The following is a 55,407-nucleotide window of genomic DNA, read 5'->3' as shown; positions in this document are numbered from 1 at the left end:
CGGGCGGTTCACGAACGCGCGGGCGATCGCGACGCGCTGCTGCTCGCCGCCGGAGAGCTCGTTGGGCAGCCGGTCGGCTTTGCCGTCGAGGCCGACGAGTTCGAGCACCTCGGGCACGACCTTGCGGATCGTGGGCCGCGGTTTCCCGATGACCTCAAGGGCGAACGCGACGTTTTCCGCGACGGTTTTGTTGGCCAGCAGCCGGAAGTCCTGGAACACGCAGCCGATGGTCTGGCGCAGGCGGGGGACCCGGCGCCGGGCGAGTTTGGCGACGTCGAAGTTCGACACCATGACCCGGCCCTTGGAGGGCACCTCTTCGCGCAGCAGCAGCCGCAGGAACGTCGACTTCCCGGAACCGGACGGGCCGATGAGGAAGACGAACTCACCCTTGTCGATCTCGACCGACACCCGTTCGAGGGCGGGACGGGTCGAGGTCTTGTAGACCTTGGAAACCTCTTCGAGCCGGATCACGATTCGGCATCCTACCCATGGGCCCCGTTAAGCCCGGGTTGCCGGTGCCTTGGGTGACCCGCGCCTCGTCCCGGCCCGGGTCGGGGCCGTCGTGCGGATCAGGCCGCGTTCGCCTGCTTGCGCCAGCGGATCCCGGCTTCCAGGAAGCCGTCTATGTCGCCGTCGAGGACCGCGGTGGGGTTGCCGACCTCGAATTCGGTGCGCAGGTCCTTGACCATCTGGTACGGGTGCAGCACGTAGGAGCGCATCTGGTTGCCCCAGCTGGAGCCGCCGTCCTTGAGCGCGTCCATTTCGGCCCGTTCCTCCTCCTTTTTGCGCTGCAGCAGGCGCGCCTGGAGGACCTTCATCGCGGCCGCCTTGTTCTGCAGCTGCGATTTCTCGTTCTGGCAGGAGACGACGATGCCGGTCGGGATGTGGGTGAGGCGGACCGCGGAGTCGGTCGTGTTGACGCTCTGCCCGCCGGGGCCGGACGAGCGGTACACGTCGACGCGGATGTCCTTTTCCGGGATGTCGACGTGGTCGACTTCCTCGACCTCGGGCAGGACCTCGACGTGCGCGAAGGACGTCTGGCGGCGGCTCTGGTTGTCGAACGGCGAGATCCGCACGAGGCGGTGGGTGCCCTGTTCGACCGAGAGGGTGCCGTAAACGTACGGGGCGCTCACCTTGAAGGTGGCGGACTTGATGCCCGCTTCTTCGGCGTAGGAGATGTCGAAGACGTCCGTGGGGTAGCCGTGCCGTTCCGCCCAGCGCAGGTACATCCGGAGCAGCATTTCGGCGAAGTCGGCCGCGTCGACGCCGCCCGCTTCGGAACGGATGTTGACCACGGCGTTGCGGGCGTCGTATTCGCCGGACAGCAGGGTGCGGACCTCGAGCGCGTCGATGTCCTTGGCGAGGTCGGCGAGGTCGCCCTCGGCCTCGGTCATGCTGCCGGCGTCGCCTTCGTCGGCGGCGAGCTCGTAGAGGACGCCGAGATCGTCGAGGCGCTGGCGCAGTTCGGAGACGCGGCGCAGCTCGGCCTGCCGGTGGGACAGCTGGCTGGTGACCTGCTGGGCTTCCTCCACGTTGTCCCAGAGGGTCGGGCTGGACGCCTGCTCCTCGAGCTCGGCGACCTGCGCGCGCAGCGCTTCGAGGTCCATCACCGACTCGATCTGCGTCAGCTTGCCGGTCAGGTCCTTCAGTGCCGCATCGAACTCATCGCTCACGTCGGACAAGGTTACGGCAAAACCCACGACCGGTCGCGAACCGGTCGTGGGGCCGGGGCGGCGCTCAGGCCTGCGGGATCGAGTCGAGCAGCTTCAGGGCGGCCTTGGCCTGCGCCTGGGCGAACTCGGCGACGGCCTTGGCGTAGGGGCCGTCGGCGGTCTTGGTGGCGTTCTTGGCCTCTTCGAGCTGGGCCTGGTAGGTGGTGCGGGCGCTGTCGAGCAGGGCGCCGCGCTGCTTGGCCGTCAGGGAGCCGGCGTGCACGAGCCGCAGGATGAGCGGGCTGCGCAGGTGGTCGGGTCCGGCCTCGGACGTGAGCCACGTCTTGAAGGCCTTCTTGCCTGCCGCGGTGAGCACGTACTGCTGGCTCGAACGGGGTCCCTGCTTGCCGAGCCGGACGAGACCCTCTTTCGAGAGCGCCGGGAGCTCGCGGTAGACCTGGCTGCGGGTGACACTGAAGAAGGCGCCGAAGCGCTCGTCGGCGCCCGAGACGAGCTGCCCGCCGGTGGCGGGGCCGTCGTGGAGCAGACCGAGCAGAGCGGCGGCGGTTGCATTCAATTCGGACACCCCTCTACGGTCCCACTTATCCGCCGCTGTGTCCACAGTGGTCACGAATCAGTCCATTGTGGCCAGCGGCAACCCCTCTAACAGCCCAGTCCGCAGGTATGTCCACAATAGACTCTGCCACTCTGAGCAACCACCGCCGAAACGATCACCGCGCCGCAACCACCACCCGAGCGACGGCCAAATGGCGCACAAAAAAAGCCGGGGCCCGTGCATCCGCACGAACCCCGGCTGGTTTTCCAGTAGCGGGGACAGGATTTGAACCTGCGACCTCTGGGTTATGAGCCCAGCGAGCTACCGAGCTGCTCCACCCCGCGTCGTTGTGAAAACAACACTACACCCCCCAATTTCCGCACTGACACCACCCCCTCAAACCCCCCTTCACCAGCAAAAACACCCTCCCCGCCCGTCCAGCCCGCACACCCCCCGCCCAAAAGCCCACACCCACCGAAAAAACACCACACCCCACACCGGAATATTCCAACGCCCCCAACGCTTCCCGACCCTCTACCCAAGACAACAACAAAGGTCTAAACCTGTCCCCCCCCAGAAGCCACCAACCCAAACCCCCAAGACAAGCAACACCGCTGCCCGCCGGGCAACCCCACACCCCAGCACAAGAGACCGCCTTCCAGCCTCCCGAGGCAAACCCACCCAGAGACATCGGCACACACTCAGCAAGAGCCAAACCCCACGAACCAAAAACCAAAAACCAAAAACGAGCCCGCCCACCCAACCGGACCCCACACGGGGTCCAGGGGGCAAGCCCCCTGGCGGGGGTCTGGGGGTTCGACCCCCAGGACACAACGAAAGAGACCCGCCTCGCGCTTTACGCGAGGACGGGTCTCCCATCTCTGTAGCGGGGACAGGATTTGAACCTGCGACCTCTGGGTTATGAGCCCAGCGAGCTACCGAGCTGCTCCACCCCGCGTCGTAGGACCTACCTTACGCCCTGGTTTCGAGCGGGCGCAAAGCAGGTGCCTATTACGTAACCGAGGTCACCCGCCGGGCTGGGACGTCGACCCGGTGGAGGGCGGCGTCGTGGGTTTGGCGGAGTTGTATTCCTTGGTGGCCGCGTCGAGCGCGGAGAGTGCCGCGCCTTGGTCGGCGAAGTTGCCGGATTGCTGTGCTGCCTTGAGTTTGGCGAGCGCGGCCTGGATGTCGGACACCGCCTTGTCCAGCGCCGGGTTGCTGCCGCCGGTGCTGGGCGGCGGTGTGGCGGTGCTGGAGGTCGGCGGGGTCGGCGTGGTGCCTGAGTCGCCTTCCTTCGGTGTGGTCGCCGCCGCGCCGGTGCCCTTGCCGAAGACTTGGTCGAGTGCCTCGTTGAGGGTGGACGCGAAGCCGATCTTGGCTCCGTAGGAGACGAGCACGCGCGCCAGCTGCGGGTAGCTCAGCTGGTTTCGCTGGCGGATGTAGACGGGTTCGACGTAGAGGAATCCGTCCGCGACCGGCAGCGTGATCAGGTTGCCGTAAATGGGAATGACGTTGGGGTTGTTCAGCAAGGTCCGGTCCTGGGCGACGCGGGGGTCGCTCTGGAACCGGTTTTGCACCTGGACGGGCCCGTCGACCTGGTTGGCCCCGCTGGCCGGGGGTAGTCGCAGGACGCGGATGGTGCCGTAGTCCTCCGGATCGGACGAGATGGACATCCAGGCGGAAAGGTATTGCCGTTGCAGACCGGTGAGCGCGCTGGTCAGCTGGAACGTCGGCCTGCCCTCGCCCGCGGCATTGGCGAGGACGTAGTACCCGGGCTGGTTGGCGACGTTCGCGCCCGCCGTGGTGGAGCTGCCGTCCTCGGTCGGGTCCTGCGGGACGCTCCAGAACGCCTGCTGCGCGTAGAACTCCTGCGGGCTGTCCACGTGGTAGCGGGCGAGCAGTTCACGCTGGATCTTGAACAGGTCCTCGGGGTAGCGGAAGTGCGAGCGCAGTTCCGGCGAGATCTCCGAGCTGGGCTTGACGATGCCCGGGAACACCTTCTCCCATGCTTTGAGCACGGGTTCGTTGTCGTCGATCGAATACAGGGTGACGGTGCCGTCGAACGCGTCGACGGTCGCCTTCACCGAGTTGCGGATGTAGTTGATCGAGTTGTTCGCCTGTTTGGTGACGCCGTTGAGCGAGTCGTTGGTCGCTTCGCCGAGCTGCGTCTGCTGGGCGTACGGGTAGTTGTCGAGTGTGGTGTAGCCGTCGACGATCCACTGGATGCGGCCGTTGACCACGGCGGGGTACGGGTCGCCGTCGAGGGTGAGCCACGGGGCGACCTTCGCGACGCGGTCGCGCGGTTCGCGGTTGTACATGATCTTCGAGCCGTCGCCGATGGCGTCGGAGAAGAGGATCTTCGGTTCGCGGTACTCGGCGGCGAACATCAGCCGGTTGAACCAGTTGTCGAGCGAGACGCCGCCCTTGCCCTGGTAGAGGTAGCCGCGCTGACTGTCGGTGTCGTACTCGCCGGGGGCCTTGCCCGGCGTGCCGCCGACGATCGAGTAGTCGGACTGGTTGGTCAGCTCGCCGTAGTAGATCCGCGGCTGGTCGACCTTGATGCCCGGCTGGCCGTTCACCGAGCCCGCGCCGGTGGGGTTGCTCGTGTCGCTCGTGGTGGCGATCGGGTAGCCGCCGTCGGAGTTCGAATCCTTCACCGCACGGTCGATCGTGTTCGCGGGCGCGGCCACGAAGCCGTTGCCGTGCGTGTAGACCATGTGCTTGTTGATCCAGTTGTTCTGGTTCCCGGTGAGCCCGTCGGTCTTCATTTCCTTGGCGGCCACGATGTAGTCCTGCGTGGTGCCGCCGATGGTGTACCGGTCGATGTCCAGCTTGGACGGGAAGCCGTAGAAGTTCTCGCGGCCGACGCGCTGGGTGAAGGTGTCGCTGAGGATGTTCGGGTCGAGCAGCCGGATGTTGGACACCGTGCCGGTGTCGGCCTTCACCGCGTCCGCGGTGGTTTCGGTCTTGCCCGGGTACTGCTCGTACTTCACGTTGGTGAGGCCGTACGCCGCGCGCGTCGCGTCCATGTTGCGCTGGATCGACGGCGCTTCCTTCTCGTTCGCGTTCGGCTTGACCGAGAACTGGTCGAGAATCGCTGGCCAGGCGACGCCGACCAGTACGCCGGAGAGGATCAGCAGGACCAGCGAAATCGCCGGCAACTGCAGATTCCGCAGGAACGCGCCCGCGAAGAAGGCGATCGCGCAGATCACCGAAATGCACAGCAGGATCAGCTTCGCCGGGAGCACCGCGTTGAGGTCGGTGTAGGTGGCGCCGTTGAACAGCGGCATGTTCCGGTCGGACAGCAGCAGGTTGTAGCGGTCGAAGAAGTACTCGACCGCCTTCAGCAGCACGAAAAGCCCGACGGTGATGGCGAGCTGCGCGCGCGTCGGCCCGGCCAGCTGGCCGCCGCGGCCGGCGAGCCGGATGCCGCCGAAGATGTAGTGCGCGATCAGCGCGCCGAAGAAGGAGACGACGACGGTGACGAACAGCCAGCCGAGCAGCCAGTTCACGAACGGCAGGGAGAAGGCGTAGAAGCCGAGGTCGATGCCGAACTCGGGATCTTTCTGCCCGAACGAGGTGCCGTTGAGGAACAGCTGGATCGTCTGCCAGTCCCCGCTCGCCGAGGCTCCGGAGATGACGCCGGTGAGCACCGGGATGCCGATGCCGAACAGCCGGATCCGGCTGACGATCACCGAGCGGTAGCGCGACAGCGGGTCGTCGCGGCCGGATACCGGCACGAACACCGGGCGCGTGCGGTAGGCGATCAGCAGGCTGACCGCCAGCGCCCCGCCGACCAGCAACCCGACCGCGAGGAAGAGCACGACGCGGGTGACCAGCTGCGTGGTGAACACCGAACGCGCCTGCAGTTCGCCGAACCACAGCCAGTCCACGTAGGTGTCGAGCAACCGGACGCCGGCCAGCAGGGCCAGCACGATCACCGCGGCGATGATGAGAAGGATCCGGCTGCGCCGGGACAGCTTCAGGCTCACCGGGGGCCGAGTCGCCACGGCAATGCTCCTGTCTTCGTGAACACGTTCTCCGGGGACAGCGGTGTCCCCCGTGACCTCTAACTCTACGGATGGTGCCGCGAGTTCCCGGGACCGCCCAAACCGGGCACGCGCGGCGCGTCGCGGGGACGCCTGACACGATGGTCGCCATGCCACCGAGTGAGCCGTCTGCCGCCCACCCTGTCGCCGGGCTGGCCCGGGAAGTCGAAGAGTTCGTCGCGGCCGCGGGCTGGAACCAGCCGCCGCAGCTGTTCGCGCTGGTGCCGACCGCTGCGCTGCTGGACGAACAGCCCGAACTGGCCGGTCAGCTCGACCGGGCGAACCCGCTGACGCCGGTGGCCCAGGAGGCGCTGCCGGACGGCGACCTCGCCGAATCGCTCGGCCGGATCGCGTGGCCGGACATCGTGGTCGGCTGCGCGCTGGCGCAGGAGATCATCGTGCTGCCTCCGGACGTGGAGGCGGAACTCGAAGGAATCGCCGAGGCGGACGCCGAAAGCCTCCGTCGTGCCGCCGCGGACCACCCGCGCCGCACCGAGGCCCGTCTGGTGGCCGCCGTCCTGCGCGAAGGCGACGCGGCTTGCGTGATGCGGCTGCGCGGCGTCCAGCCGGGCGACGAGGACGAGAACGCGGTCGACGAACTGGTGGAAAGCCCGGACCTCGCGCCGAACCTGGTCGAAGCGCTGAAGACGACCCTGCAGCCCTGATCCACCGGCTGCGCCCTGTTCCGTTAAGTCCGTGATGGGCCCCTTGAGGAAATCTGATTCTCTCCCGGGGCCCATCACGGACTTTTCTCGGCCGCTGGTCAGCAGTGCGCGGTCGGGCGACCGGCCTTCAGGTTGTCCAGCTGCTTGAGCGCGTCGTCCAGCGTGGACACCTTGATCAGGTTGAGCCCTTCCGGCGCGGCCGAAGCGGCTTCGGCGCAGTTGTGCTCGGGGACGAGGAAGTCGGTCGCGCCCGCTTCCTTCGCGCCGACGACCTTGAACGAGATCCCGCCGATCGGGCCGACCTGGCCGGTCTCGCTGATCTCGCCGGTGCCCGCGATGTGCCTTCCGCCCGCGAGGTCGCTGCCCGGTTTCCCGGGCGGAGTGAGCCGGTCGATGATCGCGAGGGTGAACATCAGCCCCGCCGACGGACCGCCGACGTCCTGCAGCGAGATGTCGACGGAGAAGGGCGCGACCGCGCGGTCGACGGCAGTCAGGCCGAGGAAGCCCTGGGTGCGGTCGTCGCGCTGGGCGAGCGTGACCGGCACGGTGCGTTCCGGCTGGCCGAGGTGCTGGAAGGTGACCTGGACGGTGTCGCCCGGCTTGGTGTTGACGATCGAGGCGGCGACCTCGCCCGCCTCGCGCACCTGCTTGCCGTTGACCGCGACGAGCTTGTCGCCGGGGGCGAGGATGTGGTCGGCCGGGCTGCCGGACACGATCTGCTTCGCGACGACCTGCACCGGGTAGCCGAGGTGGCGCAGCGCGGCGACCTGGGCATTGCTTTGGGAGTTCTGCAGCTGCTGGATGTTCTCCTGCTTGACCTGCTCGTTCGTCTCGCCGGGCTTGTAGTACTCCTCGCGCGGCGCGAGCGCGTAGCGGCCGCTGGCCCAGAGCCCGAGCGCGGTGAAGAGGTTGATGCCGTCGTTGAGCGAAACGGTGGTCATCCGCAGTTCGCCGCTGGTGTCGTAGGTCTGCTGCCCCTTGACCTGGATCACCGGGTTGCCCGCGACGTCGCGGCCGAGGGTGTCGTAGGTGGGCCCGGGGCTGATCGCGACATACGGCACCTGGACCAGGAACCCGGCCACGACGAACACCAGGAACAGCACGCCGCTGACCAGCATCGTCCATCCGCGGCGGGTCATCCGCCGGTCGCTGCGGCCCGGCGCGCGCGACGGCTCGGCGCGGCGGGACTGGTTCGCGGTGTCCTCGTCCGGTTTTGTCACGAGCGACAGCGTACGGTGACTGTGTTCGCTTCCCGGTGAAGGCCACGGTTGACGCGCTGAGCCGGGTCGTACCCGCGTACGGTGGAGCTATGAGCAATCCCCCGTTCGGCTTCGGACCGCCCGATCCCGACAAGCGAGGCGACAACGACCCCTCGAACCCGGGCCAGCCCGGCGGAGCCGAGGCGTTCAACCAGCTCGGGCAGATGCTGAGCCAGCTGGGCCAGATGCTGAGCCAGGCGGGCTCGTCGAGCGGGCCGGTCAACTACGACCTGGCGAAGCAGATCGCACTCCAGAACCTGAGCGGGCGGGACGACGCCAAGATCGGCTTCGCGGCCGAGGGCGGCGACTCCGCCACTGCCGTGCGCGACGCCGCGCACCTGGCGGAACTGTGGCTCGACGCGGCGACGATCCTCCCCGCGGGCGCGACGTCCACGGTGTCGTGGTCGGCGCGGACCTGGGTCGAGAAGACGCTGCCGACCTGGCAGCGGCTGTGCGATCCGGTGGCGCAGCAGGTGTCCGGCGCGTGGATGCAGGCGCTGCCCGAGGAGGCCAAGCAGGCGGCGGGCCCGCTGCTGTCGATGATGGGGCAGATGGGCGGGATGGCGTTCGGCTCCCAGCTCGGCAACGCCCTGGCGCAGCTCGCGCAGGAAGTGCTCACCTCGACCGAGGTCGGCCTGCCGCTCGGCGAGGCCACCACGTCGGCGTTGCTCCCGGCGAACATCGAGAAGTTCACTGAGGGCCTGGAGCTGCCCGCCAGCGAGGTGCTGGTGTTCCTGGCCGCGCGCGAGGCCGCGCACCAGCGGCTGTTCGCGCACGTCCCGTGGCTGCGGCAGCGCCTGCTGGCGACGGTCGAGGAGTTCGCCCGCGGGATCACCGTCGACACCTCCGCGCTCGAGTCACTGGCCGGAAGCATCGACCCGGCGAACCCGGCGAGCATCGAGGAAGCGATGTCCTCCGGTCTGCTGGAACCGCAAACCACGCCGGAGCAGCAGGCGGCTCTGAAGCGCCTGGAAACCCTGCTGGCCCTGGTGGAAGGCTGGGTGGACGTAGTGGTGGCCGAGGCCATCGGCGACCGTCTTCCCGGAGCCGAGGCCCTGCGCGAAACGCTGCGCCGCCGCCGCGCGACCGGCGGCCCCGCCGAGCAGACCTTCGCGACCCTGGTGGGCCTTGAGCTGCGCCCGCGCCGGATGCGCGCCGCGTCGTCCCTGTGGAAGCTCGTCGGAGACCGCCACGGCCTCGAAAAACGCGACGGTCTCTGGTCCCACCCCGACCTCATGCCGACCGCCGACGATCTGGACGAGCCCCTGGACTTCGCCGACCGGATGTCCGAACCGGCAGCTCTCGCGGCTGATCTGGACCCGATCGCGGAGCTGGAGCGCACGGAGAAGGCTGAGCGGGAGGCCCGCGAGGCCGGCGAGGCCAAGGACTCCGGTTCCGACGCCGACGCCGCCGACAAGGGTGGCGAGACTCCGAAGGACGAGGGGAAGAAGGACGAGGGGAACTCGCCTTCCTGAGGCTTCCTGGCCACTTTACCTGGCTGCACTGCCGTCCAGCGCGGACCGTCTCACTTGGTTGAGGCGGTCCGCGCGGCTTTTGTACCGCCGGTGCTCCGCTCTGGCCACGACCTCCGCCTCTCTTCGCAGATGCCGCCGCGCCGCCCAGTCAAGGACTCCGCCACGCCACCGGTTCCGCCGCACCGCCGCGCCACCGGTTCCGCCGGTTCCGCCACGCCACCGGTTCCGCCGGTTCCGCCACGCCATCGCGCTACCGATCCGCCACGCCACCGGTTCCGCCGGTTCCACCACACCAACGCGCCACCGATTCCGCCGCGCCGCCACGCCATCGCGCCACGAGCTCCGCCGCGCCATCGCACCACGAGTTCCGCCGCGCCATCGCACCACGAGTTCCGCCGCCCCGTCTGGTCACGCGTTCTGCCGCACCGTCAAGCACGCCAACCTCAGCTGCGGCGAACCACTCACGCAGCCGCCCCCACCCCGCCGCACCTAGCTGCCAAGCCCATCCGGCCGATGCCCTCGGCCAAGAACCTCCGGCCCCGCGTCGACCCTCCCGACCTCCCTTAGCCAGTCACGCCCGGCCAGCCGTGCACGCCGCCAGCCCTCCTCATTTCTCTCCTCAGCCGCATCAGCCGCAGCCCAGCCGCCCACCGCCCGCCAAGGCCCAGCCGCGCCCGGCCACCGACTCAGTCCTCCTCCGAAATCCCCCACCCAGCCGCCGCCGAAAGCCCCTCCAGGTACCCGATCGCCCGTTCCGTCCTCGGATACCGGTTGACCAGCGCCCAGAACGCCGGGTCATGCCCCGGCTCTCGCAGGTGCGCCAGCTCGTGGACCAGCACGTAGTCCAGCACCCATTGCGGCACCCGCTGGAGCCGGTTGCTGACCCGGATGGTGGCGTCCACCGGCGTGCACGACGCCCACCTGGTGCGCATCGGCGGCACCCACCGGACGCTGGCCGGCAACGCCTTCCCGTCCAGGTACTTGGCCCCGAGCACCGCGCAGCGCGCCAGCAGCGCCGCATCCGACGCCCTGGGCGGTGCCGCCTTCCGTCCTCCCGAGCGCAGCAGCCTGCGCTCCATCTCCGCGACCCAGTGTTTCTCTTCCTCACGCGTCATCCGTGCCGGGATGAGGACGACCAGGGTGTCGTCATTCCAGTACGCGGTGACCGTCCGGTGCCTGCGCTGGCTGCGCCGCACCTCGACCTTGTGTTGAGAAGTGTCCGACGGGGCCTTCTCGCCCCTGCCTCTCAGTGAGGGCATCCGTGCTTCGACCACTCGACAACGGTAAGGCTCAGCACCGACAACTTGGAGCGCCGAAAGGTCACAGCCCTGACTTGTCCACAACTAGATTTCCCTGTGGACAACTCAGCTTCTCACCCACGAGTGGCGTTCCGGAGCTGCCAAGCTGACCGCATGACCCTGTCCAGTGTTCCGCCGCCGGACGTGCTCCTTCCGGCGTATCCGACGTTGCTTCCGGGCATCCACGTGCTCGAACGCGACGACAACGAGATCCAGTTCGGCCTCGACCGCCGCTACGGCATCATCGCCAACGGCCTGCCCCCGGCGATCGTCGACAGCGTCCGCAGGCTCGACGGACGGCGTCTGCTCGAGGACGTCCTGCTCGCTGTAGGCGAACACCGGGACCAGTTCCATCTGCTGCTGAAACAGCTGACCGCGCTCGGTCTGGTCACCGAAGCGGCGAAGAAGAACGTGAAACGGGTCGAGACCGGCGTGTGGTCGCTGCGTGCCCGGCACTATCAGCCGGCGCTCACGGATCGTCGCTGGCAGAGCCTCATCGCGGTCCACGGCAGCGGACGGATCGCCGTGGCAGTCACCGCGCTGCTCGCGACGTCCGGAGTCGGGCATCTCGACATCCGTGCGTCCGGCACGGTCACCGAAGCCGATCTCGGTTCCGGGTTCACGCCCGCTGAGCTGGGCCAACCCCGGCAACGCGCGATCCGGAACGTCGTCGCCCGGGTCGCGCCCGACGTCACCACCGCCCGCAACCAGCGCCGCCTCCCCGATCTCGTGCTGCTCACCGACACCCTCGTCCCGCCGCCGGAGGAGGTGGCCGAACTGGTCGACTCGGCCACCACGCACCTGCCAGTCCGGGTTTGCGAGGGCACGGGCATCGTCGGACCGCTCGTAGTGCCTGGCCGCAGTGCCTGCCTCCGCTGCTGTGACCTGCATCGGACGGATGCGGATCTGTCGTGGCCGAGGATCGCGACGCAGCTGGTAGGCCGGATACCCAGGGCTGATCTCGGTGCCGTGCACGCGTGCGCCTCGCTCGCCGTCGCGCAGGCGATGCGACTGCTCTCGCCGAGCGAAACCCGGCCGCCGGCCTGGAACGCCACGCTTGAGATCGACAGCTTCGACGGAAACCTCCACCGCCGGATCTGGGAGCCGCACCCAGACTGCGGCTGCGGAGCGCCCGTTCCCGTCGAAGACGCTCCCGAAGCGGCGGAGGCGGCTTCCGAGGAGGTGCTGCAAGAGACGTAGGCCACACCTGGGTGGCGTCTGCGGGCTGCGAGCGTCGTGCTCGCCAAGGCAGAATCGCAGAGTGACCGACTTTCGCGACCGCACCGGAGACCGCGATTCCGCCATGCCGCGCCGCGGCGCTGCCCGCACCGCGAAGCTGGCGAGCCTTCCGCTCGGCATCGCCGGACGAGCGGTGGGCGGCTGGGGCAAGCGGCTGGCCGGGCAGAGCGCTGAGCAGGTGAGCGCGACGCTCTCGGCCAAGGCCGCTGAGCAGCTGTTCGAGGTGCTGGGCACGCTCAAGGGCGGCGCGATGAAGTTCGGGCAGGCGCTGAGCGTCTTCGAGGCCGCGGTGCCGGACGACATGGCGCAGCCGTACCGGGAAGCGCTCACGAAGCTGCAGTCAGCCGCTCCGCCGATGCCAGCCAGGCAGACCCACCGCGTGCTCGCCGAGCAGCTGGGCCGGTCGTGGGTCGGACGGTTCGCGCACTTCGACGACGAGCCTGCCGCCGCGGCGAGCATCGGCCAGGTGCACCGCGCGACCTGGCACGACGGTCGCGAGGTCGCGGTCAAGGTCCAGTACCCGGGCGCGGACGAGGCGCTGCGCAGCGACCTGCGCCAGTTGCAGCGCTTCAGCAGGCTGTTCCAGGCGTTCGTCCCGGGCACCGACGTGAAACCGCTGCTCACGGAACTGGCCGAGCGGATGGACGAGGAACTCGACTACCTCGCCGAAGCCGACAACCAGCGCGCGTTCGCGAAGGCGTTCGAAGGCGACCCCGAGTTCCTGATCCCGCGCGTCGTGGCCAGCGCGCCGAAGGTCGTGGTCAGCGAGTGGGCCACCGGCACCCCGCTGGCCAAGATCATCGCGGACGGCGACCCGGCCACCCGCAACCTGGCCGGGCGGCTGCTCGCGGAGTTCCACTACTCGTCGCCGGCACGGGCGCATCTGCTGCACTCCGACCCGCACCCTGGCAACTTCATGCTCACCAGCGACGGCAGGCTGTGCGTGATCGACTTCGGCGGCGTCGCGAAGCTGCCGCACGGAATTCCGCGCCACCTGGGCGAAATCACGCGGCTCGCTTTGGACGGTCATTCCGACGAGCTGATGCGGCTGCTGCGCGAGAACCGTTTCGTGCGAGCAGATTCGCCGCTGGAAGCGGACGAGGTCCTGGCCTATCTCGCGCCGTTCACCGAGCCGCTGGCCGAGCCGACGTTCCACTTCACGCGCCGCTGGATGCAACGACAGGCGGGCCGCGTCGGCGACTCGCGCGGCAACGACTTCCACGTCGGCCGCTCGCTGAACCTGCCTCCGGAGTACCTGATGATCCACCGGGTCACCGCGGGTTCGACGGGCATCCTCTGCCAGCTCGACGCCGAGATCCCCGCTCGCGGCATCGTGGAACGGTGGCAGCCCGGATTCGCCGCCTGAGTTATCCACAAGGCGTGGCGACAACACCGAGTTGTCCACAGATTGCGCAGGGTGGTTTCGCGCAGTTGATCAAGGCGTCATTCTCGAAGTATGACGACTACGACAAGCACTGACTCCCTCGCTTTCGGTGATCTCGTTTCCCACGGCGTACTCCATAGACGGCATCTGCGCGTCGCAGGAATTTCCGACCGAAGAGCCGCACAGCTCTCCGGCCCGGGCGGGCCGTGGCGACAGGTGTATTCCGGCGTGTACCTCGTGCACGACAAACCTCCGAGCCGCGAAGAACTCCTGCACGCGGCCGTTGCCAGGTACGGACGCGGAGCCGTCATCACCGGCACGGATGCGTTATGCGCACACGGAATCAGCCATCCGCGAACTCCGGAGATCCACCTTTTGGTGCCACACAACCGAAGGCCGGCCAACGAACCGAGCGTCATCACCTACCGCACCGCCCGGATGCCCAAAGCAATCCTGATCGACGGCCTGCCCTACGCGAGCGCCGCCCGCGCCGCCCTCGACCTGGCCCGCCGGGAGAACGATCCGGACGAGATCGCAAGACTGGTGTCGCTGCCTCTGTATTGGGGCCTGGCCGACCGCGCCGAGCTGACGACCGAACTGAACATCGGAAACCAGCGCGGTTCAGCCGCCGTACGCACTGTCCTGCGCAACCTCGACGACCAAGAAACCTTCGCGCACGGGCAAGCACTCCGGGTCCTCCAACGAACCCCGCTGCCCACCCCGCAATGGAACGTCGCGGTCTGCGACCGCCGCGGCCGCCGGCTCGGTACCGCGGATGCTTGGTGGGACGAGATCGGCCTGGCATGGCGCTACCGCACCGCGGCAGGCCCAGAAGACTTCAGCCACCTGGCTTTGGCCGCGACCGGCACCGTGCTGTTTCGGTGCACCCCACGGCAACTCCGGGAATCGCCTGAGGAGATGGGCACAGAACTCCTCAACGCCTACCGCCACGCGACGCGCACACCCCGCCCCAAAGTGCGCGCCGTCTACAAGACAGGAAATGCCGCATGATCCGAACCTGACGCCTGGACCGACCTGAGATCGGGCCGGTACCGCCACTGGCGCTCGGCAGGGTGCCCACGACACCGCGGGCCGCGCATTCACCGGTACTCAGTTGGCGACTTGCTCGGCACCGAAACGCACGTGGACGCGAGACGGGAACGCACGTGCACGCGAGACGGGTAACCGGTGTTCGAGAGGCATCCAGCCCCTCGGCGTACCAGCCCAAGTCGCGCACCCGACTGATCGTCGGCCCTCGCCTGGCAGATCGCCGTCGATTGTGGCGGATCCGACCGCGCAGGCCGATCACCGGCAGTCGTCAGACAGCCTGATATCGGTGCTCCGGACATGGTTGCGCGACCGATCCACTCACCATTGCTCGTCGGGCAGCCTGCCCGCGACGGCTGCGAACGTGGCTGCGCGCAACCCGGTCACAAACACTCCCCAGACAGCCAGCCTTCCGGATCTAGTTGCCCACACAGCCCAGTCACCAGTACTCGTCGGGCAGCTTGCCTTCGATGTCCCGGACGTGGTTGCGCGCGCAGTCCGGGCAGAGCCAGCGCTGGTGGCCGTTTTCCTTGGTGCTCACCCAGGCCAAGGTCGCGAACGGGTCGGTTTCGGCCGCGCGTGCTCGGCCGCAGCGAGAGCACGTGGGGTCGGGCGCGGTCACGGTCGGCGTCCGTGGTGCACGGTGCGGGCTCCGAGCAGGAAGAGGTCGCGGCGGTTGCCGAGGTAGTGGGTGCTGTCCGGGTCGAGCAGGGAAGCCAGCGTCGCGCGGTCTTCGTCGGAGAGATGTTCGGCACCGTGCGTCGCGAGACGGGAAAGGTGGTGGTGCACATAGTCGGCGAGACCGTCCGGGCCAGGTGCGGGGTGGTCCGCCAGCGCGCTGAACGAGCTGACGTCAGCGAGTCCGGCGCGTTCGAGCGCGAGTGGCCAGCCGTAGGGCATCGGCACGGCACCGTCGATGCCCTCGCGCATTCCGACGAACCATTCAGCCTGCGCGGCCTTCAACCGGTCTTCCAGACCGGGCCGTCCGAGTCCCAGATCCCAAGGGAGGCAAGAAAAAGATAACCCGCCCTCAGCGAGCGCGACCACGCCGCCAGTCCGCGCGACCGCGGTAAGCGTGCCGATTGCGGCCTGTTGGTCCGGAAGGTGGTGCACGACGCGTGATGCCCATACGAGATCCGCGGGGGGTAGCAAATCGGGCAGGGAACCGTCGGCTAGATCGGCGACTACCGCGCGAATCTCGACTGTCTGCGCGGTTTCCTCGGCTGTCGGTGTGATACCCCCGGCTGCCCGGGCGGCGCCTTCGACTGTCGGGGCGGTGTCCGCGACCGTCGGCGCGGCACCCTCGGCTGTCGAGGCGGTGTCCGCGGCTGTCTGCGCGGCGCCCTCGATTGCCGGGGCAGTGTCCGCGACCGTCGGCGCGGCACCCTCGACTGTCGGGGCGGTGTCCGCGGCTGCCTGCGCGGCACCCTCGACCGTTTGCGCGATGCCTTCGACCGCCCGGGTGCTGTCTGCGGCTGTCGAGGCAGTGTGCTCGGCTGCTGTTCGATGGCCGCCCGATGGCTCCGCGCTGCCGTCGGGTACGCGACCGTTGCTCGTATGCGTTGAGCCGTCCGCGCGGTTGGCCTGCGCGGCATCGGCGGCGGCGCGTACGGCGCGCTCTGCCTCGTGGAGCAGTTCGGGTGTCGCGTCGACCAGGATGATCGTGCCGCCGGTTTGGGTGGCCAGGGCTTCGGCGAAGTGGATGCTCATCCCACCGGCTCCGCAGCCAAGGTCGATCACCGTCGGGGTGGCGGGGAGTTTCGCCGCCAACCGTGCGGCGATGGCGGCGTGGGCGGGAGCGTCGAGGGTATCGGCTGCGCGGAGGAGAACCAGCCGGTCAGCCCAGTCGATGTGATCGTGCGTATGTCCGGACACGGGCTCATTGAACACCCGTCCGCGGTCCCGGACGAGAACGAGCCTGGACTGTCCCCCGACGGACCTTCCAGGCTCGTTTCAGCGAAGCGATCACGGTGGAATCGGTCGCGAGACGGTCGCCTGATCGCAGCTGGGTGCTCAGGCGACGAGAACCCGCGCAGCCCGACCGGGGGCAGGGCAGCCGGAAGGCCGGATCCACGTCCGGGCGACCGGTGCCCGCCAGGACTGGAGGCAGGGCAGCCGGAAGGCCGGATCCACGTCCGGGCGACCGATGCCCGCCAGGACTGGAGGCAATCCTGGCGGCGGGCACCGGGCTTCCGGACAAAGCGGCCGGCCAGGCAAGGAACCGGGTCGAAACCCGGGCCTGCCTGACCGGGCCGTACCGCATTAATTGGGTGGTTGGTAACGCTCCGCTCGGCTGGCCGCCCAGCGGGCTACCCGTGACCAGCGGCGCGCGGCTCGCGCCTGGCGCCACGGGCGTTGGGCTTCGTGTTCGGTTATCAGGTCGCGTATTCGCGCTCGGGACAGTTCTTCGTGAAGCAACATCTTCGTGGTCTCCTGAGACTTGTTCTGCTTGGGTTTCGGCTGAACGCGGACCGGTTTTCCGGTGCGGGCCTCGAAATCGCGCGTGGTGATGAGGTCGACGGTCATGCGGCTGCGCTCCGGGCTGCGGCGGCGGGTTCGAGGGCGGCGTTCTTGCGCGGACGGCCACGGGGCCGCTTGCGCGCGATCACCGCACCGCGCTCGAAGATCTCCCCTCCCCAGACACCCCACGGCTCACGCCGGGCGAGTGCACCCGCGAGGCAGGCCTCGCGGACCGGGCAGCCGGCGCAGAACGCCTTGGCCCGCTCGAGTTCCGCGGGCGATTCGGCGAACCAGAGGTCCGCGTCGCGCGAGCGGCAGGGGAGTTCCGGCTCGGCGACCCCGTCGAGCAGGTCGCCGATGTCGAACCCTTCGGCTAAGGGGCCCTCGGCGAGGGCGATGGCGGATGACATTTCCGTGCTCCTTTGCGGTGCGGTGGTGGAGTGGCGGTGGGCGATCGAACTGGACAACTTGTTCCTTCTTGTTGTGCAGCCAAAAAAACACGAAGGCCGCGGATCCGGTTACCGGTTCCGCGGCCTTCGTGAGCCTTGAGTCCTGACGTCAGGTCAGGAACTTCGCTCCCGTATCGACAACGGAACACGGAACTGCTTGATGGTCGGCAGATCGACATCAACCTGCGGGTACGCGGCAACAACGGCGGCGCTCGCGAGAGTGATGCCGGCCGGGGCCCCGTTGCGCTCGATGCGACGCAATCCGTCAATGTGACGACGCGTTCCGTCGATGTGCGCGAACGTGGACACACCGGTGCCCTGGCGCGGGGCGTCAACGGTCATGCAGAGAGACAGACCGGTGCCAGGGAACGCGAGTTTCAGATTGCTGATCATTTCACCGGCACCGCCTTTCTCTGTCGGACTGCGCCGCTCAAGGCGGCAACTGTCGTGTGTTCTTCCCCAGACCGGGCTCTCGCCCGGGTGCCTACGCAGGTTATGCGCCCCGGCGCAACCGGGGCAACTTATTTTCCCAAATCTCTGCCGAAAAGCTGAAGATCGCCTCCGAGCTGCAGGTTCGCCGCATCGATCACCGCGAAGACGCGGTCAAGATCGCATCGACGACCGGACCACGTCGAGCACTTCGGCACCGAACCGCTCCAGCTTCGTCGCGCCGATCCCGGAGATCGACACCAGCGCGCCGTCGTCGGTCGGCCGTTGTTCGGCGATCGCCATCAGCGTCGCGTCAGTGAACACGACGAACGCCGGAACCTTCAACTCCCGCGAGCGCTCCCCGCGCCACGTCTTCAGCTTCTCCAGCAGATCCTCATCCACAGTGGACGGGCACTTCCCGCACCGCCCCAGCTTGACCTCCATGGTCTGCACCAGCGGACCGCCGCACAGCCGGCAGCGGGCGACGTTCGACCCCGGCTTCGCCACCTGCTGCGAACGGGCGATGCGCGCCGCCGGGTGGTCCTCCGGGATCAGCCCGTACAGGAACCGCGAGCGGCGCCGGTTGCGTCCCCTGCCCTGCCCGCGCGACAACGACCACGACAGCGACAGGTGCTCCCTGGCCCGCGTGACGCCGACATAGAACAGCCGCCGTTCCTCTTCGATCGCGGCATCGTCGCCGTCCGCATGCAAGATCGGCATCGTGCCCTCGGACAGCCCGACGAGGAACACCGCGTCCCATTCGAGCCCCTTCGCCGCGTGCAGCGACGCGAGCGTGACTCCTTCGACGGTCGGCGGGTGCTGCGCCGCCGCGCGCTGTTCGAGTTCGGCGACGAAGCGCGGCAAATCCGCGTCCTCGACCGCCGCCGCCAGCTCCTCGGCCAGCTCCACCAGCGCGAGCAGCGCGTCCCACCGCTCCTTCGCCGCTCCGCCGGACGGCGGCTGCTCGGTGAGCCCGACCCGCGCGAGCACCGAGCGCACCGCGGTGACCAGCTCCAACGAGGTCGGTTCCATCGACGCCGTGCGCAGCGCCGCCATCGCCTGCCGCACCTCGGTGCGCTGGAAAAACCGCTCGCCGCCGCGGACCAGGTACGGGATCCCGGCTTCGGTGAGCGCCTGCTCGTACGCCTCGGACTGCGCGTTCACCCGGAACAGGACCGCGATCTCGCTCGCCGGCACGTCCGCGTCGAGCAGTTCGCGGGCCCGCCGCGCGACCGCGCTGGCCTCGGCGGCCTCGTCCTCGTACTCGGCGAACCGCGGCTCCGGGCCCTCCGGACGCTGCCCGATGAGCTTCAGCCGCGATCCGGCCGGACGTCCGCGCGCGGCACCGATCACGCGGTTCGCGAGCGCGACGACCTGCGGCGTCGACCGGTAGTCGCGTTCGAGGCGCACGACAGTCGCCTCCGGGAACCGCCGCGTGAACTCCAGCAGCGACTTCGGCGAGGCACCGCCGAAGGAGTAGATGGTCTGGTTGGCGTCGCCGACGACGGTGAGGTCGTCACGGCCGCCGAGCCACGCGTCGAGCAGCCGCTGCTGCAACGGCGTGACGTCCTGGTACTCGTCGACCACGAAGCAGCGGTACCGGTCGCGGAACTCGGCCGCGACCGCCTCGTGCCTTTCCAGCACGGCGGTGGTCTGCAGAAGCAAGTCGTCGAAGTCGAGGACCTGCGCGTTCGTCTTCAGCTCCTCGTACCAGCGGTAGACCTCGGCGACCTGGGCGACCGGCGCGGGCGTGTCGCGCTGCATCCGCGCGGCGACCGACGGGTAGTCGTCCGGCGAGACGAGCGACGCCTTGCTCCACTCGATCTCGCTCGCCAGGTCGCGCAGCACCTCGGTCTCGGTGCTCAGCCGGACGCGCTGGGCGGCCTGGGCGACGAGCCGGAACTTGTTGTCGATCAGGTCCCAGGGCCGGTCGCCGACGACCCGCGGCCAGAAGTAGCGGAGCTGACGGCGGGCAGCGGCGTGGAAGGTCAGCGCCTGTGCCGCGTCGACCCCGAGGCCGCGCAGCCGGGTGCGCATCTCCCCCGCGGCGCGCGTGGTGAAGGTGACGGCCAGTACCTGCCCGGCCGCGACGTGGCCCGACCGGACCAGGTGGGCGATGCGGTGCGTGATCGTCCGGGTCTTTCCGGTGCCCGCGCCCGCGAGGACGCACACCGGGCCGCGGGGGGCCGCCGCGGCGGCGCGCTGCTCGGGATCAAGCCCGTCGAGCAGGCTCGCGCGGCTCTGCCGGCTCTGGGGAGACGATGCGATGGCCACCCCGCGATCCTCGCAGAGGGGGCCGACAGATTCCCGGCCGGGGACGCGGCCGTATCCTGGTCATATGGCGGGCAAGCAGGACAAGGAAGCGGCCAAGCAGGCCAAGCGGGAAAAGCGCGCTGCGAGCAAGGCCCGGCGCGGCCAGCTGTTCGAGGCGTTCAAGATGCAGCGCCGCGAAGACCCGATGCTCATCCCCTGGATGGTCGGTTCGATCGTGGTGGTCGCCGGTGTGCTGTTCGGCATCGGGTTCATCTTCGGCATCCAGTGGACGCTGCTGCCGCTGGGCATCGTGCTCGGCATCCTGCTCGCCGTGATCATCTTCGGCAGGCGCGTGCAGCGCACGGTCTACGGGAAGGCCGACGGCCAGCCCGGCGCGGGAGCCTGGGCGCTGGAGAACATGCGCGGCAAGTGGAAGGTCACACCGACCGTCGCCGCGACGACCCAGCTCGACGCCGTCCACCGCGTGCTCGGCCACCCCGGCGTGATCCTCGTGGCCGAAGGCGCGCCGCACCGGGTGAAGAGCCTGCTCGCGCAGGAGAAGAAGCGCGTGTCGCGGCTGGTCGGCGACACCCCGATCTACGACGTGACGATCGGGCACGAGGACAAGCAGGTACCGCTCAAGAAGCTGCAGTCGCACCTGACGAAGCTGCCGCGCAACCTCAAGCCTGCCCAGATCGACGCCCTCGAAGCGAAGCTGGCCGCGCTCGGCTCGCGCGGCGCGGCGATGCCGAAGGGCCCGATGCCCGCGGGTGCCAAGATGCGGAACGTGCAGCGCACCATCCGCCGTCGCTGACGCTGCTTGCGAGGAACCCCCGGTCGGTTGCCGACCGGGGGTTCCTCGCATTCGGATCAGCTGGGACACGACCGGCGGCGACCGACCCGCCGATCGCTTGCCTCGGCAGACCTCGACGGCACGGGCCGGCGCGCGAGGTTGTCGTCTGTGAAGGACTTAACGTTCCTGGCGTCGGCTGGCTCCGCCGGAGATCCAGCGGCCCCTTGGACCAGCCTCAGCGCATCCGGATGACGACGGTGTTGGTGGCGCGGTCGAGCCAGTTGCGGCCGTCGGCATTGCGCACCAGCGGCGGGAGCAGCAGCACCGTCAGCACCATCCGGACCAGTGCGCGCCACGCGCCGACCATCGTCGCCCCGTCCAGGCGCGCCACCCGGATGCCGAGGGCCGCCATGCCGGGGGTGAAGCCGAAGAACGTGACCGGGATGACCGTCATGACCGCCCAGACCGCGCCCGCCCAGAGGTTGAACGTCTGCATCGCGGCGGCGTTCTGCAGGTCGTAGCGCACGAACAGGGTCGTGATCAGCGAGGCGAGCGCCAGATCGAGCACCAGCGCGAGGAAGCGCGGGCCACCGCCGGCCACCGCGCCCACGCCCGATTCGGGCAGGCCCATCGACTCGCCACGCCACTTCGGGGCCTCGCGCGGGCCCGCCGCGGTGGAGCCGTCGCCCGCGCCCGGCAGCCATTCACCCGTCCATCTCGCCACCCGTCCAGGGTATGCCGGTGGCGCGGACCACATCCGGCCTGGTCGACTGGGTTGTGACGGCGGCCCGTTAACACCGGCGAAACATTCGGGTGACGGTCGGGCAACACCGCCCTCTTAGCGTGAGCCGAAGAGAGTACAGCCGCCGGTAACGAACGAGAAGGAGTCACCGAGGGTGCCCACTACTCCAGACGACATTCAGCGCCTCATCGCCGACGAGAAGGTCGAGTCGATCGACGTCAGGTTCTGCGACCTGCCGGGCGTCATGCAGCACTTCACGGTGCCCGCCAAGGCGTTCGACCTGGAGGCGTACGAAGAGGGTCTCGCCTTCGACGGCTCCTCGGTGCGCGGCTTCCAGTCGATCCACGAGTCCGACATGCTGCTGCTGCCGGACCCCGAGACGGCGCGGATCGACCCGTTCCGCAAGGCGAAGACGCTCTCGCTGAACTTCTTCGTGCACGACCCGTTCACCCGTGAGGCCTACAGCCGCGACCCGCGCAACATCGCGCGCAAGGCCGAGCAGTACATCGCGGAGTACGGCGTCGCCGACAACGTCTTCTTCGGCCCCGAGGCGGAGTTCTACATCTTCGACTCGGTCCGTTTCGAGGACGCCGAGCACCTGTCGTTCCACGAGATCGACTCGGTCGAAGGCTGGTGGAACACCGGCGCCGACACCGAGGGCGGGAACCAGGGCTACAAGACGAAGTTCAAGGGCGGCTACTTCCCCGTCCCGCCGGTCGACCACTTCGCCGACCTGCGCGACGACATCGTCCGCGAGCTGACGAACTCCGGCTTCGAGATCGAGCGCGCGCACCACGAGGTGGGCACCGCCGGCCAGACGGAGATCAACTACAAGTTCAACACGCTGCTGCACGCTGCCGACGACCTGCAGCTGTTCAAGTACATCGTGAAGAACACCGTGTTCGCCGCGGGCAAGACCGCGACGTTCATGCCGAAGCCGCTCGCCGGCGACAACGGTTCGGGCATGCACTGCCACCAGTCGCTGTGGAAGGACGGCCAGCCGCTGTTCCACGACGAGTCCGGCTACGCGGGCCTGTCCGACACGGCGCGGCACTACATCGGCGGCCTGCTCAAGCACGCGCCGAGCCTGCTGGCCTTCACCAACCCGACGGTGAACTCCTACCACCGCCTGGTGCCGGGCTTCGAGGCGCCGGTCAGCCTGGTGTACTCGCAGCGCAACCGCTCCGCGTGCGTCCGCATCCCGATCACCGGCAACAACGCGAAGGCCAAGCGCGCCGAGTTCCGCTGCCCGGACTCCTCGGGCAACCCCTACCTCGCGTTCTCCGCGATGATGATGGCCGGGCTCGACGGCATCAAGAACAAGATCGAGCCGCCGGAGCCGATCGACAAGGACCTCTACGAGCTGCCGCCCGAGGAGGCCAAGAACGTCAAGCTGGTCCCGGGCGACCTGGGCACCGTGCTGGACACCCTGGAAGCCGACCACGACTACCTGCTCGAGGGCGGCGTCTTCACGCCCGACGTGATCGAGACGTGGATCCAGTACAAGCGCGAGAACGAAATCGACCCGCTGCGGCTTCGCCCGCACCCGTACGAGTTCTCGCTGTACTACGACGTGTGATCGGCGCCGGGAGGCACGATCCCCGTCAGACACGGGACGGCGGCCGAGGAATTCCCTCGGCCGCCGTCCCGTTTTCTGCGTACCCGAGCCTCCGCTGCCGGCAATCAGTGGGACGGCTTGCCGGCGCGGATGATCGCCGAGTACAGCTTGGGTCCGGCTTCATGGGTACGCCGGACCTCAACGCTCACGAGTCCCGCGGCGTGCAGCAAGCTGCGGTAATCGTCCGCCGTCAATGCCCCGCCGAGACATTCGACAGTCCCGTCGGCGGCCGTGCGCTCCGCGTCGGTCAGAGTTTCGTCGGCGAGGATGTCCGTCACGCCCAGTCGGCCGCCGGGACGCAGAACACGCGCGATCCCCGCGAACACAGCCGGTTTGTCCGGGGACAGGGCGATGACGCAATTGGAGATCACGACGTCGACAGTGTTGTCCGGCAAGGGAATAGCTTCGATCGCGCCTTTGACGAACTCGACATTGCCGAGCCCCGCTTGAGCGGCGTGCCGACGAGCGAGAGCGAGCATCTCGTCGGTCATGTCGAGGCCGATGGCGTGGCCGGCGGGCCCGACGCGACGGGCGGAAAGCAGCACGTCGAGGCCGCCGCCGGAGCCGAGGTCGAGGACGGTCTCGCCCGGGCGCACATCGGCGACGGCGAGCGGGTTTCCGCATCCCAAACTGGTGGACGCCACTGCTTCGGGGACGCTGTCTGCCGCGTAGTGCACGGCGCCGAGCCGCTCGGTGTCCCCTGCTCCGGACAGCAGGCCGGGCGCTTCGCCCGCCAACGCTCGCCGAGCAGCATCGGCGTAGCGGTCGCGGATCGCGTCTTGGTCCGGTCTCATCGCGCCACCTCGCAGGCGATGTCGGCGAACTGGGCAGCGGGGCGACCCATGACGACGTCAACCGCGCTAGGGAAGCAGGACAAACACTGCTCGTTGACCCGGTACAACCGTGCGGTGCCCTGCGGCCGCACGAGGACGAACCGGGATTCGGTCAGGACCTTGAGATGCGCCGAGACAGTCGACTGGCTGACGCTCACCTGCTCGACGATCTCACCGACTGCCAGTGGGCGGTCCGCCGAGGCGAGCAGGTGCAAGATCTGGACGCGCGTCGGATCCGCGAGCGCCCGGAACCAGCCGGCGTAGGTCTCCGCGGTAGCCCGGTCCAGCACGCCACACCTCCTTCATCGTCCATCGACGATGGACGATGAAGAGGGAGCAGGCCAGGCGACGGCGAGTTCGGCCAGCAGAGCGCGGACCCGCCGGGCTATCTCGTCGCGGATCGGGCGAATCCGCTCAGCCGGAAGGCCCGCCGGGTCGTCGAGTCGCCAGTCGAAGTAGCGCTTGCCGGGGAACACGGGACAGGCGTCACCGCACCCCATGGTGATCACCACGTCGGCCGCTTGGACGCCCTCGGTGGTCAAGGGCTTGGGAAACTCGCGCGAAAGATCGATGCCGAGTTCGTTCATGACCGCCACGACGGCGGGGTTGACCGTGTCCGCCGGGGCGGATCCGGCGGAGCGGACGACGACCCGGCCCTGCGCATGGTGATGCAGGAGCGCTGCCGCCATTTGCGAGCGTCCGGCGTTGTGGACGCAGACGAAGAGAACTTCGGGGATGGGCACAACGGCTCCTTCGGAGCGGTCACGACGCGGTTTCCGCGGCCAGAGCGGACCCGGCGGCGAACCGGCGCCGAAGCGCGAGAGACACGTAGACCAGGGCCACCAGGACCGGGACTTCGATGAGCGGGCCGACCACCCCGGCGAGAGCCTGTCCGCTGGTCGCACCGAAAGTGGCGATCGCGACCGCGATGGCGAGTTCGAAGTTGTTGCCCGCGGCGGTGAACGCCAGCGTTGTGGTTCGTTCGTACGACAGGCCGACCGCCTTGCCGAGCGCGTAGGAACCGGCCCACATGAGTCCGAAGTAGACCAGCAGCGGCAGCGCGATCCGGGCGACGTCGAGCGGACGGCTGGTGATCTGGTCTCCCTGCAACGCGAACAGGACCACGATGGTGAACAGGAGGCCGTACAGCGCGACCAGGCCGGCCTTCGGCAGGAACCGGGATTCGTACCAGGCGCGGCCCTTCGCGCGTTCGCCCAGCCTCCGCGAGAGGTAGCCGGCGAGCAGCGGGATGCCCAGGAACACCAGCACGCTCTTGGCGATCCGCCACGCGGAAACGCTCAGCTCCGCTTGCGGCAGGCCGAGCCAGCCGGGCAGCACGACGAGGTAGAACCAGCCGAGGACGCCGAACATGACGACCTGGAACACCGAGTTCAGCGCGACCAGCACGGCGGCGGCTTCCCGGTCGCCGCAGGCAAGGTCGTTCCAGATGATCACCATCGCGATGCAGCGAGCGAGACCCACGATGATCAGCCCGGTCCGGTACTCCGGCAGGCCGGGCAGCAGCAGCCAGGCGAGGGCGAACATCAGCGCCGGGCCGATCAGCCAGTTCAGCACCAGCGACGGCCACAACAGCCGCCGATCGGCCGTCACCGCGGCGAGCCGGTCGTAGCGGACCTTCGCCAGCACCGGGTACATCATCACCAGGAGCCCGAGCGCGATCGGCAACGAAATCCCGTCGACCCGCACCGCGGACAACACGGTGTTCAGCCCGGGAATCCACCGGCCGGCGAGAAGCCCGGCGACCATCGCCGCCGCGATCCACACGGGCAGGAACCGGTCCAAAGTGGACAGCTTGCCGACTGCCCCGGGGGACACGCTGGTCATGCCGGTACCGGAGTGTCGCCGGGGACGAGCACGGCCGACAGACGGGCAAGCACCTCCGGATGAACGCGGTAGTACACCCAGGTTCCCCGCCGTTCACCGGTGATCAGGCCGGACTCGCGCAGCACCTTGAGGTGGTGGGAGATGGTCGGGCCGGTCAGGTCGAACGCGTCGGTCAGGTCGCACACGCACGCTTCGCCGCCGGCATGGGAGGCGATCAGCGACAGCAGCCGCAACCGGACCGGGTCGGCCATCGCCTTGAACAGCTTGGACAGCTCGACGGCTTGGTCCTCGCTGAGCGGTTCGCGAGCCAGCGGGGAGCAACAGGCGTCCATCGCGACGACCGGCAACTGTTTCGGCATGCGTCTATCTTGACACCTTTCTAAGTAGAGGACAAACTCAGCCTCGACGCTGATTCGACAAACGTCTATTCAAGGAGGACGAGATGGCACGGATACAGCTCGCGCTGCGGGTCGGGGACCTGGAAGGCTCGATCGACTTCTACTCGAAGCTGTTCGGTGCCGAACCGGCCAAACTCCGGCCCGGCTACGCCAACTTCGCCATCGCCGAGCCCGCGCTCAAGCTCGTGCTCCTGGAAGGCGAGCCAGGCCAGGCGACGGTCATGGACCATCTCGGAGTCGAGGTGGAGTCGACCGACCAGGTCAGCGAAGCCAGCAAGCGCCTCACTGGCGAGGGCCTGGAGACGCTGACCGAGGACGATACGACCTGCTGCTACGCGGTCCAGGACAAGGTGTGGGTACACGGCCCCGGCCAGGAACCCTGGGAGGTCTACACGGTCAAGGCCGATTCGCGGACCTTCGGCACCGACAGCGCCGCACTCGCCACCGCGGCGACGTGCCGCACCCCGGATGCGGAAACCGGCCAGACCACCCGGCCGGAGGGCTGCTGCTCCTGACCGTATTCGGACGCGACGGGTGGAGCGTTGCCATGGCCCGCCAGTATCTCGCTGGCGGGCCACTCGCGTTTCGTCAGCCGTTTTTGGCGCGTGCGGCGACGGACGGCCTCGCCTGTGTCGCCGAACATCACCGGCACGATGGGATGTTCGCCGGGCAGGAGGCGGAAGCCTGCCTGACTCATCCGAGAGCGGAAGGCGGCGGGTGGGAGGGCGTTGGAGAACAGAGCGCTGCCGCAGCAGGTCCACGATTTCGGCATGAGCGCCGGCATAGCCTCCGGACACACCGCCGAGGGCTTTGCCGAATGTGCCGGTGACGATGTCGGCCCGGTCGCGCACGCCTAGGAGTTCGGGAGTTCCGGCACCACAGCATCGGCGAGCGGCTGGAGTGCTGGACGACCGGCCTGGTCGCGGAATTCCTGTTGCCCTACACGCCTCGGACGCTGTCGGCGATCCCGAGGAGGCGGCCAGTTCTGGGTGATGAACGCGCTCCGGCACAGCCTCGATCCCGCGCGGACAACGCCGTCATGGAGGGTTTTCTCAACGAAGTCCGTGCGGGGAACCTCGACTACGACGAAGCAGTGCTCGAAGAGATCGCCGCACGGCACCTCCTCGACGGGGGCCAGCGTGAGCGCGCAGTGCCGCAGCCGCCGCGGAGCTAGCGACGACGGCCGAGCGGACACCGGTCGTCGCCCGGTTGCGCGCACTGGTAACTGGCCGACGCGCGCGAGCTGGCAGACTTGCCGAACACCGGCGACCGGATCGATCCGACGATCGGCGACCGGGTTTACCGGACCCAGAGCAGCGCCGATCTGGCGGAGCTGGCGAAAGAGATCCGTGTCGTCCGGGCGGTCAACGGCAAGCTGGTGCGCGTGGCGAGGAACGCGCGGCTGCTCCGGGACAGTCTCGCCCTCTGGATCGCGGGCGTTCGACGCGCTGCCCTCCCCCGAACTCGTCGTGCAAGGACGCCGGGTGCCCCAGTACACCGTGCTGTTCGGCGAAATCATCGACATAGTGCTGCCCGACGTTCTCAACACTCCGTACGGCTTTCCCGACCCGATGCCGGTGGGCCGACTCGACAAAACTGTCTGGCACGGACCTGCGCCGGGGTGTTCGCCACGCTCGCGGACTTCGGCGCGGTCACGACCGGTGCGCCCGATCCGATTTTCCGGCCCCGGCGGGCCGCTGGACACCGATGCCCGCCCGCGGACCGCGCTTTCCGGCGAAAGCGCCGAACTGGTGAGTCTGACTCCGTTGGCGGCTCGGGCGGTCCGCGCACGCTTGGCCGCCGAAGGCCGCCACGCACCGCTGATCGGGGAGCTGGCCGAGGCCGAACCCGCCGGGCTGCTCGGCTTGTCTCTCCGAGCACTACCCCTCGGCGGCCGCGAAAGCGGAATTGACCGGATGGCCGTCCGCGGCGACCGGGAATCCGGGCTGCCGATCCTGCTGGACGCAGTCCGCCGCGGCCCGTTCCGCACGCGCGCGATGCTCGACGTGCTCGTCCAAGCTCTTCCCGCTGCGGGAGCTGTGCAACTCGGGCCACTCGCCGAGCAGCTCCTGGTCGACAACGGCGAGTTTTCGCTGGAGGAACTCGGCGAGCAGGAAGCGCTGCACGCCATCACCGAGCACCTCGTTCACCTGCTCGAAACCGGCGGCCCCGACGCTCTCGCCCCGATCCCGGCTGCCGAGGCCCCGCCGCCCGACTGCGAATCTGCCTGCCTGCGACCATCCCGACGAGGCTGGCCGGGCACGCGACCGTGCGTCCACTGGCCGGAATTTCCCGTTCTTCGCAGAAGGCCCCCCAATAAGCGCCGTTGAGCAGCCCGGCTGTCCTGATTGGCCCCGGACCGGCGTCCGGGTTTTCTTCCCGCGCCCCGGCCGGTCGTTGATCCGGAGCGGCGACACCTCTTGCCACCAGCGGTCCGGCACCATTATGTTAATGAGAAATCACTTCTTCCGAGACTGTCGACAGGGGGCGGCGAGCAGCCCCTGGCCGGTGATGGGATGGCAACGACGCCTACCAGAGAGGCAGACAAGTACATGGAGAATCTCAGCAGAAGGAAGGCGCTGACCCTCGGCGCGGCGTTGGGCATCGCGGGGATGGCGGGCACCACCGGCACCGCGTGGGCGTGGTCGGGCAAGGGGTCCATCGCCGGGAGCGGGACGGGGGCCGATCCGTTCCAGGTGTGGGACGACACCGCGGACGCGGTCGCCAAGGCGGTGCTGGCCGAGGGCAAGGTGGCGGCGGTCAATACGGCGTGGGAGAGCTGGATCGACAACAACGCGCCGTTGCCCGCCGGCATGCCGGACTATCTGGTGGCGTATCTGCGGCAGGTCAACAAGCTGCCGTCGTGGGCGGATCCGGCCAAGCTCGCCGCTTCGGAGAAGCTTTACACCCGGCTGAGCAGTTATCTGTTCGTCTCGGAGACGCTCGGCAGCGGGATCATGAGCACCGTCATCCCGCGGGAGGCGCGGGCGGTTTACTGGTCGGCCGGCGGCGCGGACATGAAGCAGCGGGCGGCCAAGACGTTCACGTTTGGCTACGACCTGCACAATTCACAAGCTTGGGCACCGGACGGGCATTTCGTCGTTACGGCCAATAAGACTCGGTTGGTGCACGCCGCGGTGCGGAATTTGCTGCCGACGTCGGCGAAGTATCAGTCGGGCGCGGATCAGCCCAAGCCGATCAGCAATGGCGACATTTTGCGGACATTCCATTCCGTGGCGACCTTCGCGCGCAGCAACATGCTCAAGTGGAACATCGCGTTGTCGACGGCGGAGCAGGACGCGGATCTGCATGCCTGGCAGGTCGCGCTGCATCTGCTCGGCGTCCAGGAGCAGTTCATTCCGCGGACGTGGGCGGACGCGGAAGCGCAGGCGCAGCAGATGTTGTGGCCGGTGCTCGGGCCGACCGAGGAAGGGGTCAGCCTGGCGAAGACGTTGCTCGGGTACATCGAGAAGCCGACGCTCGGGCTCGATTCCGGGTTCGTCAACGAGCTGGTGCGGTATCTGCTCAATGACCAGATGGGCGATTGGCTCGGCCTCCCCCGCGATTACGCGCAGGCGGCATTGGTCCGGCTTGAGTGGCCGGCGTACGTGGCGTTCCGGGAGGGGGCGTCCAAGATCATGCCGGGCAGTTTCTCTCTTTTCGACCAGTTCGTGCGCGGCATTTCGATGCTGTACCTCAACAACGGGACCTCGCCCACGCAGACGCCGATCACGCTCCCGGCGGCGAATCGGCCGGGCGCCTAGAGTCCCAGTGCGCTCAGCAGGAAAGCGGTAGCGGCGGCGCGGTGGCCGGGGGTGTCCTCCCACCGCAGCCGCCGGCCGGTTTCGACTACCGCGCCGAAGCCCGCGTGCACCAGCACGCGGGCTTGGTGCGCGTCCAAATCCGGCCGGGCCAGGCGAAGTTGTTGTTCCCAGACGGCGATGTGCTCGCGTTGGGCGAGGATCAGCGGACGTTGCAACGCGGCGGGCAGACCGCCTAGCTCGGCGGCGGCGACGTTGGTCAGGGCGGTGTGTTCGAAGCTGTACGCCACGTAGGTCGCGGCCAGAACGGGCAGGGCTTGCGCGCCGGTAGTGCCGCGGAGGTTTTGTTCGACGGCTTCCGACAGAAGTCCCGCGGCTTGCAGGCAGGCGGCGGCCAGGATTTCGGCTTTGTTGGGGAAATGGCGGTAGAGCGCGGAAGGCACCAAGCCCACCGCCTCGGCGATTCGGGCGTTCGTGACGTTCGCGAACCCGTCGCGCTCGAACAACGGCACTGCGGCGGCGAGGATCTGCGCGCGGCGAGTTCGTGCGACGGGCTGGGCGGGCAACTCAACCGAGGACGCGGTCGGGGTGATCGTTGCGGTGGCAAGGCGGAGGGCGGATTCGGTCAGCAAGTTCTCCGCGCGGTGGTGGGCGATCGACGTGCGGTGCATGGTGATCGAGCCGATCGCGCCGAGTGCGGCTACGGCTCGGAGGTCCGCGTCCGGGGACTGCTGCACCGCCTCGGTCACGCGCGCGACCACTTGGGCGAATTTCGCGCTCAGCACGCGACGGTCCGCCCGGTCGAGGTAGCGGGCTTCCCAGCGGTACAAGCCGCCGGACTCGCGATGGGCGAGCGTGACCCGGGCCAGTGGGCGGAGGACGTCTGCGGCTGGTGCGGCAGCGGGCACCGCGTCGAGGGCGGCGACGAGGCGGTCTGCCATCACGTTGGCGCATTCGGTGAAGAGGGCGTACTTGTTCGGGAAATGCCGGTACAGCGCCGCGGCGGTGATCCCGACGGCGGCGGCGATTTCCTCCATGGACGCCGCGTGGTAGCCGCGCTCGCTGAAGGCGCGGCCCGCCGCTTCGACGATGAGCTGCTTGCGGTTGCGCGGACGGGTTGCCGCAGCCGGTTCGGAGGTCACCGCGGACCCCGAGCGCTCGGATGCGGAAGTACGGCCATGCGCGCCAGTCAATCACGAGACGGGCGGGTCTTCACGTGGGCGCGAGGCGTGGTTAGCGCCACCGCCGGATCCAGGACAGGAGGTCCGCGTCTCGCAGGGACGGGACCACGACGTCGGCCGGAAATTCGGTGCCGGACAGCGTCGGGACGCCGACCACTGGCACGCCAGCGGCGCGGGCGGACCGCAGGCCGGTCATCGAGTCCTCGAACGCGAGGGCCGACGCCGGAGCCACGCCCAGCCGGGCGCAGGACGTCAGGTAGATCTCCGGAGCCGGCTTAGGCGCGGCGACCTCGTCGGCGGCCACGCTGATCGAGAACTCGAAGCCGCCTCGCTTCAACGCGGCTTCCAGGAGCGCGCGGGGCGAATTGCTGGCCACGGCGACCGGCACCGCGGCGGCGGCCAGTTCGACCAGCTCGTGGGCTCCGGGCATCGCTTCGGCTTTGGCGGATACCACGTCGGTCACCATGGCCAGCAGTTCGTCCGCGATCGCGGGACCGTTGCCCGGTTCGCCGAACACGTCGGCCATCGTGCCGGCCGCCGCAGCGACCGACTTGCCGATGACCAGCGCCTTCTGCTCCGGCCCGAACGGAAGGCCACGACGGGCGAAAAGCTCGGTTTCGGCGACGGACCAGCAGGGTTCGGTGTCCATCAGCAGGCCGTCGCAGTCGAAGACCACAGCCTGTGGCGTCCAGTCGAAAAGCATCAAGTCCCCCTCCGGACAGCGGATCTTTCATTCTGTCATCGTCCGGCTCCCTGTTCGAGGTTTCGGCGGATTCGCTCCCGAGCGGCCGAATCGCCGGTTCCCAGGTCGGTGCCGCGAATTTCGTGGCGAAGACCGTCAGCCAGGACGAAACGCGGGTGGTGCAGCGAGGCCAGCGACTCGGTCGGGTCGCCGTCCACCGCGATGACGTCCGCGCGGAGGCCGGGCGCCAACCGACCGGTTACGTCCGCCAGGCCGCATACGCCGGCGGCGACCGAGGTGGCGCTGGCGATCGCTTGCCGCGGGGTCATTCCGGCTTCGGCGAAGGTGTCCAGGCAGTCGGCGTAGCGTTCGAAATGCACTAACGGGATTCCGGCGTCGGTTCCGGCGACGATGATGGCTCCCAGGGAGATCAGGGCGCGCAGGTTGCCGACTACGGCGTCGCGCTCGTCCCACGGGCACATGTAGTCCGCCGCGGTGCAGGCGGTGTTCATGGTCGGGCTCACGGCGATGCCACGTAAAACGATCATCTCGGCGATTCGCGGATCGAATTCCGTACCAGTACGGGTGACCCAGCCACAGTGTTCGATGCAGTCGACTCCGGCGAGCACGGCTCGTTCGATGCCTTCGACGCCCAGCGCGTGCGTCGTGACCGGCAACGAACGGGCGTGTGCTTCGGCCACCAAAGCGGTCAGCTCGTCCACGGTGTAGCGCGCTTCCGACGGATGGCTGCCGGGGGTCATGAAGCCGCCGGTGGTCATGACTTTGATCAGGTCGACGCCGTCCTCCGCGTGCTGTTCGACCGTCGCACGGACCTGGTCGACACCGTCCGCGATGCCGCCCATGGACGCGGCGTGGCCGCCGGTGACGGTGATCGGAGCGTTCGCGGCGAGGATTCGAGGGGTGGCGTTCGGGGTGGCGGCAAGGCGGTCCCGTACCCGGGTGCCCAGGGTGCCGGGTGCGCCCAGGTCGCGGGCGGTGGTGACCCCGGCGTCCAGCAATCGCTGCGCGTTGGCGATCATCCGGCGGCTCAGTGCGTCGTGATCGCTGGACATTTCCAGGGTGACTTCGCCGGAACCCGGGTCCTGGCAGAGGTGGACGTGACAGTCGATCAATCCGGGCATCAGGGTGACGTCGCCGAGGTCGGTCGCCAGGCCGTCCGGAGCGGATTTCCGTGGTCCGGCATAGGTGAGCACGCCATTTGAGACGGCGACGGCGGCGTCGTGGATCAGCGGGGCGGACGCATCGGTCAGCAGCCGCGCGGCGGTGAGGATCATGCGTGCCTCCGGTATTCCGCGAGCGCCGTGCACAGGCGGTCGATGTCGTCGATGGTGTTGTAGCAATGGAAGGAGATCCGGAGGTTCGATCCGCGTGGCGCGGTGACGATGCGGCGGGCGGCCAGGAAGTCCGCCAGGGCAACGGGATCGGCGTCGACCAGTGCGACTTGCGGGCCGGGGCGAGCGTCGGGAGCGGGCCCGTTCAGCGTTTCGCCCGCGGCGGCGAGGCGTTCGGTCGTTTCCGCGACCAGGCGTTCGACGTGCGCCCAGGCTGGCCCGGGGTCGAGTTGGCTGAGGGCTTCGATGCCTGCTCGGGCGGCGTAGGCGGCGGGGATTCCGGGGGTGCCGGATTCGAAGCGGCGGGCGCTGGCCGGGACGTCGAGGAGCGCGGGGTCGAAGTCGAACGGATCGACGCGGCCGAACCAGCCGGTCATCCGCGGCGGCTGGTGGTCTTCGACGCCGGAGCGGGCGAACAGCACCGCGATTCCGGGCAGGCCGAGCAAATACTTGAGGGTGCCGGTGATCAGGTAGTCGCAGTCCAGTCGCGTGAGGTCGACGGGGACGACGCCGGCCGCCTGATAGGCATCGACCAGAACTCGGGCGCCGACCGCCCGCGCGTGCTTGGCGATCTCGTTCACCGGTTGCAAGGAACCATTGGTGTACAAGGCGAACGGAATCGAAACGAGCCGAGTCGACGAGTCGATCTTGGCGCGGTAAGCCTCGATCACGCCGAGCGAACGCATCGCGTCCTGGCTGACCCACCGCATCTGCTCGCGCGCCGGACGTCGCGCGTGCAGCACCTGTCCGACGCTCGGAAATTCCGACGCCATCGACACAATCACGCCGCCGTCGTCGAAGTCGACCGCGTTGACCGCCTGGAAAGCGGCGTGCGACGCAGAGGGCACCAAAGCGATCTCGTCCGGTTGCGCGTGGAGGAAACCTGCCGCGGCAGTGCGCAAGCGCTCGACTTCAGTCATCCACGGACCCCACGGCGCACCCTGGTCGCGCAGCGAATACGCCAGCTCCCCCAACGCCGCGGTGACCTGCGCGGAAACCGCGCCCTGACTACACGAAGCCAGGTGCGTGGTGTCGGCCAAACTGGGGAACTGGGCACGGAACCGGTCGGGATCCACGAGTCACCTCCGCGAGAGCTGCCGTCAGCCACAGTGAACAGCGCGCACTTCCACTGCGCAAGCCTCTCTCGCGTCACCCCGATTGTCGTCATTGACGCGACACAACTCATCGCTCACACTGATGCACATTCATCCAGGCTGAACATGGCGACGCGGGTAGCTGAGGAGCGATCATGACCCGACCCGGAAAACGCCGATGGCACTGGCTGCTGCTCGTCGTCCCGTTCGCGTGGTGCGTCGCGGCGATCCCGCTGGTCAACCGGATCGGCTACGTCTTCGGCTCGATCCCGTTCCTGCTGGTGTGGATGACCGCGGGCGTGCTGATCGGCTCGGGCGCGATCGGTCTCGTCTACGCGATCGACCGCCGCCGCGGCGACCTGGACCGGGTGTGACGCGATGGCACTGGCGCTCGCTCTTCTCATCGCGGTCGGCTCGATCGTCTGGGGCACCGTCGCCGCCGCGCGCGGCCGGGCGATGAATCTGCAGGAATGGTCCGTCGGCGGACGCCGGTTCGGCACCTGGCTGTTCTGGTTCCTGCTGGTCGGCGAAACGTTCACCACGTTCGCGCTGCTCGGCGCGTCACAGGGCGTGTTCAGCGACGGCGCGCCCGGGTTCTACGTCCTCGGCACGGTCGTGCTGACCGCGGCGGTCGGCTATTGGGTGGTGCCGAAGATCTGGCGCGCGGGCAAGCAGCACGGCCTGGTCACCATGGCCGACTACTTCACCACCCGCTTCGAAGCCCGCTGGTTCGGCGGCCTGGTCGCGGTCTTCGGCATCGTCGCGTTGCTGCTGTACGCGCAGGTCCAGTTGACCGGGCTCAGCCTGATCCTGGCGAGCCTGTTCGGCAGCGAGGTCCCGTCGCTGGCCTACGTCATCGCCGGCGGGGTGCTGGTCGCCGGATTCGTACTGGTCGGCGGGATGCGCAGTGCCGCGTTCACCGCGATCGTCAAGGACGTGCTGCTGATCGCGATCCTGCTCGTGGTCGCGATCGGCGCGGCGGACGCGGCAGGCGTCAGCGGTCCGCTGGGCGTGTTCGACGCGATGAAACAAGCGCATCCGAGCGGCGCGACACTGCCCGGACTCCACGGGTCGACGGCCACGAACACCTGGTGGTGGATGAGTTTCCTGCTGCTCACGCCACTGGGCTCGTTCGCGCTGCCGCACATGTTCCAGGTGTCCTACAGCGCGAAGGACGTCGCGACGATCCGTCGCAATCAGGTGGTCCAGCCGCTGTATTCGCTGTTCTACGTCCTGATCGTGATGATCGCGCTCGCCGCGGTGCTCGCACTGCCGAAGCTGACCGGCAAACAGGCCAACGCGTCGTTGCTCATTTTCGTCCGCGAGAAGTACCCGGAATGGGTCATCGGACTGCTCGGCGGCGCGGGCATTCTCGTCGCGCTGGTGCCGACCGCGGTGCTGGTGCTCGCGGCCAGCAGTCTGTTCACCCGCAACGTGCTCGGGGCCCGGTCGGCGAGATGGGCCTCGTCGCTGACTGCGATGCGCGTGGGAGTTCTCGTTTTCACCGCGCTTTCCGTACTTCTTGTCGCACACAGCAACGAAAAGCTGTTGAGCATCATGACGAACGTGTACAGCGCCGTCGGACAGCTGGCTCCCGCGCTGTTCCTTTCGATGCTGTGGCGCCGGGTCACCGCGCCAGGGCTGGCGGCGGGTGCGTTGTGCGGCGGACTGATCGTCGGTGTGCCCGCGCTCGGCTCGCTCGTCGCGCACACCATGCCGGCGGGAACCGTCGTCGGATTGCCCGCGCTCGTCGTCAACCTGATCGTGACGGTGGCGGTCAGCCTGGTGACCCGGCCGCCCTCGCGAACCGCGGTCGAGGTCGGGGCGGGGGACCGCCCAGCGGGACCCGCGGAGGCCGGTGACCTGCGCCGAAGCACCGTTTGACGATAATGATCGGGTGACCGTGACGAGGATCCGCGAGTTCCGCACCCTGCGCGGGCTGACCGTGCGCCAGCTTGCCGACCAGGCGGGAGTGTCGACCGGGTTGATCAGCCAGGTCGAGCGGGGCGTCACCGACCCCAGCCTGGAAACCATGCGGCGGATCGCCGAGGTGCTCGACATTCCGCTGTTCAGCCTGTTCCAGGAGCCGGACGAGGAAACCGTCGCGGTGATCCGGCACGACGACCGGTACCGGATCTCCTCGCCGCACCACGCGATCACCTACACCCGCGCCTCGCCGGGCGGCGCGAAGCTCGAGGTGCTCGAAGGCGTGCTCGAACCCGGCGGGGTCTCGTCCGACGAACTGCGCTCGCATCCGTCCGAGGAATGCGTGGTGGTCATCGCCGGACGGCTCACCGTCCAGGTCGGCGAGCAGACGCACGTGCTCAAGACCGGCGACAGCTGCCACTTCGATTCGACCATCCCGCACCGCTTCCGCAACGACGGCCGGACCACCGCCCGCTTCCTGGTGAGCGTCACTCCACCGAGTTACTGATACTTCCGGCGGAGGTGTCCGCAGCGAAATTGGTCTAGACTTTTCGTTCCGAAACCGGCGAAAAGGACGGACTGATGCGAGGGACGACGGTGCCCCCGGGAATGTGCTGCCGACCGGTCAAAACCGGTGAACTTCCGCTGCACCGGCTTGAGGTGCCCGCACCCGGCGCGGTGCCGTTCGCGGTCGGGTCTTTCGACGCGGTCGGACCGTTGTCGCGGGCGGAATTCCCGCACCGGCACACTTTCCACGAAATCGTGCTCGTCACCGGAGGGACCGGCGCGCACGTGGTCGACCTGACGCGGTGGGAGCTGCGCCCGCCGCACCTCGGCGTCGTCACACCGGGCCAGGTGCACCACTGGGAGGCGAGCGAACTCGCCGGATCGCTCGTGCTGTTCACCGACGATTTCCTCTTCGACCATCCGGCCGACCGCGAAACCCTGCGCAGGCTGCGCGAACGGCCGTGGCTGCAACTGGACCGGACCGAGCACGACCGGACCGCGCGGCTGATCGCCGAACTCGAGGAGGAATTCCGCCGCGGCGGCGAGGACGGCGAATCCGTGCTGCGCGCGCTGCTGCACGTGCTGATCGTGCGCGCCGGACGGCTCCCCGGGATCCCGCCCGCGCCGGCGCCCGCCCGCGCCCGCGCGGTAGCGGCGGAATTCGCGCAGCAGGCCGAAAAATCCGAGCTGGGACTCTGGTCGGTGCGCGCGCACGCCGAACGGCTCGGCGTCACTCCCGGCTACCTCACCGAGGCCGTCAAGGCGGCAACCGGGCGCACCGCGGCGGAACTGGTCCGCGAAGCGCGGACTCAGGAGGCGAAACGGTTCCTGCTGCGGACGAATCTGTCCGTGCGGCAGGTGGCCAGCCGCGTCGGATTCGCCGATCCGGCCTACTTTTGCCGGTTCTTCCGGCGCGAAACCGGGTTGAGCCCCGGCGGATTCCGCCGGACCGGCGACACCGCCCCGAAGATTCACCACGACTGCATGACTCCGTCCATCGCCGCGGGCTGATCTCCTCCCTACCGTCGAGGGGAATCCCGAGCCCCCACCGAGGAGCAGGCATGGACGAAGACAGAAAGTTCAGCCGCAAGGCAGTGCTCAAGGCCGCGCTGGCCGCCGGAGTCGCCGCACCGGTCGCACTCGTCGGCGGTCCCGCCCTGGCCCGCACGAACTTCGCGGGCGGGCAGAAGGTCGAGCCGACCCCGTACTGCCACGACGGCGACGAACCGACCGTCGACCAGATCGAGGGCCCGTACTTCAAGCCGAACTCGCCCGAGCGCGGCGTGCTCGTCGACCAGAACACCCCAGGCCAGCGGCTCACCGTGAGCGGCTACGTCTTCGGGTTGTCCTGCCAGCCGATCGGCCGCGCGCTGCTGGACTTCTGGCAGGCAGACGTCAACGGCGCCTACGACAACGTCGGCTACACCTTCCGCGGCCACCAGTACACGAACGACCTCGGCGAGTTCAAGCTGTCCACGATCGTGCCCGGCCTCTACCCCGGCCGGACGCGGCACATCCACGTCAAGGTCCAGGCCCCCGGGGAGCCGATCCTGACGACCCAGCTGTACTTCCCGGGCGAGCCGCGGAACAACACCGACACGATCTTCGACTCGCGGCTGCTCATGACCGTCCGCGACGCTCCGAACAACGCCAAGGAGGCCGCGTTCGACTTCGTGCTCAACGTCCAGCAGACGCCGACCGGCGGGCCCACGACGAGTCCGACGTCGCCGACCGGTCAGCCCGGCGGGACGTCCTGGACCGCGGGCACCTCGTACCCCGCAGGCACTCGCGTCACGTTCAACGGGGTCAGCTACGTGTGCCGGCAAGGCCACACCGCCCAGCAGGGCTGGGAACCGCCCAACGCGCCAGCGTTGTGGCAGAAGGGCTGATCCCCTCCTCGCGAGAACGGCGGGCTCCCCCGGGCCCGCCGTTCTCCGTTTTCCGGGAATTTCCGGGAAGCCCGGCTCGTGCTGTCGAGTTACGGTCGACGCGTTCGTCTTCCACTGACGAACTCGCCGGACCGGCCCTCGGAGGACACCTGCGGTACCTGCCGGTGATCTACAACTGCGACCGCCCGGAACCCGGCGATCCGGCCTTCCCGGACGCGCTGGCCAGGGTGAACGCGTTCGCCGACGAATGCCGCCGACGCGGGGCGAACGTGACCGAGCATCCGCTGCAAGGCGAGCACACCGCCACCACGGTCAGCGTCCGCGGGGAAAGACGCTGATCACCGACGGGCCGTTCCTGGAGACCCACGAGCATCTCGGCGGCGTCTACGTCCTGGACTGCCGCGATCTCGACGAAGCTCTCGAACTCGCCGCACTGTGCCCGATGGCCGCGGTCGGCACCGTCGAGGTGCGCCCGGTCGCCAGCGTGCCAGGGCTCTCGCACCAGGCATGACCTCGTCGTTGCGGGAGACCTACCGCGTGCACCGGGCTCGGATGCTCGCGGCGCTGGTCCGCGCCCTCGGCGACTTCGAACTCGCCGAGGACGCACTCCAGGACGCGTGCGCGCTCGCCCTGCGCTACTGGGGCGGCGAGCCGCCGGACGACCCCGTAGCGTGGCTGCTGACCGCCGCCCGCAACAGCGCGATCGACCGGCTCCGGCGCGCCCGCCGCGGTCGGGAGAAGCTCGCTCAGCTCGGGGAACAGCCGGAGGCCGCGGTGGAACCGTCCGAGAACAGCCTGCTCGCGATCGGCGACGAACGGCTCAGCCTCGTCTTCACCTGCTGCCACCCCGCGCTCGCCGAGGAGGCGCGCGTCGCGTTGACCCTGCAAGCAGTGGCCGGGCTGACCGCGGGGCAGATCGCGCGGACGTTCCTGGTCAGCGAGGCGACGCTGGCGCAGCGGCTGGTGCGGGCCAAACGCAAGATCCGCGACGCCGGGATCAGCCTCGCCGTGCCAGCCGATCATCTGCTGCCCGAGCGGTTGTCCGGGGTCTTGGCGGTGCTGTATTTGATCTTCACTCAAGGGTACACCGCTCCGGAACATCGGGAGCTGCAACAGGAAGGGATCCGGCTGGCGAAACTGGTCGCGACGCTCATGCCGGACGAACCCGAAGCGCTCGGCCTGGTTTCGCTGCTGCTCGCACACGATTCGCGCACCGCCGCTCGCTACGCACCGGACGGCGACCTCGTGTTGCTCGAAGACCAGGACCGAAGTCGTTGGGACTACAGCGAAATCGCCGAAGCTATCAGGTTGCTGGACCGTGCACTGCGCTTCCAGATGCCTGGGCCGGATCAGTTGCAGGCCGCCATCGCCGTGCAGCACGCGCGGGCTCGTTCCACGGCGGACACCGACTGGGCGGCGATCGCCGGGTTGTATCAGCGGTTGCACGAAACGAGTCCGTCGCCGGTGATCGCACTGAACCACGCCGTCGCGGTCGTCATGGCCACCAGCCCGGAAGAAGGTCTGGCGCTTATCGACGGGATCGACGGGCTCGACCGGTATCACCTGATGCACGCCGCATGCGCCGACCTGTTGCGCCGCCTCGGCCGCACCGACGAGGCGATGGCCGCCTACCGGCGGGCCCGCGAACTCGCTGTCAATCCAGCCGACCGGCGTTTCCTCGCGGGCCGCTTAGCTATCTTGGAGTCCTGATGAGACTGTCCATTCTCGACAACGGACATCGCCTGCGGGCCAGGCTGTTCCTGTCTGTTACCTCGAAACAGCCGCCGGACATCGTGAAGATGCTGCTGTACCGTCCCGGTTTCCTCACCCGGACGCTGCTGGATCTCACCGCTCCGGCGATGCGCGGCCCGTCGTACTGGACGGCCGGGGAACGCGAATTTCTCGCCATGTCAACGGCGTTGCTGCACGAGTGCCCGTTCTGCATCGACTCGCACGCGGAGCTGACCCGGATCGCCGGACAAGGCGAGATCGACCCGTCGCGACCAGACGCGGCGCGCCCTGAGGTGCGCACCGTTCGGGCGTTCCTGGAGACCGTCACGCTGAATCCGGACCAGATCGCCTCTGCCGGATCTCCCGCCGGAGGCGATTCGCGAGGCACTGCGGGTGAACCTGGTGTGGAACATCGTGAACCGGCTCGCGAACGCGTTCGGCTTCGTGCTGCGCGAAGGCCAGTTGGAGAGCGGAACCCGTGCCCTGCACAAATTCGGGTACCGGTTCCCCGGCTTCCTGCTCGCCGATGGTCCGGCAGGCAAGCACGAGGATCCGGTGGAGAACATGCGGTATTCCGTGTTCACCGCGCCCGCGGTAACCGACCAGGCGCTTCGCACAGCGGCGGCGAGCGGGGACGGCTTGCCCGCGCCGTTGCGGCCGTTCGCGGCCAAGGTCCGCGACGCGTCTCACCGGCTCACGGATGCCGATTTCGCCGAACTGACCACGAAATACCAGGAAGACGAGGTCTACGAGATCACCGTCGCCGCGGCCGTCGGCGCCGCGTTGCGCAGTTTCGATTCCGGGCAGCGGAAACTCGACGCGTAACGCGAACCGGCGGCCAGGAATACCCGGCCGCCGGTTCGCGTCAGTCATCCGCTCAGGGACGGTAAAGCTCCTTCACGACGTCGATGTTGTCGTTCTTGTCGACGTGGATCTCGGCCTGCGGCGGGGTCGGGCCGGTCAGCGCCTCCATCAGGGCCTGCTCGGTGCACGGGTTCGTGCCGCGGCCCTGCGGGTCGAGGGCGACCTCGCTGCCCGGGCACAGTTCGGCCGCGCCGAACACCTGGGTGGTCTTGCTGACCGGCAGGCGGTAGATCTTGGGGTCGCTGGGAACGGAGTGGCCGTTGTCCGGACCGCCCTTCTGCCAGGTGATCAGCTGGAACTGGGCCATGTTGACCGAACGGTCGAACCCGGTGAACTGCACGGTCTGCGTCGTGTCCGGGAAGCGGCGCGCCGGGGCGGCGGGCTGCTGGCCGCCCGTGCCCCCGGCCGGCGCGGTCTTGATCATGAACTCGGTGCCGCCGTCCTTGCCGCAATTCACGACGCCCTGGGCGAATTCGTCTCCCGCGCCCAGCGCACAGGTCCAATGCCCGTCGATGTCGAGCACCCGGCGGCCGGGACCCTCGCCCTGCGTCGGCGCCAATTCGTAGTACTTCATCATGACATCGAATGCTTCGGTACAGCCCGGAATGGTTCCGTCGTTGCTCTGCACGGCGATCAGATCCATTTTCGGACCGTCCGCCGGGCCGACCTGACCGCCGAGCTTGCTGCAGTTGACATCGCCGTTCGAGGTGGCCGCGGTGCCCGCCGCGCCGGCCGAACCGCCCTGCGGATTCTGCTTGACGGCCGCCGCGGCGGAAACGTTCTTCGCCGCGGAACCATTTCCGTCGACATTGTTTCCGCTGCACGCGGAAAGCAAAGCAGTCGCGGCGACCGCCCCGCCGACCATGACCAGCTTCATCGACTTCATCGCGGTGAATCCCATTTCATGCTCCCCGTGTCTTTTGGCGAATCTCTAACCCTCAAGACGTGAAGCGCCGAATGACGTTGCCCGGAAGTCGCCCGGAGAACCGTCGTTGCCCCAATGTCGCCCCCGCTTGGTCCATGCGGGCACGACCTCGGCCTGCCTCGCAACCCCCGCCCAGAACACGGGTGACGGTCTCCTCGTCGCGGCGGTAATCGGGGTCCCGCCGCGGGCGTCTTCTCGACCAGGGACTACGTGCCGCAGGCCGTACCGGACCCGGTGGGGCCATCGCGATGGACTAGGCCGGGATGCCGAGCGCCGACAGCCACACCCGGGTCAGCGTCGCCGCCGCGTCGTCCAGCGAGCTGTCCGCGACAAACGCCTGGTAGAAGACGCGTTCGGTCATCCAGACCAGCGCCGCGGCGACCTCCGCCGCGGTTCCGGACGGCAGTCCGGCGCGCTCGGCGACACCCCCCATGGTGTCGGCGAGCGCGATCACCGCCGAGCGCCACGCCTGGTCGATCGCCGGAACCGACGGGGAGAGCTCGACCGCCGTGCGCATCACCGTGCCGTGCTCGCGCCACATCCGGGCGGTCCGCTCGATCCCCTGCCGGACCGCGTCGCCGGGAGCCGACGCGGCCGTGTCCACCGCGTCGACCTCGGCGCGCAGTTCGGTCACCGTCCGCTCGACCAGCGCGGCGAGCACCTCGTTCTTGGACCCGAAGTAGAAGTAGAGCGCGCCCCGGGTGATTCCGGCGTCCTGCGCGATCGTGGCGACGGTCATGCCCGCCCCGCCCGTCGAGTTCAGCTGCTGCTCCGCCGCGTCGAGAATCGCGCGTTCGCGCAGATCCCCCTTGGTCGGAGCGGTCCGACGGCGAGTGCTTCGCTCTTCCACCTGCACGTTCTATCACGCTGACTATTTTTGACGCAGTGCAGATTTTTCTCAACACGGTGTAAAGTTGGCTGCATGACCAAGCTCTTCCTGATCACCGGTGCCAGCTCGGGCCTCGGCCGGGCATTCGCCGAGGCCGCGCTCCAGGCCGGCCACACCGTCGTCGGCACCGTGCGCAAGCAGGCCGACGCTGCGGAGTTCGAGCAGCTCCAGCCGGGGAAGTCCCTCGCACGCATCCTCGATGTCACGGATGACGACGCGGTGTTCCAGACCGTCGACGAGATCGAGGCCGAGGTAGGCCCGATCGACGTAGTCATCGCCAACGCCGGGTATGGCCACGAGGGTGTCTTCGAAGAGTCGACGATGGCTGAGCTGCGCGCGCAGTTCGAGGTGAACGTGTTCGGCGTCGTCGCGACGGTGAAGGCGGTGCTGCCGTACCTGCGGCGGCGGAGGCGCGGGCACATCCTCGGCGTCACGTCGATGGCCGGGCTGATCACCGTGCCGGGCACGTCCTTCTATCAAGGCAGCAAGTACGCCGTCGAAGGCATTCTCGAAACGGTCGGCAAGGAAGTCGCTCCGTTCGGCGTGCACGTCACGGCGATCGCGCCGGGGTCGTTCCGCACCGACTGGGCGGGCCGGTCGATGGTCCGCACCGACCGTTCGGTGCCGGACTACGACCAGGTGATGAACCCGGTCCGCGAACACCGCCTCGCGGCCAGCGGCAAACAACTCGGCAACCCGCGCCAGGCCGCGGAAGCCGTGCTGCACATCCTCGACGTCCCGAACCCGCCCGCGCACCTGGTCCTCGGCTCCGACGCCCTCCGCCTCATCGCGAACGGCCGCGCGGCGGTCGACAAGGAGATCTCGGAATGGGCGGAGCTGAGCCGGTCCACCGACTTTCCGGACGGGGCTCAGCTGCCGGGCTGAGCATCGCGGCGGTGGGTGTCCGCGAGGGAGGCGGGCACCTCCCAGGTGTTTCGCTTGCGCGGCAGGCAGACCGGGTTCGGCGATTTCCGGAAGGATGCGACATCCCCGATGCTCTCCCGCGCACCAGGCGACCTTCGCGCGCGCCGCGGTGTCCGGACCGGGATCGCCGGGCGCGATCTCGCGGATCGCCGGGCCCCGCAGCGCGGTGATCAGCCGCTCCCACAGCCGCCGGGACCCGCCCGCCACGCCGCGGACTCACCAGCGCACACCACACCCGCCACCGCACCGAGACCAGCCCACACCGCACTCCGCACTCCGGCGTGCTCCCCCGGTGCCCCGCAAACCCGCCGAGCGCCGTCAGCCCCGGCTACCCGGGAGGGGACGCCCGCACCCGGACGTCCCCTCCCGGTCACTCCACCAGCAGATCCTCGATCATGATCGGAATGCTCCGCACCCGGATCCCGGTCGCGTTGCACACCGCGTTCGCCACCGCGGCCGCCATGCCCACCGCGCCGATCTCGCCGACTCCGCGGGCTCCGACCGCGTTGTGCAGCGTGTCCGGGTACTCGACGAACTGGACGTCGATTTCCGGGATGTCGGCGTTGACCGGCAGCAGATAGCTCGCGAAGTCCGCGTTCGCGGGACGTCCGCTCGGCTCCGTTTCCAGTCCCTCGTGCAGCGCCGCGGACACGCCCCAGATCATGCCGCCGGACAGCTGGCTCCGTGCCTGCGTCGGGTTGATGATCCGGCCGCCGTCGAAGACGCCCAGCATCCTCGACACCCGGACCTCGCGGGTCAGCCGGTGCACCCGGACCTCGCAGAACTGCGCGCCGAACGAGCTGAACGAATGCTTCGTCATCTCCTCGCCCGGGGCCGAAGATCCCTTGGCGGACAAGGATTCCCGGCCGATCGCACGCAGCAGTTCACCGAAGGGCATGGTGCCGTGGTTGCCGTGCAGCAGCCCTTCCGCGTACGTGACGACCTCGCCCTCGAACGGCGCGCCCGGCTCGGCGGCGAGCGCCACCAGCTCGTCGAGCAGTTCGGTGGCCGCGAGCATGATCGCGGTGCCGGTGCTCGCCGTGGCGGTCGAGCCGCCGGACATGCCGCCCGGCGCGAACTGGGAATCGCCGAGGTGCGGGGTGACGCGTTCCGGGTCGATGTCGAGGGATTCGGCCCCGATCGTGGCCAGCACGGTGAGCAGCCCGGTGCCCGGGTCGGCTCCGCCGGTGGACACGTCCGCGGTCCCGTCCGCGTTGAGCACGATCTCGACCGTCGCCGGGAAGCGCAGCCCCGGGAACATCGCGGTCGCCGTGCCCATGCCGACCAGCCAGTCCCCGTCGACGTGCCCCCGCGGCGACCGGTTCGCCCAGCCGAACCGCTGTGCCCCGATCTCGTAGCACTCGTCGAGGTGCTTGCTCGACCACTGCAGATCGACCCCGGGAGGAGCGAGCGAACTGTTGCGCCTCCGCAGTTCGATCGGATCCATGTCCAAAGCGATCGCGAGCTCGTCGACAGCGCTTTCGAGCGCGAACGAACCCGAGGCCTCCCCGGGCGCACGCATGAACGTGCCCGGCGGGATGTGCAGCGGCACCATTTTCTGGCTGATCGACAGGTTCTGCGTCGCGTACCACTCGCGCGAGGTGCCGTGCGACGTCGGCTCCACAAAGGACCGGCTCATCGAGGTGGCCGACCAGGAGTCGTGCCGCACCGCGATCAACGTGCCGTCGCGATCCGCGCCCAGTGCGATCTTCTGCACCGTGGCCGGCCGGTTCGCCGTCGCCGTGAACACCTGCTCGCGGGTGAGCGCGCACTTCACCGGACGGTCGAGCGCCCTGGCGGCGGCCGCGGCCAGCATCCCCGGAGCCGAGGTGCCCGCCTTGCCACCGAACGCGCCGCCCACGTACGGGTTCACCGCGTGCACGGCCGACGGCTCGATGCCCAGCACCCCGGCCATTTCCGTGGCTTGCAGGTAACTGGCCTGGTTTCCGCTGTAGAGGGAGAGTTCGCCGCCGTCCCACTTCGCGACCGCCGAATGCGGCTCCATCGCGGCGTGGTTCTGCGTCGCGGTGCGATAGGTCTCCGCGACGACCACCGAACTCTGCGCCAGTGCGTCCGCAATGGACTCGACGCCGTCGGCGAGCACCTCGATCGACGGTGCGCTGCCCCGGCTCTCCGGTGCGTCCTCCGCCGTCGCGAGCCCGTCCTCCATCGACGTCAGCGCGGGCTTTTCCTGGTAAGAGACCTCGATCAGCCCCGCCGCGTCCCGCGCCTGTTCGAACGTCTCCGCGACGACCAGCCCGATCGGCTGTCCGTAGAAGATCACGTCCCGGTCGTGCAGCAGCAGCCACAAGTCCCCCATCAGCTGGGACTTGAACGGGTGCAGTTCGAGCGGGTCGAACGGGCTGTAGACGCTCACCACCCCGGGCGCGCTCTTCGCCGCGGTCACGTCCATCGCGGTGATCTCGCCGTGCGCGATCGTGCTGAGCACGATGTACCCGTACAGCATGCCGGGGAACGTGCGGTCCAGCGCGTAATCGGCCTGGCCGGTGACTTTCCGCGGACCGTCCAGCCGCGCGCTCATGCCCGGCTCCCTTCGGTCAGTTCGAGCAGCGCGCGGACGATCGTCCGCTTCAGCAGCGAAGGTTTGAACACGTTGCCGGACAACGGCTTTGCCCCCTCGACGGCCACTGCGGCGGCGGCCGTGAAGGCTTCCTCGGTCAGCTCCGCGCCGCGCAGCGCCTCTTCCACGGCGGGCAGCCGCCACGGCACCGTCCCGACTCCGCCCGCCGCCACACGGGCGTCGGCGATCTTCCCGTCGCGCACGTCGAGCGCGACCGCCGCCGAGCACAGCGCGAACTCGTACGACTGCCGGTCGCGGATCTTGACGTACGTCGAGTTCTCCGCCCAATCCAGCCGCGGCACCCGTACCTCGGTGATCAGCTCGCCCGGACGCAGGTCGTGCTCGATTTCCGGGGTGTCGCCCGGCTGCCGGTAGAACTCGGTCAGCGCGACCGTCCGGGTGCCCTCGGCACCGGCCAGCACCACCTCCGCGTCGAGCGCGACCAGCGCGACCGCGACATCGCTGGCGTGGGTGGCCACGCAGGAATCGCTGGCTCCGAAGATCGCGTGCATCCGGTTGACGCCGGAAATCGCCGAACAGCCGCTGCCCGGCGAACGCCGGTTGCACGGCATCGCGACGTCCCGGAAATACGAGCACCGCGTGCGCTGCATCAGGTTTCCGCCGATGCTGGCCATGTTGCGCAGCTGCTGCGACGCGCTGAGCAGCAACGCGCGCGAGATCGCCGGGTACACGCCGGGATGCGCGGCGATGTCGCCCATCCGCTCCAGCGCGCCGAAGCGCAGGCCGTCCGCGGTGTCGATGCCTCGCAGCGGCAGGTCGTTGATGTCGAGCACCTGCTGCGGCGTGAGGACGTCGAGCTTCATCAGGTCGACCAGGGTGGTGCCGCCCGCGAGGTAGGTGCCCGCGCCGCCCAGCGCGTCCTCGACGGTGGCGGGTGCGGTCAGCTCAAACGGTCGCATCGGCCTGCCTCGCCTGCTCCACGGCGCGCACGATGTTCGGGTACGCCGAACAACGGCACAGATTGCCGGACATGAACTCGCGCACGTCGGACACGTCGTCGCGCACCGCGGCGACCGCCGACATCACCTGCCCGGACGTGCAGAACCCGCACTGCAGCGCGTCCTGGTCCACGAACGCCTGCTGCACCGGGTGCAGTTCGTCCTCGGCGGACAGTCCTTCGACGGTGGTGACGGGACCGCGCACGGCGGCCGCGAGCGTGAGGCAGGACAGCACCGGCTTGCCGTCGACGTGCACGGTGCAGGCACCGCACTGACCGCGGTCGCAGCCCTTCTTCGGACCGGTGATGCCGAGCCGCTCGCGCAGCGCGTCCAGGAGGGTCACTCCCGGCTCGACGCCGAGCTGCTCGGTTCTTCCATTGACTTCAAGGGAAATGTCCACAGTAGGGTTCGCTTTCCCGCAGGACGTCCGCGGCGGACGTCCTGCGGCGTGATGGTGGTGGTGACGGCCCTTCGGGAACACGAGCCGCCGGAGGTAAACCGGATATTCATCCGCTTGGCTCGCTTTGACCGAGGCTAGCGGATTAGAATCCGCTACGCAACGAAGTGGAGCTGGTCCAGGTGACGCTGGAGCAGCTCCAGGTCAGGCAGGCGAAGCAAACGCGGGAGGCGCGATGCCGGTGAGCCCGCGGCGGGCGGACACCCGGCGCAACCACGAACGGATCCTCGCGGTGGCGGCGGAAACCGTGAGCCGGGCAGGAGAAGTGTCGTTCAACGCGGTCGCCAAGGAGGCGTGCGTCGGCGTCGGCACGGTGTACCGGCACTTCCCCACGCCGGAGTCGCTGGTGCTGGCCGTTTACGAACGCGAGGTGAACCGGCTCGTCGAGATCGTGCCCGAATTACTCGCCACGCATTCCCCCGATCAGGCGCTGCGCGTCTGGATCGTGGACCACCTGGCGCACTACATGATGACGAAACGCGGACTGGCCAACGCGTTGCGCGCGTCGCGGAGCGAACTGCCGACGCAGGCGTACACCCGGATGCTCGACGCGCTCGACACCCTGCGCAAGGCGAACGCGGAAGCGGGCACCATCCGGCCGGACCTGAAGACGGAAACACTGATGCGCGGCCTCGGCGGGCTGTTTTTCCTTACTCCGGAAGGAGATTGGCAGGCAGAGACGGAGGGACTGGTGGACCTGGTGTGGCACGGGATGCGACTGGACTGACTCCGGCGACCCGTCCCGAAGCCTCACTCCGAAGTGGACAGAATCTTCAGATCCACCCCGGCCCGCTCGAAATGCCCCCGCGGATCCGGCACCAGCTTGCGCTTCTCCAGATCCATCAATCCCAGCGTGCACTTGATCTCGGCCGAAAGCGTCCCGTCCAGCTTCACAATGCGCGAGGTCATCCAGAACACCTTGCCGTCGCCGAACGAGGCGTCGCAGGTCACGTCCACCACGTCCCCGGCGCGCAGTTCCCGCCGGTACACAATGTTCGATTCGAGCAGCACCGGCGCGAGACGCGATTCGTGCAGCGTGTTGCCGCCGGCCGCCTCGAAGACTTCCAGCCGCGAAACCTCGCCGTACGAGTGGTACACAGCGTGGTTGAGGTGGCCCAGCGTGTCGAGTTCGTAGTGGCGCACCTTGATCCGGGTGCGGAACGGTTCGCGGTCGGTCACGACGTCCAGGCTAGTTGTCGTAGAAGAGTTCCTCGACCACGGCGTGCGCGTGCCGCGTCACACGGCGGTAGGCGTCGAGGAACTCGCCGGGGTCGTCGTCCACCGAGTAGCCGAACACGCGCGCCACCGCGGCCAGGTCGCGGCCGGTGCCGGGCACCTCGTCCGCTGCCTTGCCGCGCACCAGCATCGTCGCGTTGCGCACGCGCGTGGCCAGCAGCCAGGCTTCGCGCAGCGAGTCCACGGATTCGGCAGGCGCGAGACCAGCTTCGGCCAAGGCGGTGAGCGCGTCGAGAGTCGACGTCGTCCGCAGCCCGGGCACCTCATGCGCGTGCTGCAACTGCAGGAGCTGGACCGTCCACTCGACGTCGGCGAGACCGCCGCGGCCGAGTTTCGTGTGCCGCGTCGGATCGGCTCCGCGCGGGAGCCGTTCGGTCTCGACCCGGGCCTTGATCCGGCGGATCTCGCGCGCGTCCGTCGGGTCGAGCCCGCCTTCCGGATAGCGCAACGGGTCGATCATCTCGATGAACCGCTGGCCGAGCTCCTCGTCCCCGGCGACGAACCGGGCCCGCAGCAACGCCTGCGATTCCCACACCTCGCCCCAGCGCTGGTAGTACGCGCGGTACGACTCCAGCGTCCGCACGAGCGGCCCGCTGCGTCCTTCCGGCCGGAGATCCGCGTCCACGACCAGCGCCGGATCCGCGCTCGGCGCGCCAAGGATCTTCCGCACCGTCTCCGCGACCGACGAAGCGAACCGCACCGCTTCGGCGTCCGGAACCCCTTCCGCGGGTTCGCAGACGAAAAGGACGTCGGCGTCCGAACCGTAACCCAGTTCCGCCCCGCCGAGCCGGCCCATGCCGATGACCGCGATCGTCGCCGGAGTACGCCCCAGCTCAGCCTGCCGTTGCCGATAAGCCGCCGAGAGCGCTCCCTGCAACACCGCGACCCACACGCTCGACAGCGCTGCGCAGACCGACGGAACATCCAGCAGTCCCAGCAAATCCGCGCACGCGACACGAAGCAGCTCATGCCGACGCAGCGACCGAGCAGCGGTGACCGCAGCGCTCAGCCCAGGCTGACGGCGTACGGCAGCCCGAAGCGACGTCGCCACTTCGGCTGGCGTACGTCCGGTCAACCGAGCCGGATCTCCCAGCAGCTGCAGCACTTCCGGCGCGCGGACGAGCAAGTCCGGTACCAGGTTCGACGTCCCGAGCAGGAAAGCGAGCCGCTCGACGACAGTGCCCTCGTCACGCAGCACACGCAGGTACCACGGTGTGTCCTGAAGCGCCTCGGACACCTTGCGATACGAGAGCAGCCCGCCGTCCGGATCCGGCGTGTCGGCCAGGCAATCGAGCAACACCGGAAGCAGCGCCTGCTGAATCGCCGCGCGCCGCGACACCCCGGCGGTCAACGCCTTGATGTGCTGCAACGCCCCTTCCGGCGCGGCGTACCCGAGGGCAGCGAGCCGGCTGGCAGCCTGTTTCGTGGTGAGCCGCAACGCTTCGGTCGGCACATTCGCCACCGACTGCAGCAGCGGACGGTAGAACACCTTCTCGTGCAGCCGCCGGATCCCCTGCGCGTGGCGGCGGAACTCGGCAAGCAACGCCTCGCCCTGACTGCGTCCGCGAATCGGCCGAATCCCGCAGGCGCGGGCGAGAATCCGCAGCTCATCGGTGTCCGACGCGGCGGGGAACAGGTGCGTCCGCCGCAGCCGACGCAGCTGCAGCCGGTGCTCGACGGTGCGCAGGAACTCATACGACGAGCTCATCTCCGCCGCGTCCGCGCGGCCGACATACCCGCCGTCGCCAAGCGCGGCCAACGCTTCCAAAGTGGACGACGAGCGCAGCGCGGGATCCACCCGGCCGTGCACGAGCTGCAACAGCTGCACGGCGAACTCGACGTCACGCAATCCGCCGCGGCCCAGCTTCAGCTCGCGTTCGAGATGCTCCGACGCGACGTGGTCCTCCACCCGCCGGCGCATCTGCTGGACCTCGGTCACGAAGTTCTCGCGGTCCGCGGCCGACCACACCATCGGCGCGACCATCTCCGCGTACTGGCGGCCCAGCTCGGCGTCGCCGGCCACCGGACGCGCCTTCAGCAAAGCCTGGAACTCCCAGGTCTTCGCCCACTTCTGGTAGTAGGCGGTGTGCCCTTCGAGCGTGCGCACCAACGCGCCGCTCTTGCCTTCCGGCCGCAACGCCGCGTCGACCTCGAAGCACGCGTTGCCGACCAGCCGCATCATCGTGCTGGCCAGCCGGGTCGCGACGCCGAGGTCGCCGGCCCCGACGAAGATGACGTCGACGTCGCTGACGTAGTTCAGTTCCCGCCCGCCGGTCTTGCCCATCGCGATCACCGCGAGCGTGTCTTCGGCGGACGCGCCGACCTCCTGCTCGGCGACCACGAGCCCGGCCCGCACCGCGGCCTCGGCGAGAGTGGTCAGCTCGCTGGCCACGTCCCGGAACCGCGGGTGCTCCAGCCCGGGTTCGACGAGGTGGCCGAGGTCAGCGGCGGCGATGCCGAGCAGCAGCCCGCGGTAGCCTGCCCGCAGCTCGGATTCGGCGGCGCTCCCGGTGACGTACGTCCCGTCGTCCTGGCGCACCCGCTCAAGCAGCCGCTCCGCGAACTTCGCCGGTTCGGTGCACCGGTTGTCCGCGAGACAACGCCACTCGCCCGGATTGGCGACGAGGAAATCCGCCAACGCGGTGGAGGTGCCGAGCACGCCCAGGAGCCGACCGCGGAACGTGCGGTTCTCGCGGAGCGCGCTGTCCAGCTCAGGCCAACCGGGTTCGTCGGCCTCGCGAATGCGGTCGAGCCCGGCTAGCGCGAGGTCCGGATCCGCGGCGCGGGAGAGGGCGAGGAGGACGTCGGCGGCACCGTCGGCGGGTCCGCCTTCGGTCCACCAGCCCGCAGCGCGCAGTTGACCGTCGGCCCGGGTGTCAGTGAAGCCGTACCTGGCCGCCGAAGCTGTGGTCCGCGCGCGTTCTGCCATCGCTCACACCGTAGCCGGAGCCGGGCGGGTTCAGGCAGCCAGGCGGTCCGGTTCGGTCTCGGCGGCGGAGGGTTCGGGGACCTGGAAGCTGTGTGCGGTGACGGGTTTGCGGCGGGAAAGGAGGTAAATCCCGGCCGCGAAGAGAATGCCGGCGACGCCGACCGCGATGGTCCCGGCCTCGCCGAGCGAGGCGATCTTGCCCGCCGCCGCGCCGACGATCGCCGCCGCGGGCAGCGTGAACAGCCACGCGAGCACCATCCGGCCCGCCATCCGCCAGCGCACCGGAGCCTCGCGACGGCCGACGCCGGAGCCGATGATGCCGCCCGAGCAGACGTGCGTGGTCGACAGCGGGAAACCGAGGTGCGAGGACAGCAGGATCACCACGGCGCTGCTGGTCTGCGCGGAAAATCCCTGTGGGCCTTCGATGTCGGTCAGGCCCTTGCCGAGAGTGTGGGTGATGCGCCACCCACCGAGATACGTGCCGAGCGCGAGCGCGGACGCGGCGCTGATGATCACCCAGACAGGCGGCGCGGACCCGGCAGGGAGACTTCCAGCCGCTACCAGTGTCAAGGTGATGACACCCATGGTCTTCTGCGCGTCGTTGGTGCCGTGCGCGAGCGAGACCAGCGATGCCGAGACGATCTGCCCGACCCGGAAACCGCGCCCGCCGCGTTTGCGCACCAGGAACCGGTAGACGAGGTAGGTGACCGCGGCCGCCGCCGCTCCCGCGATGATCGGGGACGCCGCGGCCGGGATGAGCACCTTGTCCACGATCTTGGCGAAGTGGACGGAGTCCGCGCCCGCGGACACCCAGGTCGCGCCGATCAGGCCGCCGAACAGCGCGTGCGACGAACTCGACGGCAGGCCGACGTACCAGGTGAAGAGGTTCCAGACGATCGCCCCGATCAGCCCGCCGAACACGATGGCGGGCCCGATCCTCGTCTCGTCGACGAGACCGCTGGAAATCGTTTTCGCGACCTCGACCGACAGGAACGCGCCGGCCAGGTTCAGCACCGCGGAGATCGCGACGGCGACGCGGGGCCGGAGTGCTCCGGTGGCGATCGAGGTCGCCATCGCGTTCGCCGTGTCGTGGAAGCCGTTGGTGAAATCGAAAACCAGCGCCGTGCAGATCACGACGACAACGAGCAGCGAGGGGTCCACCCCGACCTCCGAACCCTACGGAAATACCTCTCGCAAGGTACCTGACCGTTTGGGTGAACCGTTAACTCGCCGTAAGTGATTCCGACGTCATCCGTTAAGCCAGCGGCAACTGGCGTTGACTTTCCGGAGCCGCCTCCAGCTGCCCGGCGGCCACCTGGACGAACCGGCGCGCGAACGGACGCCATGTCTCGGCGATGTCCGCGTGCGCAGAGATCAGGGCGTCCTCCTCCAGCGCGCCCGGACGGGTGAGTTCCGCCATTTCCGGTGCCGCCTCGGCCCAGGCGCGGACGACCTCCGGCGTCGTTTCGATGTGGAATTGGACACCGTAGACACAACGGTTCATCCGGAAGGCCTGGTGCGGGTACTTCGGCGTGGATGCGAGCAGCTCGGCGCTCTGCGGCAGGACAGTGATGACGTCGCGGTGGAACTGCAGGACGTCCGGGAGGAAGGGCATGTCCGCGAAGAGCGGATCGACCCACGCGGCGTCCTTCTTGGACACCAGCCCCGGCCCGACCTCGGGCCCGGACTCGCCCTCCGCGACCTGCCCGCCGGTCGCGACGGCGAGCAGCTGCGAACCGAGACAGATCGCGAGCGTCGGCACGGCGTTCCCCGCCGCGGTGGCGAGCAGCTTCCGGACGTCGGCGAGCCAGGGGTGCTTCGCGTCGTCGAGCGCGCCCATGCCGCCGCCGAGACAGATCAACCCGTCGTACCCGTCAAGGCTTGAGGGCAACTCCTGCTCCGGCGGCAGCCGCACGTCAAGTTCCGCGCCGGCTTCGGCAAGCCACTCCCCGAGCGGGCCGATGGGATCGCTGGCATCGGGCTGGATGATGAGCAGACGAGTCACGACTTCCAGGGTACGGGCTGCCCGGCTTCGGTCGGATAGCCATGGGCGAGCCAGGTCGTGCTGCCGCCGGAGAGCCGTTTCACGGTGAAGCCGAGCCGGTAGGCGCCCTGGCTGGCGGCGTTGGGGTAAATGCTTTCGCAGTAGCAGACGTAGACGAGGTTCCGGTCGAGGTCACGGGTGCTTTCCTCGGTCATTTCCCGGTAGGGCAAGCAGATCGCGCCCGGCAGGTGAGCTTCGGCGTATGCCCCGGGCCGCGGGTCTCGACGAGGAGGTAGCCGTCGGCGAGGCCTTGGGCGAGGTCCCGCCCGAAGTACTCGACGGCCCTCGGAAGATTCGTGGAGAAGAGAGAGGATGCGAGCATCTTCACCAGGGTTTTCCGGGCCCGGACGGCAGTTGGCCTGGAGTTTCGGAGAAGGTGCCGCAGTGGAGCCGGACGATGTTGATCGGCGTCTGCTGGAGCTGCTCCAGTCCGACGACCGCCTGACGTTCTCGGAAATCAGCCGCCGAGTCTCGCGCTCTGCGCCAGCCGTGACCGAACGGTGCGCCGCTGGGAACAGCGCGGGGTAATCACCGGCTACGCGGCGCGGGTCGATCCGGAGAAGCTGGGCCGCCCGATCCAGGCGATCGTGCGGGTCCGCAGCCTGGACGGCCCGCAGTTCCGCGACGCGATCCTCCCGCTGCCGGAGATCACGGACGCCGACCACGTGACCGGTGACGAGTGCTGGCTGCTCCGCGTGCACTGCCGCACGACGGCCGAGCTGGAGCGCTTCGTAGAACGGGCCCAGCGCTACGGAGAGACCACGACCTCGCTGGTGTTCTCGTCTCCCGTCCGAGGCCGCCGGCTGTCGCTGTGACCTGAACATGGTGAAGGCCCGGGTCCTCGCGCGGGGGTTCCGGGCCTTGTTTTGTCCGTGACATGAGTCTGGGCCCCGGGAGAACCGCGGGGGGTTCTCGGACCGGGGCCCAGACTTCTCAGGTTGAGTTCGGCGGTGTCCTACTCTCCCACAACCCTTCGGTTGCAGTACCATCGGCGCAGTCAGGCTTAGCTTCCGGGTTCGGAATGGGACCGGG

The 55,407-nt window shown here is 68.8% G+C and carries 56 protein-coding genes, 2 tRNA genes, 1 rRNA gene and 1 pseudogene (1 of these 60 only partly in view); 23 read left to right on the top strand and 37 right to left on the bottom strand.

Going from position 1 to position 55,407, the window contains the following annotated elements; translation table 11 throughout:
• From ftsE to BM362_RS44865, 6 genes are all read right to left on the bottom strand, one after another.
• Positions 1–471: the 5' portion of a cell division ATP-binding protein FtsE gene (gene ftsE, locus BM362_RS44890; protein WP_009073292.1), read on the bottom strand. It extends 219 nt beyond the left edge of the window; the window shows 471 of its 690 coding nt (coding positions 1–471); its start codon is at positions 469–471; the stop codon falls past the left edge of the window.
• Between the two features lie 98 nt (positions 472–569).
• Positions 570–1,673 carry a peptide chain release factor 2 gene (gene prfB, locus BM362_RS44885; RefSeq protein WP_107309600.1) on the bottom strand — a complete coding sequence of 368 codons (1,104 nt, stop codon included), beginning with the start codon at positions 1,671–1,673 and terminating at the stop codon, positions 570–572.
• A 64-nt stretch (positions 1,674–1,737) separates the two neighbouring features.
• Positions 1,738–2,238: a PadR family transcriptional regulator gene (locus BM362_RS44880; protein ID WP_067592944.1), complete on the bottom strand. Its 501-nt coding sequence runs from the start codon at positions 2,236–2,238 to the stop codon at positions 1,738–1,740.
• A gap of 240 nt (positions 2,239–2,478) precedes the next feature.
• A tRNA-Met gene (locus tag BM362_RS44875) sits at positions 2,479–2,552 on the bottom strand.
• Between the two features lie 540 nt (positions 2,553–3,092).
• Positions 3,093–3,166 (bottom strand) — tRNA-Met (locus BM362_RS44870).
• Between the two features lie 67 nt (positions 3,167–3,233).
• A complete protein-coding gene (locus tag BM362_RS44865; protein ID WP_198545636.1) occupies positions 3,234–6,200 on the bottom strand; it encodes a UPF0182 family protein in 2,967 nt (988 codons plus the stop codon).
• Between the two features lie 167 nt (positions 6,201–6,367).
• On the opposite strand from BM362_RS44865, the gene BM362_RS44860 reads away from it, so the two are divergent.
• Complete coding sequence (locus tag BM362_RS44860; protein WP_067592950.1) at positions 6,368–6,922, top strand: PPA1309 family protein; 555 nt, start codon at positions 6,368–6,370, stop codon at positions 6,920–6,922.
• Positions 6,923–7,020: 98 nt separating this feature from the next.
• On the opposite strand, the gene BM362_RS44855 is transcribed toward BM362_RS44860, so the two are convergent.
• The gene (locus BM362_RS44855) at positions 7,021–8,040 is read right to left on the bottom strand and encodes a YlbL family protein (protein WP_093577295.1); all 1,020 of its coding nucleotides are present in this window, start codon (positions 8,038–8,040) and stop codon (positions 7,021–7,023) included.
• Between the two features lie 191 nt (positions 8,041–8,231).
• Between BM362_RS44855 and BM362_RS44850 the strand changes: the two genes are divergently transcribed.
• Entirely contained in the window at positions 8,232–9,656 is a 1,425-nt protein-coding gene (locus BM362_RS44850; protein WP_167545680.1) for a zinc-dependent metalloprotease, read from the top strand.
• A 686-nt stretch (positions 9,657–10,342) separates the two neighbouring features.
• Here BM362_RS44850 and BM362_RS44840 read toward each other — a convergent pair.
• The gene (locus BM362_RS44840; protein ID WP_093577288.1) at positions 10,343–10,852 is read right to left on the bottom strand and encodes a M48 metallopeptidase family protein; all 510 of its coding nucleotides are present in this window, start codon (positions 10,850–10,852) and stop codon (positions 10,343–10,345) included.
• 216 nt (positions 10,853–11,068) lie between these two features.
• Here BM362_RS44840 and BM362_RS44835 point away from each other — a divergent pair, with 216 nt between their 5' ends.
• The 3 genes from BM362_RS44835 to BM362_RS44825 all read left to right on the top strand — a co-directional run bounded on the left by BM362_RS44835 (position 11,069) and on the right by BM362_RS44825 (position 14,588).
• On the top strand, positions 11,069–12,154 hold the full coding sequence (locus BM362_RS44835) for a ThiF family adenylyltransferase (protein WP_167545679.1): 1,086 nt from the start codon (positions 11,069–11,071) through the stop codon (positions 12,152–12,154).
• Positions 12,155–12,257: 103 nt separating this feature from the next.
• On the top strand, positions 12,258–13,559 hold the full coding sequence (locus BM362_RS44830) for an ABC1 kinase family protein (RefSeq protein WP_202506091.1): 1,302 nt from the start codon (positions 12,258–12,260) through the stop codon (positions 13,557–13,559).
• A gap of 90 nt (positions 13,560–13,649) precedes the next feature.
• Positions 13,650–14,588, top strand: a complete 939-nt coding sequence (locus BM362_RS44825; protein WP_093577286.1) for a hypothetical protein — start codon at positions 13,650–13,652, stop codon at positions 14,586–14,588.
• Between the two features lie 475 nt (positions 14,589–15,063).
• Here the strand turns inward: BM362_RS44825 and BM362_RS44820 are convergent, their stop codons facing one another.
• The 6 genes from BM362_RS44820 to BM362_RS44795 all read right to left on the bottom strand — a co-directional run bounded on the left by BM362_RS44820 (position 15,064) and on the right by BM362_RS44795 (position 20,236).
• Positions 15,064–15,246: a hypothetical protein gene (locus tag BM362_RS44820; RefSeq protein ID WP_093577285.1), complete on the bottom strand. Its 183-nt coding sequence runs from the start codon at positions 15,244–15,246 to the stop codon at positions 15,064–15,066.
• A complete protein-coding gene (locus BM362_RS44815; protein WP_093577284.1) occupies positions 15,243–16,499 on the bottom strand; it encodes a class I SAM-dependent methyltransferase in 1,257 nt (418 codons plus the stop codon). Before BM362_RS44815 ends, BM362_RS44820 begins: the two co-directional genes overlap by 4 nt.
• A 387-nt stretch (positions 16,500–16,886) precedes the next feature.
• Positions 16,887–17,150: a hypothetical protein gene (locus BM362_RS44810; RefSeq protein WP_037818283.1), complete on the bottom strand. Its 264-nt coding sequence runs from the start codon at positions 17,148–17,150 to the stop codon at positions 16,887–16,889.
• Positions 17,147–17,494, bottom strand: coding sequence for a WhiB family transcriptional regulator (locus BM362_RS44805; protein WP_067592977.1), 348 nt, complete (start codon positions 17,492–17,494; stop codon positions 17,147–17,149). The genes BM362_RS44810 and BM362_RS44805 overlap by 4 nt, the downstream gene beginning before the upstream one ends.
• A gap of 153 nt (positions 17,495–17,647) precedes the next feature.
• Positions 17,648–17,926 (bottom strand): hypothetical protein, encoded by a 279-nt coding sequence (locus tag BM362_RS44800; protein WP_093577283.1) that lies wholly within the window; start codon positions 17,924–17,926, stop codon positions 17,648–17,650.
• 210 nt (positions 17,927–18,136) lie between these two features.
• Positions 18,137–20,236: an ATP-dependent DNA helicase UvrD2 gene (locus tag BM362_RS44795; RefSeq protein ID WP_093577282.1), complete on the bottom strand. Its 2,100-nt coding sequence runs from the start codon at positions 20,234–20,236 to the stop codon at positions 18,137–18,139.
• A 64-nt stretch (positions 20,237–20,300) separates the two neighbouring features.
• Here BM362_RS44795 and BM362_RS44790 point away from each other — a divergent pair, with 64 nt between their 5' ends.
• Positions 20,301–21,029: a DUF4191 domain-containing protein gene (locus BM362_RS44790; protein WP_067592985.1), complete on the top strand. Its 729-nt coding sequence runs from the start codon at positions 20,301–20,303 to the stop codon at positions 21,027–21,029.
• A gap of 214 nt (positions 21,030–21,243) precedes the next feature.
• On the opposite strand, the gene BM362_RS44785 is transcribed toward BM362_RS44790, so the two are convergent.
• Positions 21,244–21,732 carry an RDD family protein gene (locus BM362_RS44785; protein WP_067592988.1) on the bottom strand — a complete coding sequence of 163 codons (489 nt, stop codon included), beginning with the start codon at positions 21,730–21,732 and terminating at the stop codon, positions 21,244–21,246.
• Between the two features lie 172 nt (positions 21,733–21,904).
• On the opposite strand from BM362_RS44785, the gene glnA reads away from it, so the two are divergent.
• A complete protein-coding gene (gene glnA / locus BM362_RS44780; RefSeq protein ID WP_093577281.1) occupies positions 21,905–23,329 on the top strand; it encodes a type I glutamate--ammonia ligase in 1,425 nt (474 codons plus the stop codon).
• A gap of 104 nt (positions 23,330–23,433) precedes the next feature.
• Here glnA and BM362_RS44775 read toward each other — a convergent pair whose 3' ends face one another.
• Genes BM362_RS44775 through BM362_RS44755 form a run of 5 tightly spaced genes read right to left on the bottom strand, consistent with a single transcriptional unit; the run spans position 23,434 to position 26,405 of the window.
• Complete coding sequence (locus BM362_RS44775; protein ID WP_093577280.1) at positions 23,434–24,162, bottom strand: methyltransferase domain-containing protein; 729 nt, start codon at positions 24,160–24,162, stop codon at positions 23,434–23,436.
• Positions 24,159–24,491 (bottom strand): ArsR/SmtB family transcription factor, encoded by a 333-nt coding sequence (locus tag BM362_RS44770; RefSeq protein ID WP_093577279.1) that lies wholly within the window; start codon positions 24,489–24,491, stop codon positions 24,159–24,161. The genes BM362_RS44775 and BM362_RS44770 overlap by 4 nt, the downstream gene beginning before the upstream one ends.
• A 12-nt stretch (positions 24,492–24,503) precedes the next feature.
• Positions 24,504–24,944 (bottom strand): arsenate reductase ArsC, encoded by a 441-nt coding sequence (locus tag BM362_RS44765; protein WP_093577278.1) that lies wholly within the window; start codon positions 24,942–24,944, stop codon positions 24,504–24,506.
• Between the two features lie 19 nt (positions 24,945–24,963).
• Positions 24,964–26,046, bottom strand: coding sequence for an ACR3 family arsenite efflux transporter (arsB, locus tag BM362_RS44760; protein WP_093577277.1), 1,083 nt, complete (start codon positions 26,044–26,046; stop codon positions 24,964–24,966).
• Positions 26,043–26,405: an ArsR/SmtB family transcription factor gene (locus tag BM362_RS44755; protein WP_093577276.1), complete on the bottom strand. Its 363-nt coding sequence runs from the start codon at positions 26,403–26,405 to the stop codon at positions 26,043–26,045. Before BM362_RS44755 ends, arsB begins: the two co-directional genes overlap by 4 nt.
• Positions 26,406–26,488: 83 nt before the next feature.
• Here BM362_RS44755 and BM362_RS44750 point away from each other — a divergent pair, with 83 nt between their 5' ends.
• A complete protein-coding gene (locus BM362_RS44750; protein ID WP_093577275.1) occupies positions 26,489–26,959 on the top strand; it encodes an ArsI/CadI family heavy metal resistance metalloenzyme in 471 nt (156 codons plus the stop codon).
• A gap of 98 nt (positions 26,960–27,057) precedes the next feature.
• Here the strand turns inward: BM362_RS44750 and BM362_RS49815 are convergent.
• Positions 27,058–27,322: pseudogene (locus BM362_RS49815) on the bottom strand (glycine C-acetyltransferase); the annotation flags it as partial.
• A 161-nt stretch (positions 27,323–27,483) separates the two neighbouring features.
• On the opposite strand from BM362_RS49815, the gene BM362_RS50175 reads away from it, so the two are divergent.
• The 3 genes from BM362_RS50175 (at position 27,484) to BM362_RS44735 (ending at position 30,208) form a co-directional block, all read left to right on the top strand.
• The gene (locus BM362_RS50175) at positions 27,484–27,618 is read left to right on the top strand and encodes a hypothetical protein (protein WP_280142777.1); all 135 of its coding nucleotides are present in this window, start codon (positions 27,484–27,486) and stop codon (positions 27,616–27,618) included.
• Between the two features lie 310 nt (positions 27,619–27,928).
• A complete protein-coding gene (locus tag BM362_RS44740; RefSeq protein ID WP_093577274.1) occupies positions 27,929–28,774 on the top strand; it encodes a hypothetical protein in 846 nt (281 codons plus the stop codon).
• A gap of 222 nt (positions 28,775–28,996) precedes the next feature.
• The gene (locus BM362_RS44735; RefSeq protein ID WP_093577273.1) at positions 28,997–30,208 is read left to right on the top strand and encodes an oxygenase MpaB family protein; all 1,212 of its coding nucleotides are present in this window, start codon (positions 28,997–28,999) and stop codon (positions 30,206–30,208) included.
• Here the strand turns inward: BM362_RS44735 and BM362_RS44730 are convergent.
• From BM362_RS44730 to BM362_RS44715, 4 genes are all read right to left on the bottom strand, one after another.
• Positions 30,205–31,347 (bottom strand): TetR/AcrR family transcriptional regulator, encoded by a 1,143-nt coding sequence (locus BM362_RS44730; RefSeq protein WP_093577272.1) that lies wholly within the window; start codon positions 31,345–31,347, stop codon positions 30,205–30,207. The two genes, BM362_RS44735 and BM362_RS44730, sit on opposite strands and share 4 nt — an antisense overlap.
• A gap of 91 nt (positions 31,348–31,438) precedes the next feature.
• Positions 31,439–32,089, bottom strand: coding sequence for an HAD family hydrolase (locus tag BM362_RS44725; RefSeq protein ID WP_093577271.1), 651 nt, complete (start codon positions 32,087–32,089; stop codon positions 31,439–31,441).
• Between the two features lie 35 nt (positions 32,090–32,124).
• Positions 32,125–33,363, bottom strand: a complete 1,239-nt coding sequence (locus BM362_RS44720; protein WP_093577270.1) for a metal-dependent hydrolase family protein — start codon at positions 33,361–33,363, stop codon at positions 32,125–32,127.
• Positions 33,360–34,496 carry an aminotransferase class V-fold PLP-dependent enzyme gene (locus BM362_RS44715; RefSeq protein WP_093577269.1) on the bottom strand — a complete coding sequence of 379 codons (1,137 nt, stop codon included), beginning with the start codon at positions 34,494–34,496 and terminating at the stop codon, positions 33,360–33,362. Before BM362_RS44715 ends, BM362_RS44720 begins: the two co-directional genes overlap by 4 nt.
• A 173-nt stretch (positions 34,497–34,669) precedes the next feature.
• On the opposite strand from BM362_RS44715, the gene BM362_RS44710 reads away from it, so the two are divergent.
• The 8 genes from BM362_RS44710 to BM362_RS49810 all read left to right on the top strand — a co-directional run bounded on the left by BM362_RS44710 (position 34,670) and on the right by BM362_RS49810 (position 41,392).
• Positions 34,670–34,888, top strand: a complete 219-nt coding sequence (locus BM362_RS44710; RefSeq protein WP_067593022.1) for a DUF3311 domain-containing protein — start codon at positions 34,670–34,672, stop codon at positions 34,886–34,888.
• A 4-nt stretch (positions 34,889–34,892) separates the two neighbouring features.
• Positions 34,893–36,398, top strand: coding sequence for a sodium:solute symporter family protein (locus BM362_RS44705; RefSeq protein WP_067593025.1), 1,506 nt, complete (start codon positions 34,893–34,895; stop codon positions 36,396–36,398).
• Positions 36,399–36,411: 13 nt separating this feature from the next.
• Positions 36,412–36,948, top strand: a complete 537-nt coding sequence (locus BM362_RS44700) for a helix-turn-helix domain-containing protein (RefSeq protein ID WP_067593027.1) — start codon at positions 36,412–36,414, stop codon at positions 36,946–36,948.
• Positions 36,949–37,022: 74 nt separating this feature from the next.
• The gene (locus BM362_RS44695) at positions 37,023–37,958 is read left to right on the top strand and encodes a helix-turn-helix transcriptional regulator (protein WP_067593034.1); all 936 of its coding nucleotides are present in this window, start codon (positions 37,023–37,025) and stop codon (positions 37,956–37,958) included.
• A 50-nt stretch (positions 37,959–38,008) separates the two neighbouring features.
• Entirely contained in the window at positions 38,009–38,836 is an 828-nt protein-coding gene (locus tag BM362_RS44690; RefSeq protein ID WP_067593037.1) for a dioxygenase family protein, read from the top strand.
• 247 nt (positions 38,837–39,083) lie between these two features.
• A complete protein-coding gene (locus BM362_RS44685) occupies positions 39,084–39,347 on the top strand; it encodes a YciI family protein (protein WP_425285780.1) in 264 nt (87 codons plus the stop codon).
• On the top strand, positions 39,344–40,546 hold the full coding sequence (locus BM362_RS44680; RefSeq protein WP_093577268.1) for an RNA polymerase sigma factor: 1,203 nt from the start codon (positions 39,344–39,346) through the stop codon (positions 40,544–40,546). Before BM362_RS44685 ends, BM362_RS44680 begins: the two co-directional genes overlap by 4 nt.
• 414 nt (positions 40,547–40,960) lie before the next feature.
• Positions 40,961–41,392 carry a hypothetical protein gene (locus BM362_RS49810; RefSeq protein WP_244287493.1) on the top strand — a complete coding sequence of 144 codons (432 nt, stop codon included), beginning with the start codon at positions 40,961–40,963 and terminating at the stop codon, positions 41,390–41,392.
• A 52-nt stretch (positions 41,393–41,444) separates the two neighbouring features.
• Here the strand turns inward: BM362_RS49810 and BM362_RS44670 are convergent, their stop codons facing one another.
• Together BM362_RS44670 and BM362_RS44665 are read right to left on the bottom strand one after the other, a co-directional pair.
• Positions 41,445–42,332, bottom strand: coding sequence for a hypothetical protein (locus BM362_RS44670; RefSeq protein WP_093577267.1), 888 nt, complete (start codon positions 42,330–42,332; stop codon positions 41,445–41,447).
• A gap of 277 nt (positions 42,333–42,609) precedes the next feature.
• Positions 42,610–43,206, bottom strand: a complete 597-nt coding sequence (locus BM362_RS44665; protein ID WP_067593104.1) for a TetR/AcrR family transcriptional regulator — start codon at positions 43,204–43,206, stop codon at positions 42,610–42,612.
• A gap of 72 nt (positions 43,207–43,278) precedes the next feature.
• On the opposite strand from BM362_RS44665, the gene BM362_RS44660 reads away from it, so the two are divergent.
• A complete protein-coding gene (locus BM362_RS44660; RefSeq protein ID WP_093577265.1) occupies positions 43,279–44,130 on the top strand; it encodes an oxidoreductase in 852 nt (283 codons plus the stop codon).
• 409 nt (positions 44,131–44,539) lie between these two features.
• On the opposite strand, the gene BM362_RS44655 is transcribed toward BM362_RS44660, so the two are convergent.
• Genes BM362_RS44655 through BM362_RS44645 form a run of 3 tightly spaced genes read right to left on the bottom strand, consistent with a single transcriptional unit; the run spans position 44,540 to position 48,109 of the window.
• The gene (locus BM362_RS44655) at positions 44,540–46,711 is read right to left on the bottom strand and encodes a xanthine dehydrogenase family protein molybdopterin-binding subunit (protein ID WP_093577264.1); all 2,172 of its coding nucleotides are present in this window, start codon (positions 46,709–46,711) and stop codon (positions 44,540–44,542) included.
• The gene (locus BM362_RS44650) at positions 46,708–47,670 is read right to left on the bottom strand and encodes an FAD binding domain-containing protein (protein ID WP_093577263.1); all 963 of its coding nucleotides are present in this window, start codon (positions 47,668–47,670) and stop codon (positions 46,708–46,710) included. Before BM362_RS44650 ends, BM362_RS44655 begins: the two co-directional genes overlap by 4 nt.
• A complete protein-coding gene (locus tag BM362_RS44645; protein ID WP_067593053.1) occupies positions 47,657–48,109 on the bottom strand; it encodes a (2Fe-2S)-binding protein in 453 nt (150 codons plus the stop codon). The genes BM362_RS44650 and BM362_RS44645 overlap by 14 nt, the downstream gene beginning before the upstream one ends.
• A gap of 232 nt (positions 48,110–48,341) precedes the next feature.
• Here BM362_RS44645 and BM362_RS44640 point away from each other — a divergent pair, with 232 nt between their 5' ends.
• Positions 48,342–48,893, top strand: a complete 552-nt coding sequence (locus BM362_RS44640) for a TetR/AcrR family transcriptional regulator (protein ID WP_093577262.1) — start codon at positions 48,342–48,344, stop codon at positions 48,891–48,893.
• A gap of 23 nt (positions 48,894–48,916) precedes the next feature.
• Here the strand turns inward: BM362_RS44640 and BM362_RS44635 are convergent, their stop codons facing one another.
• The 6 genes from BM362_RS44635 to BM362_RS49800 form a co-directional block, all read right to left on the bottom strand.
• Positions 48,917–49,345 (bottom strand): acyl-CoA thioesterase, encoded by a 429-nt coding sequence (locus BM362_RS44635; RefSeq protein WP_067593059.1) that lies wholly within the window; start codon positions 49,343–49,345, stop codon positions 48,917–48,919.
• 10 nt (positions 49,346–49,355) lie between these two features.
• Positions 49,356–52,331 carry a bifunctional [glutamine synthetase] adenylyltransferase/[glutamine synthetase]-adenylyl-L-tyrosine phosphorylase gene (locus BM362_RS44630; RefSeq protein ID WP_093577261.1) on the bottom strand — a complete coding sequence of 992 codons (2,976 nt, stop codon included), beginning with the start codon at positions 52,329–52,331 and terminating at the stop codon, positions 49,356–49,358.
• Between the two features lie 30 nt (positions 52,332–52,361).
• The gene (locus BM362_RS44625) at positions 52,362–53,492 is read right to left on the bottom strand and encodes an inorganic phosphate transporter (protein WP_067593065.1); all 1,131 of its coding nucleotides are present in this window, start codon (positions 53,490–53,492) and stop codon (positions 52,362–52,364) included.
• Positions 53,493–53,586: 94 nt separating this feature from the next.
• Positions 53,587–54,336: a type 1 glutamine amidotransferase gene (locus tag BM362_RS44620; protein WP_093577260.1), complete on the bottom strand. Its 750-nt coding sequence runs from the start codon at positions 54,334–54,336 to the stop codon at positions 53,587–53,589.
• Positions 54,333–54,530, bottom strand: coding sequence for a rhodanese-like domain-containing protein (locus BM362_RS49805; protein WP_244287492.1), 198 nt, complete (start codon positions 54,528–54,530; stop codon positions 54,333–54,335). Before BM362_RS49805 ends, BM362_RS44620 begins: the two co-directional genes overlap by 4 nt.
• Positions 54,527–54,697, bottom strand: coding sequence for a hypothetical protein (locus tag BM362_RS49800; protein WP_244287491.1), 171 nt, complete (start codon positions 54,695–54,697; stop codon positions 54,527–54,529). Before BM362_RS49800 ends, BM362_RS49805 begins: the two co-directional genes overlap by 4 nt.
• Here BM362_RS49800 and BM362_RS50880 point away from each other — a divergent pair.
• Together BM362_RS50880 and BM362_RS44610 are read left to right on the top strand one after the other, a co-directional pair.
• Positions 54,688–54,903, top strand: a complete 216-nt coding sequence (locus BM362_RS50880; protein WP_425285779.1) for an Lrp/AsnC family transcriptional regulator — start codon at positions 54,688–54,690, stop codon at positions 54,901–54,903. The two genes, BM362_RS49800 and BM362_RS50880, sit on opposite strands and share 10 nt — an antisense overlap.
• Positions 54,876–55,190 carry an Lrp/AsnC family transcriptional regulator gene (locus BM362_RS44610; protein WP_425285778.1) on the top strand — a complete coding sequence of 105 codons (315 nt, stop codon included), beginning with the start codon at positions 54,876–54,878 and terminating at the stop codon, positions 55,188–55,190. Before BM362_RS50880 ends, BM362_RS44610 begins: the two co-directional genes overlap by 28 nt.
• A 127-nt stretch (positions 55,191–55,317) precedes the next feature.
• Here the strand turns inward: BM362_RS44610 and rrf are convergent.
• Positions 55,318–55,407 (bottom strand): 5S ribosomal RNA (rrf, locus tag BM362_RS44605); the annotation flags it as partial.

It is taken from the genome of Amycolatopsis rubida (genome assembly GCF_900115345.1).
Classification (GTDB): domain Bacteria; phylum Actinomycetota; class Actinomycetes; order Mycobacteriales; family Pseudonocardiaceae; genus Amycolatopsis; species Amycolatopsis rubida.
This window is presented reverse-complemented; position numbering and strand designations above follow the sequence as displayed.

What these genes read in the sequence shown, in the direction of transcription:
- BM362_RS44860 (WP_067592950.1), top strand. Translation starts at nt 6,368, where the DNA reads ATGCCACCGAGTGAGCCGTCTGCCGCCCACCCTGTCGCCGGGCTGGCC.
- BM362_RS44855 (WP_093577295.1), bottom strand. Translation starts at nt 8,040, where the DNA reads ATGCTGGTCAGCGGCGTGCTGTTCCTGGTGTTCGTCGTGGCCGGGTTC.
- BM362_RS44850 (WP_167545680.1), top strand. Translation starts at nt 8,232, where the DNA reads ATGAGCAATCCCCCGTTCGGCTTCGGACCGCCCGATCCCGACAAGCGA.
- BM362_RS44835 (WP_167545679.1), top strand. Translation starts at nt 11,069, where the DNA reads ATGACCCTGTCCAGTGTTCCGCCGCCGGACGTGCTCCTTCCGGCGTAT.
- BM362_RS44830 (WP_202506091.1), top strand. Translation starts at nt 12,258, where the DNA reads ATGCCGCGCCGCGGCGCTGCCCGCACCGCGAAGCTGGCGAGCCTTCCG.
- BM362_RS44825 (WP_093577286.1), top strand. Translation starts at nt 13,650, where the DNA reads ATGACGACTACGACAAGCACTGACTCCCTCGCTTTCGGTGATCTCGTT.
- BM362_RS44810 (WP_037818283.1), bottom strand. Translation starts at nt 17,150, where the DNA reads ATGACCGTCGACCTCATCACCACGCGCGATTTCGAGGCCCGCACCGGA.
- BM362_RS44805 (WP_067592977.1), bottom strand. Translation starts at nt 17,494, where the DNA reads ATGTCATCCGCCATCGCCCTCGCCGAGGGCCCCTTAGCCGAAGGGTTC.
- BM362_RS44800 (WP_093577283.1), bottom strand. Translation starts at nt 17,926, where the DNA reads ATGATCAGCAATCTGAAACTCGCGTTCCCTGGCACCGGTCTGTCTCTC.
- BM362_RS44790 (WP_067592985.1), top strand. Translation starts at nt 20,301, where the DNA reads ATGGCGGGCAAGCAGGACAAGGAAGCGGCCAAGCAGGCCAAGCGGGAA.
- BM362_RS44775 (WP_093577280.1), bottom strand. Translation starts at nt 24,162, where the DNA reads ATGAGACCGGACCAAGACGCGATCCGCGACCGCTACGCCGATGCTGCT.
- arsB (WP_093577277.1), bottom strand. Translation starts at nt 26,046, where the DNA reads ATGACCAGCGTGTCCCCCGGGGCAGTCGGCAAGCTGTCCACTTTGGAC.
- BM362_RS44755 (WP_093577276.1), bottom strand. Translation starts at nt 26,405, where the DNA reads ATGCCGAAACAGTTGCCGGTCGTCGCGATGGACGCCTGTTGCTCCCCG.
- BM362_RS44750 (WP_093577275.1), top strand. Translation starts at nt 26,489, where the DNA reads ATGGCACGGATACAGCTCGCGCTGCGGGTCGGGGACCTGGAAGGCTCG.
- BM362_RS50175 (WP_280142777.1), top strand. Translation starts at nt 27,484, where the DNA reads ATGGAGGGTTTTCTCAACGAAGTCCGTGCGGGGAACCTCGACTACGAC.
- BM362_RS44735 (WP_093577273.1), top strand. Translation starts at nt 28,997, where the DNA reads ATGGAGAATCTCAGCAGAAGGAAGGCGCTGACCCTCGGCGCGGCGTTG.
- BM362_RS44725 (WP_093577271.1), bottom strand. Translation starts at nt 32,089, where the DNA reads ATGCTTTTCGACTGGACGCCACAGGCTGTGGTCTTCGACTGCGACGGC.
- BM362_RS44720 (WP_093577270.1), bottom strand. Translation starts at nt 33,363, where the DNA reads ATGATCCTCACCGCCGCGCGGCTGCTGACCGATGCGTCCGCCCCGCTG.
- BM362_RS44710 (WP_067593022.1), top strand. Translation starts at nt 34,670, where the DNA reads ATGACCCGACCCGGAAAACGCCGATGGCACTGGCTGCTGCTCGTCGTC.
- BM362_RS44705 (WP_067593025.1), top strand. Translation starts at nt 34,893, where the DNA reads ATGGCACTGGCGCTCGCTCTTCTCATCGCGGTCGGCTCGATCGTCTGG.
- BM362_RS44695 (WP_067593034.1), top strand. Translation starts at nt 37,023, where the DNA reads ATGCGAGGGACGACGGTGCCCCCGGGAATGTGCTGCCGACCGGTCAAA.
- BM362_RS44690 (WP_067593037.1), top strand. Translation starts at nt 38,009, where the DNA reads ATGGACGAAGACAGAAAGTTCAGCCGCAAGGCAGTGCTCAAGGCCGCG.
- BM362_RS44685 (WP_425285780.1), top strand. Translation starts at nt 39,084, where the DNA reads ATGCCGCCGACGCGGGGCGAACGTGACCGAGCATCCGCTGCAAGGCGA.
- BM362_RS44680 (WP_093577268.1), top strand. Translation starts at nt 39,344, where the DNA reads ATGACCTCGTCGTTGCGGGAGACCTACCGCGTGCACCGGGCTCGGATG.
- BM362_RS44670 (WP_093577267.1), bottom strand. Translation starts at nt 42,332, where the DNA reads ATGGGATTCACCGCGATGAAGTCGATGAAGCTGGTCATGGTCGGCGGG.
- BM362_RS44660 (WP_093577265.1), top strand. Translation starts at nt 43,279, where the DNA reads ATGACCAAGCTCTTCCTGATCACCGGTGCCAGCTCGGGCCTCGGCCGG.
- BM362_RS44655 (WP_093577264.1), bottom strand. Translation starts at nt 46,711, where the DNA reads ATGAGCGCGCGGCTGGACGGTCCGCGGAAAGTCACCGGCCAGGCCGAT.
- BM362_RS44650 (WP_093577263.1), bottom strand. Translation starts at nt 47,670, where the DNA reads ATGCGACCGTTTGAGCTGACCGCACCCGCCACCGTCGAGGACGCGCTG.
- BM362_RS44640 (WP_093577262.1), top strand. Translation starts at nt 48,342, where the DNA reads ATGCCGGTGAGCCCGCGGCGGGCGGACACCCGGCGCAACCACGAACGG.
- BM362_RS44630 (WP_093577261.1), bottom strand. Translation starts at nt 52,331, where the DNA reads ATGGCAGAACGCGCGCGGACCACAGCTTCGGCGGCCAGGTACGGCTTC.
- BM362_RS49805 (WP_244287492.1), bottom strand. Translation starts at nt 54,530, where the DNA reads ATGACCGAGGAAAGCACCCGTGACCTCGACCGGAACCTCGTCTACGTC.
- BM362_RS50880 (WP_425285779.1), top strand. Translation starts at nt 54,688, where the DNA reads ATGCGAGCATCTTCACCAGGGTTTTCCGGGCCCGGACGGCAGTTGGCC.
- BM362_RS49800 (WP_244287491.1), bottom strand. Translation starts at nt 54,697, where the DNA reads ATGCTCGCATCCTCTCTCTTCTCCACGAATCTTCCGAGGGCCGTCGAG.